Source organism: Rhodosalinus sp. 5P4 (genome assembly GCF_041365695.1).
Lineage (GTDB): Bacteria > Pseudomonadota > Alphaproteobacteria > Rhodobacterales > Rhodobacteraceae > Rhodosalinus.
The window spans coordinates 55390-110235 of record NZ_JBGFSJ010000004.1 but is presented as its reverse complement, the minus strand read 5'-3'; the positions used below and the strand labels follow the sequence as shown (position 1 = coordinate 110235).

The 54846-nt window shown below is 70.4% G+C and carries 53 protein-coding genes (1 of these 53 only partly in view); 19 read left to right on the top strand and 34 right to left on the bottom strand.

What is annotated here, in order from left to right; all coding sequences use genetic code 11:
• The first annotated feature begins 59 nt into the window (after positions 1 to 59).
• A complete protein-coding gene (locus tag AB6A69_RS08400) occupies positions 60 to 560 on the top strand; it encodes an Lrp/AsnC family transcriptional regulator (protein ID WP_371037442.1) in 501 nt (166 codons plus the stop codon).
• Positions 561 to 568: 8 nt separating this feature from the next.
• On the opposite strand, the gene AB6A69_RS08395 is transcribed toward AB6A69_RS08400, so the two are convergent.
• The 5 genes from AB6A69_RS08395 to lgt all read right to left on the bottom strand — a co-directional run bounded on the left by AB6A69_RS08395 (position 569) and on the right by lgt (position 4704).
• Positions 569 to 1348 (bottom strand): Hint domain-containing protein, encoded by a 780-nt coding sequence (locus AB6A69_RS08395; protein ID WP_371060443.1) that lies wholly within the window; start codon positions 1346 to 1348, stop codon positions 569 to 571.
• A gap of 247 nt (positions 1349 to 1595) precedes the next feature.
• Positions 1596 to 1730: a hypothetical protein gene (locus tag AB6A69_RS08390; RefSeq protein WP_371055050.1), complete on the bottom strand. Its 135-nt coding sequence runs from the start codon at positions 1728 to 1730 to the stop codon at positions 1596 to 1598.
• A 261-nt stretch (positions 1731 to 1991) separates the two neighbouring features.
• Entirely contained in the window at positions 1992 to 2747 is a 756-nt protein-coding gene (gene pgeF / locus AB6A69_RS08385; RefSeq protein ID WP_371060442.1) for a peptidoglycan editing factor PgeF, read from the bottom strand.
• A complete protein-coding gene (locus AB6A69_RS08380; protein WP_371060441.1) occupies positions 2744 to 3805 on the bottom strand; it encodes a class I SAM-dependent methyltransferase in 1062 nt (353 codons plus the stop codon). Before AB6A69_RS08380 ends, pgeF begins: the two co-directional genes overlap by 4 nt.
• A complete protein-coding gene (gene lgt / locus AB6A69_RS08375; RefSeq protein WP_371060703.1) occupies positions 3802 to 4704 on the bottom strand; it encodes a prolipoprotein diacylglyceryl transferase in 903 nt (300 codons plus the stop codon). The genes AB6A69_RS08380 and lgt overlap by 4 nt, the downstream gene beginning before the upstream one ends.
• A 96-nt stretch (positions 4705 to 4800) precedes the next feature.
• On the opposite strand from lgt, the gene AB6A69_RS08370 reads away from it, so the two are divergent.
• The gene (locus AB6A69_RS08370; protein WP_371037436.1) at positions 4801 to 5055 is read left to right on the top strand and encodes an accessory factor UbiK family protein; all 255 of its coding nucleotides are present in this window, start codon (positions 4801 to 4803) and stop codon (positions 5053 to 5055) included.
• 4 nt (positions 5056 to 5059) lie between these two features.
• Here the strand turns inward: AB6A69_RS08370 and AB6A69_RS08365 are convergent, their stop codons facing one another.
• Entirely contained in the window at positions 5060 to 5665 is a 606-nt protein-coding gene (locus AB6A69_RS08365) for a flavin reductase family protein (RefSeq protein ID WP_371037435.1), read from the bottom strand.
• Between the two features lie 80 nt (positions 5666 to 5745).
• Here AB6A69_RS08365 and AB6A69_RS08360 point away from each other — a divergent pair, with 80 nt between their 5' ends.
• Together AB6A69_RS08360 and AB6A69_RS08355 are read left to right on the top strand one after the other, a co-directional pair.
• Positions 5746 to 6231 carry a GNAT family N-acetyltransferase gene (locus AB6A69_RS08360; protein ID WP_371037434.1) on the top strand — a complete coding sequence of 162 codons (486 nt, stop codon included), beginning with the start codon at positions 5746 to 5748 and terminating at the stop codon, positions 6229 to 6231.
• Positions 6232 to 6283: 52 nt separating this feature from the next.
• On the top strand, positions 6284 to 7033 hold the full coding sequence (locus AB6A69_RS08355) for an EcsC family protein (protein ID WP_371060440.1): 750 nt from the start codon (positions 6284 to 6286) through the stop codon (positions 7031 to 7033).
• Here the strand turns inward: AB6A69_RS08355 and AB6A69_RS08350 are convergent.
• The 6 genes from AB6A69_RS08350 to AB6A69_RS08325 all read right to left on the bottom strand — a co-directional run bounded on the left by AB6A69_RS08350 (position 7030) and on the right by AB6A69_RS08325 (position 15106).
• Positions 7030 to 7278 (bottom strand): DUF3253 domain-containing protein, encoded by a 249-nt coding sequence (locus AB6A69_RS08350; protein ID WP_371060439.1) that lies wholly within the window; start codon positions 7276 to 7278, stop codon positions 7030 to 7032. The genes AB6A69_RS08355 and AB6A69_RS08350 overlap by 4 nt on opposite strands.
• 143 nt (positions 7279 to 7421) lie before the next feature.
• Complete coding sequence (gene ileS / locus AB6A69_RS08345; protein ID WP_371060438.1) at positions 7422 to 10331, bottom strand: isoleucine--tRNA ligase; 2910 nt, start codon at positions 10329 to 10331, stop codon at positions 7422 to 7424.
• Between the two features lie 198 nt (positions 10332 to 10529).
• A complete protein-coding gene (gene metG, locus AB6A69_RS08340; RefSeq protein ID WP_371060437.1) occupies positions 10530 to 12248 on the bottom strand; it encodes a methionine--tRNA ligase in 1719 nt (572 codons plus the stop codon).
• Between the two features lie 57 nt (positions 12249 to 12305).
• On the bottom strand, positions 12306 to 13571 hold the full coding sequence (locus AB6A69_RS08335) for an MFS transporter (protein WP_371060436.1): 1266 nt from the start codon (positions 13569 to 13571) through the stop codon (positions 12306 to 12308).
• Between the two features lie 80 nt (positions 13572 to 13651).
• A complete protein-coding gene (locus tag AB6A69_RS08330) occupies positions 13652 to 14404 on the bottom strand; it encodes an SDR family NAD(P)-dependent oxidoreductase (protein WP_371060435.1) in 753 nt (250 codons plus the stop codon).
• A 78-nt stretch (positions 14405 to 14482) separates the two neighbouring features.
• Positions 14483 to 15106, bottom strand: coding sequence for an ImuA family protein (locus AB6A69_RS08325; protein ID WP_371060434.1), 624 nt, complete (start codon positions 15104 to 15106; stop codon positions 14483 to 14485).
• 82 nt (positions 15107 to 15188) lie between these two features.
• Here AB6A69_RS08325 and AB6A69_RS08320 point away from each other — a divergent pair, with 82 nt between their 5' ends.
• On the top strand, positions 15189 to 15638 hold the full coding sequence (locus tag AB6A69_RS08320; protein ID WP_371060433.1) for an N-acetyltransferase family protein: 450 nt from the start codon (positions 15189 to 15191) through the stop codon (positions 15636 to 15638).
• A 65-nt stretch (positions 15639 to 15703) separates the two neighbouring features.
• Positions 15704 to 17881 (top strand): selenide, water dikinase SelD, encoded by a 2178-nt coding sequence (gene selD / locus AB6A69_RS08315; protein WP_371060432.1) that lies wholly within the window; start codon positions 15704 to 15706, stop codon positions 17879 to 17881.
• A 25-nt stretch (positions 17882 to 17906) separates the two neighbouring features.
• Here the strand turns inward: selD and mnmH are convergent, their stop codons facing one another.
• From mnmH to AB6A69_RS08270, 9 genes are all read right to left on the bottom strand, one after another.
• Positions 17907 to 18950: a tRNA 2-selenouridine(34) synthase MnmH gene (gene mnmH / locus AB6A69_RS08310; RefSeq protein WP_371060431.1), complete on the bottom strand. Its 1044-nt coding sequence runs from the start codon at positions 18948 to 18950 to the stop codon at positions 17907 to 17909.
• A gap of 2 nt (positions 18951 to 18952) precedes the next feature.
• The gene (locus tag AB6A69_RS08305; RefSeq protein WP_371060430.1) at positions 18953 to 19996 is read right to left on the bottom strand and encodes an aldo/keto reductase; all 1044 of its coding nucleotides are present in this window, start codon (positions 19994 to 19996) and stop codon (positions 18953 to 18955) included.
• Between the two features lie 77 nt (positions 19997 to 20073).
• Complete coding sequence (locus tag AB6A69_RS08300) at positions 20074 to 20946, bottom strand: amidohydrolase family protein (protein ID WP_371060429.1); 873 nt, start codon at positions 20944 to 20946, stop codon at positions 20074 to 20076.
• Positions 20943 to 22763 (bottom strand): AMP-binding protein, encoded by a 1821-nt coding sequence (locus AB6A69_RS08295; RefSeq protein WP_371060428.1) that lies wholly within the window; start codon positions 22761 to 22763, stop codon positions 20943 to 20945. The genes AB6A69_RS08300 and AB6A69_RS08295 overlap by 4 nt, the downstream gene beginning before the upstream one ends.
• Positions 22750 to 23229: a MarR family winged helix-turn-helix transcriptional regulator gene (locus tag AB6A69_RS08290; RefSeq protein WP_371037421.1), complete on the bottom strand. Its 480-nt coding sequence runs from the start codon at positions 23227 to 23229 to the stop codon at positions 22750 to 22752. Before AB6A69_RS08290 ends, AB6A69_RS08295 begins: the two co-directional genes overlap by 14 nt.
• Before the next feature lie 11 nt (positions 23230 to 23240).
• Positions 23241 to 24008 (bottom strand): crotonase/enoyl-CoA hydratase family protein, encoded by a 768-nt coding sequence (locus AB6A69_RS08285; protein WP_371060427.1) that lies wholly within the window; start codon positions 24006 to 24008, stop codon positions 23241 to 23243.
• Positions 24009 to 24103: 95 nt separating this feature from the next.
• Entirely contained in the window at positions 24104 to 25420 is a 1317-nt protein-coding gene (locus tag AB6A69_RS08280) for a TRAP transporter large permease (RefSeq protein WP_371060426.1), read from the bottom strand.
• Positions 25417 to 25998, bottom strand: coding sequence for a TRAP transporter small permease (locus tag AB6A69_RS08275; protein WP_371060425.1), 582 nt, complete (start codon positions 25996 to 25998; stop codon positions 25417 to 25419). The genes AB6A69_RS08280 and AB6A69_RS08275 overlap by 4 nt, the downstream gene beginning before the upstream one ends.
• Before the next feature lie 80 nt (positions 25999 to 26078).
• Complete coding sequence (locus AB6A69_RS08270) at positions 26079 to 27131, bottom strand: TRAP transporter substrate-binding protein (RefSeq protein WP_371037417.1); 1053 nt, start codon at positions 27129 to 27131, stop codon at positions 26079 to 26081.
• Between the two features lie 319 nt (positions 27132 to 27450).
• On the opposite strand from AB6A69_RS08270, the gene AB6A69_RS08265 reads away from it, so the two are divergent.
• On the top strand, positions 27451 to 28527 hold the full coding sequence (locus AB6A69_RS08265) for a Hint domain-containing protein (protein ID WP_371060424.1): 1077 nt from the start codon (positions 27451 to 27453) through the stop codon (positions 28525 to 28527).
• Here AB6A69_RS08265 and AB6A69_RS08260 read toward each other — a convergent pair.
• The gene (locus AB6A69_RS08260) at positions 28524 to 29774 is read right to left on the bottom strand and encodes a Coenzyme F420 hydrogenase/dehydrogenase, beta subunit C-terminal domain (RefSeq protein ID WP_371060423.1); all 1251 of its coding nucleotides are present in this window, start codon (positions 29772 to 29774) and stop codon (positions 28524 to 28526) included. The genes AB6A69_RS08265 and AB6A69_RS08260 overlap by 4 nt on opposite strands.
• Before the next feature lie 288 nt (positions 29775 to 30062).
• Here AB6A69_RS08260 and AB6A69_RS08255 point away from each other — a divergent pair, with 288 nt between their 5' ends.
• A complete protein-coding gene (locus AB6A69_RS08255; RefSeq protein ID WP_371060422.1) occupies positions 30063 to 31115 on the top strand; it encodes a cytochrome-c peroxidase in 1053 nt (350 codons plus the stop codon).
• 74 nt (positions 31116 to 31189) lie between these two features.
• Here AB6A69_RS08255 and AB6A69_RS08250 read toward each other — a convergent pair whose 3' ends face one another.
• A complete protein-coding gene (locus tag AB6A69_RS08250; protein WP_371060421.1) occupies positions 31190 to 31750 on the bottom strand; it encodes a TlpA family protein disulfide reductase in 561 nt (186 codons plus the stop codon).
• A gap of 22 nt (positions 31751 to 31772) precedes the next feature.
• Between AB6A69_RS08250 and argH the strand changes: the two genes are divergently transcribed.
• From argH to AB6A69_RS08225, 5 genes are read left to right on the top strand one after another with little or no spacing between them, the layout of a single operon-like run.
• A complete protein-coding gene (argH, locus tag AB6A69_RS08245; RefSeq protein ID WP_371060420.1) occupies positions 31773 to 33164 on the top strand; it encodes an argininosuccinate lyase in 1392 nt (463 codons plus the stop codon).
• A complete protein-coding gene (locus tag AB6A69_RS08240) occupies positions 33161 to 33307 on the top strand; it encodes an argininosuccinate lyase (protein WP_371055025.1) in 147 nt (48 codons plus the stop codon). Before argH ends, AB6A69_RS08240 begins: the two co-directional genes overlap by 4 nt.
• The gene (locus AB6A69_RS08235) at positions 33307 to 33633 is read left to right on the top strand and encodes a DUF2834 domain-containing protein (RefSeq protein WP_371060419.1); all 327 of its coding nucleotides are present in this window, start codon (positions 33307 to 33309) and stop codon (positions 33631 to 33633) included. Before AB6A69_RS08240 ends, AB6A69_RS08235 begins: the two co-directional genes overlap by 1 nt.
• 60 nt (positions 33634 to 33693) lie before the next feature.
• Positions 33694 to 34959 carry a diaminopimelate decarboxylase gene (gene lysA / locus AB6A69_RS08230; RefSeq protein WP_371060418.1) on the top strand — a complete coding sequence of 422 codons (1266 nt, stop codon included), beginning with the start codon at positions 33694 to 33696 and terminating at the stop codon, positions 34957 to 34959.
• A gap of 49 nt (positions 34960 to 35008) precedes the next feature.
• Entirely contained in the window at positions 35009 to 37633 is a 2625-nt protein-coding gene (locus AB6A69_RS08225) for a TIGR02302 family protein (protein WP_371060417.1), read from the top strand.
• Positions 37634 to 37663: 30 nt separating this feature from the next.
• On the opposite strand, the gene AB6A69_RS08220 is transcribed toward AB6A69_RS08225, so the two are convergent.
• Positions 37664 to 38599, bottom strand: coding sequence for a zinc-ribbon domain-containing protein (locus AB6A69_RS08220; protein ID WP_371060416.1), 936 nt, complete (start codon positions 38597 to 38599; stop codon positions 37664 to 37666).
• Between the two features lie 192 nt (positions 38600 to 38791).
• Between AB6A69_RS08220 and AB6A69_RS08215 the strand changes: the two genes are divergently transcribed.
• Genes AB6A69_RS08215 through AB6A69_RS08205 form a run of 3 tightly spaced genes read left to right on the top strand, consistent with a single transcriptional unit; the run spans position 38792 to position 41114 of the window.
• Positions 38792 to 39469, top strand: coding sequence for a cell division ATP-binding protein FtsE (locus tag AB6A69_RS08215; protein WP_371037407.1), 678 nt, complete (start codon positions 38792 to 38794; stop codon positions 39467 to 39469).
• Positions 39466 to 40362 carry a cell division protein FtsX gene (locus AB6A69_RS08210; protein ID WP_371055020.1) on the top strand — a complete coding sequence of 299 codons (897 nt, stop codon included), beginning with the start codon at positions 39466 to 39468 and terminating at the stop codon, positions 40360 to 40362. The genes AB6A69_RS08215 and AB6A69_RS08210 overlap by 4 nt, the downstream gene beginning before the upstream one ends.
• Complete coding sequence (locus tag AB6A69_RS08205) at positions 40362 to 41114, top strand: lysophospholipid acyltransferase family protein (RefSeq protein WP_371060415.1); 753 nt, start codon at positions 40362 to 40364, stop codon at positions 41112 to 41114. Before AB6A69_RS08210 ends, AB6A69_RS08205 begins: the two co-directional genes overlap by 1 nt.
• Before the next feature lie 51 nt (positions 41115 to 41165).
• Here the strand turns inward: AB6A69_RS08205 and lpdA are convergent, their stop codons facing one another.
• From lpdA to mdh, 9 genes are all read right to left on the bottom strand, one after another.
• Complete coding sequence (gene lpdA, locus AB6A69_RS08200) at positions 41166 to 42554, bottom strand: dihydrolipoyl dehydrogenase (protein ID WP_371060414.1); 1389 nt, start codon at positions 42552 to 42554, stop codon at positions 41166 to 41168.
• Positions 42555 to 42652: 98 nt separating this feature from the next.
• Positions 42653 to 43042 carry an MAPEG family protein gene (locus AB6A69_RS08195; RefSeq protein WP_371060413.1) on the bottom strand — a complete coding sequence of 130 codons (390 nt, stop codon included), beginning with the start codon at positions 43040 to 43042 and terminating at the stop codon, positions 42653 to 42655.
• 307 nt (positions 43043 to 43349) lie between these two features.
• A complete protein-coding gene (odhB, locus tag AB6A69_RS08190; protein ID WP_371060412.1) occupies positions 43350 to 44927 on the bottom strand; it encodes a 2-oxoglutarate dehydrogenase complex dihydrolipoyllysine-residue succinyltransferase in 1578 nt (525 codons plus the stop codon).
• 7 nt (positions 44928 to 44934) lie between these two features.
• Complete coding sequence (locus tag AB6A69_RS08185) at positions 44935 to 47904, bottom strand: 2-oxoglutarate dehydrogenase E1 component (protein ID WP_371060411.1); 2970 nt, start codon at positions 47902 to 47904, stop codon at positions 44935 to 44937.
• A complete protein-coding gene (locus AB6A69_RS08180) occupies positions 47901 to 48431 on the bottom strand; it encodes a DUF805 domain-containing protein (protein WP_371060410.1) in 531 nt (176 codons plus the stop codon). The genes AB6A69_RS08185 and AB6A69_RS08180 overlap by 4 nt, the downstream gene beginning before the upstream one ends.
• Positions 48428 to 48961 (bottom strand): DUF805 domain-containing protein, encoded by a 534-nt coding sequence (locus AB6A69_RS08175; protein WP_371037399.1) that lies wholly within the window; start codon positions 48959 to 48961, stop codon positions 48428 to 48430. Before AB6A69_RS08175 ends, AB6A69_RS08180 begins: the two co-directional genes overlap by 4 nt.
• Positions 48962 to 48990: 29 nt before the next feature.
• Positions 48991 to 49872, bottom strand: a complete 882-nt coding sequence (sucD, locus tag AB6A69_RS08170) for a succinate--CoA ligase subunit alpha (RefSeq protein WP_371060409.1) — start codon at positions 49870 to 49872, stop codon at positions 48991 to 48993.
• A 5-nt stretch (positions 49873 to 49877) separates the two neighbouring features.
• Entirely contained in the window at positions 49878 to 51071 is a 1194-nt protein-coding gene (gene sucC, locus AB6A69_RS08165) for an ADP-forming succinate--CoA ligase subunit beta (protein ID WP_371060408.1), read from the bottom strand.
• Between the two features lie 301 nt (positions 51072 to 51372).
• Positions 51373 to 52335 carry a malate dehydrogenase gene (mdh, locus tag AB6A69_RS08160; RefSeq protein ID WP_371060407.1) on the bottom strand — a complete coding sequence of 321 codons (963 nt, stop codon included), beginning with the start codon at positions 52333 to 52335 and terminating at the stop codon, positions 51373 to 51375.
• Positions 52336 to 52476: 141 nt separating this feature from the next.
• Between mdh and AB6A69_RS08155 the strand changes: the two genes are divergently transcribed.
• Positions 52477 to 53229 carry a sulfite exporter TauE/SafE family protein gene (locus AB6A69_RS08155; protein ID WP_371037394.1) on the top strand — a complete coding sequence of 251 codons (753 nt, stop codon included), beginning with the start codon at positions 52477 to 52479 and terminating at the stop codon, positions 53227 to 53229.
• Here AB6A69_RS08155 and AB6A69_RS08150 read toward each other — a convergent pair.
• Positions 53226 to 53534, bottom strand: coding sequence for a hypothetical protein (locus AB6A69_RS08150; protein ID WP_371037393.1), 309 nt, complete (start codon positions 53532 to 53534; stop codon positions 53226 to 53228). The genes AB6A69_RS08155 and AB6A69_RS08150 overlap by 4 nt on opposite strands.
• Before the next feature lie 184 nt (positions 53535 to 53718).
• On the opposite strand from AB6A69_RS08150, the gene AB6A69_RS08145 reads away from it, so the two are divergent.
• The gene (locus tag AB6A69_RS08145; protein ID WP_371060406.1) at positions 53719 to 54576 is read left to right on the top strand and encodes a CoA ester lyase; all 858 of its coding nucleotides are present in this window, start codon (positions 53719 to 53721) and stop codon (positions 54574 to 54576) included.
• 42 nt (positions 54577 to 54618) lie between these two features.
• Positions 54619 to 54846: the beginning of an NnrU family protein gene (locus AB6A69_RS08140; protein ID WP_371060702.1), read on the top strand. It continues 318 nt past the right edge of the window; 228 of the gene's 546 nt are visible here — the first part of the coding sequence; the start codon lies at positions 54619 to 54621; the stop codon falls past the right edge of the window.

Below are 54846 nucleotides of genomic sequence, written 5' to 3'. Positions count from 1 at the left end.
ACAATATTGCGCACGAGCGGCGGGCTGTTATAACAACCGCGAATACGAGGGAGGCAGCGATGCCCGGGACGCGGCTCGACCCGATCGACAGGAAGATTCTCGCCGAATTGCAGGCCGACGGCCGGATGACGAACGTGGAACTCGCGCGCCGCGTGGGCATCTCGGCGCCGCCCTGCCTGCGCCGGGTCCGCACGCTGGAAGAGCAGGGCTATATCCGTGGCTACCATGCCCGGGTCGATGCGCGCGAACTGGGATTCGAGGTGCAGGTCTTCGCGATGGTCGGGCTGCAAAGCCAGGCCGAGGCCGATCTCGTCGCCTTCGAGGACCAGTGCCGGGCCTGGCCCCTCGTGCGGCAGTGCCACATGCTGAACGGCGAGGTGGATTTCATCCTGAAATGCGTGGCACCCGATCTCTCCACCTTCCAGAGCTTCCTCACCGGGGAGCTGACGGCGGCCCCCAACGTGGCGAGCGTGCGCACCTCGCTGGTGATCCGCGTGTCGAAGGACGACCCCGGCGTGCCCTTCGACGTGCTGGAGGAGCGGCTGGGCCGCAGCGCCTGAGCGGCAGCTCAGGCTTCCTTCAGGTGCTCCATCGTCTCGCGCGACAGGCGCGGACAGGCCAGCGGTCCGAAATCGTCGAACGTCTCGACATGGCCGAAGAGCGACAGGAAAAGCGCCTGCATGTTCGGCCCCAGCCCCTGCCGCGCCTGCGTGCCGGGGTGAAAACTCTCCACCTCCAGCCCGCCGGCATAGATGACCGCATGGCGGGCGAGCGCGATGTGATAGAGCCGCACGGGGCTGGGCGGCGCGATCTCGATCACGCTGGCCCCGTCGACGAACTCGTTCACCCGGCTGAGCACCCGCAGGGCGCCGCCGGGCGCCGCGCCGAGGCGGGGTTGCGTGTGCAGCAGCCGCGCTGCTGGGCCCGCGAGCACGTCGGGTGACGGCCGTCCCAGGCCGAACGCGTCGGCGGTCACGCGGCTGAGCGCGCCCGCGCCGGGGGCGAGCAGGGTGGACCCGATCCAGACGAGCGTTTCCGTGCCCCCGCCGGCGCATGGCAGCCGGTCGCCGGGAATCAGGTCCTCCACCGCGACGGGTCCCGCCTCGGTCCGGATCAGCGTGCCGCGCGCGAAGGCGCCGACCGCGTCCAGGAAAAGGGGCGTGTCGGGCACGGCATGCTGCGTCTCGCGCACGCTGCCGTCGGGAAGACGGCAGGCGACCTGAATCCGGCGCGTCCGGGAAGGCGCAGGCTGGTCTCGCCCGTGCGTCTCGGCAAGCCGGCCGTGCAGGGCCGGCAGCTTTGTGGTCGTCGCGGCCGCGCGGTCCGCGCGGCCCAGGGGGCTTTTCATGCGATCACCCGAAAGGTTGGTCACATCCGCGCCGGCCCCCACCGGCGACGACAGAAGGACTGATCCAAGATTTAATATTACGTTCACGAAAGTGCGGGCCGAGCGGGTCACTTGTCAACGCGACCGGACCGAATGGCGCGTCGCCAGAGCCAATGCAGCGCGCGGTCGGGTCATTGTTCGGCCGGCGTCGACCGACCGGCGCGTCGGGCCCCGCGGCTCGGGGCCCTTGGCGAATCGGCCGCCGCGATCAGGCGCGCGCCCGAAGAGGCTGGCGCCGCGCGATGAAGGCGGCGCGGCGCGCGCCACGCTGCCACGGCGGCGCGATGGAGTCCGCCCGCGCGATGCGGATCGCCGAGCGGAGAAAGCGGATGCGATCGGTCATGGGGTCTCCTTCGTCCGTTGCTGGCCGGGGCGCACCGTCGATCACGACGCGCAACGCCAAGGCTGGACCCGCAATCCGGCGCTTCCGCGGCCACAAGCGGGAAACAACCGGACGTGTCCGCCATACTCGCGGCAGAGGTGGCCGGAACCAGGCGCTGTCGCCCAAGAGACTGCAGGTGAACAATAATCAAGGGATTCACTGCGACAACGACGGGCAGCGCTGAGCATTGTTTCCGTGAATTGCGGCGAGATTGCGGCGCGATTAGAGACGGATCGCCGACAACAGCCGGCCGTAATCCGCCTCTGCCGCATGGGTGCTGCGGCGGTAGGAATAGAACCGTGCGGGGTCGCTGTAGGTGCAGTGGCGCGTCCAGTCCGCCTGACCGACACCCGCGTCGCGAAGCCGCATGAGCCCGTATCCCACGAGGTCGAAATGGGGCCGCCCGTTCGTGCCGCCGGCGAAGAAGCGCGCGTTCGCCGGATCGTCGTCGAGAAAGCTTTCGAGGAATTCCGGCCCGACCTCGTAGGCCGCCTGGCTGATCGCGGGGCCGATCGCCGCCGCGATGCGCCTGCGCTGCGCGCCGAGCGCCTCCATCGCGTCGATGGTCGCCTCCAGAACGCCCGCCCGGGCGCCGCGCCAGCCGGCATGGGCGGCGCCGATCACGTGGGCCTCGGCGTCCGCCATCAGAACCGGCATGCAGTCGGCGGTCAGCACGCCGAGCGCGAGTCCCGGCGTCGCGGTGACCAGCCCGTCGATGCGCGGCTTCTGCAGGAACGGCCCTGTGACATGGGTCACCTCGGCGGAATGGACCTGATGCGCCGTCAATAGCCGGTCCGCGTCGACCTCCAGCGCATCGGCCGCGCGGATCCGGTTCACCTGGACCGCCTGCGACTGGTCGGAGGACCCGGGCCCGCAGTTCAGGCCCTCGAACACGCCGGAGGAGGCGCCGCCCCGCCGCGTGAAGAACCCGTGGCGGCAGGCGGACAGCGACCGGGCGGTGATGATCTCCAGCGTCATGGGTCCACTCCCGGGGGCGGCGGCGTCCCCTCCGGATGGAAGGCGAGGCATTGGAACAGCGTTCCCATTTCGTCGGGGTGCGTCAACCGGCGATGGGCGGTGACATGGCTTTCGAGCGCCGGACCCGACAGTCCGCGGGCGAGCGTCTGCGCGCGCGCCGTGATGCCCAGACGTTCGAGAAAAACGCCCTGCGGCGTCAGCCGCGACCGGGCCGAGGGCGTCGCCCGCGCCAGTTCCGCGAAATCCACATGGGCGGTGAGGTCGGCCTCTCCCGGCGCCTGCAGCGGATCGGCGTAGCTGTGTCCGCGCACGGCCTGGAGCGTGTCGCCTCTGCCGCCCCAGCCGCCGTAGTCGAGGATGAGCGCGGCGCCCCCGAAGGTCTGGATCCGCCGGCCGATCGCGGCCGCGATCGCCGGGGCGGCAGGGCGGATCTCGACGAGGTCGCCGTCCGCGGTATCGGCCAGGCGGCCGGCGAGCTCAGGCTGGGGCGCGGGCCCCGCGAGGCCCATCGCCAGCCGTCCGTCCCGCGCGCCGACGCGCCTTTCGCGCCATAGATCGCCCGCGCGCTGGAATTGCCGGATCGGCAGGGCATCGAAGAACTCGTTCGCCACCAGGAAAAGCGGCGCGTCGGGCAGGGCGCCGGCTGTGTCGTGCCAGCTGACGGCGTGGCCTTCCAGCGCGTCGCGCTGGCGCGCGCGCAGCGCCGGGGAGGCTTCGACGAGGTGCACCCGCGCCGCGTCGAGACATCCGGGCACCGCGCGCAGCGCCCGGATCGCGTCGGCCATCAGCGTGCCGCGGCCGGGCCCCAGCTCGGCCAGGGTGAAGGGCGCCGGGCGCCCCTGCTCCAGCCAGGCCTGGCCCAGGGCGAGGCCCAGGAGTTCGCCGAACATCTGGCTGATCTCGGGGGCGGTGGTGAAGTCGCCCGCCCGGCCCAGCGGGTCGCGGGTGGCGTAATAGCCGTGTTCGGGGTCGAGCAGGCACTCCGCCATGTAGTCGGCGACCGAGATCGGCCCGTCGGCGGCGATCCGCGCGAGCAGCCGGGCCTCGAGCGCGCTCATGTGGGGGCCGCCCGCCCCCGCCTGAGCGCCCAGACCACCAGCGCCAGCCCCACCGCGATCATCGGCAGCGATAGAAGCTGGCCCATGGTGAGGCCGTAGCCCGACAGATGCAGCGCGAGCCCGCTCGGATTGCCCTCCGAGATGAATTGCGGGTCGGGCTGGCGCACGAACTCGACGAGGCCGCGACCGATGCCGTAGCCGGCGAGAAAGGTTCCGGTGACGAGCCATGGCGTGCGCAGCGCGCCGCGCCGCCAGACCATCCAGATCAGCAGGATCATGAGCACGAGCCCCTCGAGCGCCGCCTCGTAGAGCTGCGAGGGGTGGCGGTAGCACAGCTCGCCCAGCGGCTGGCCGCAGGACTGCGCGACGGCGCCGGGAAAGGCCACGCCCCAGGGCAGTTCGGTCGGCCGGCCCCAGAGCTCGGCGTTGATGAAGTTGGCGATGCGCCCCAGGAGAAGGCCGGGCGGCGTGGCGAGCGCCATCATGTCGGCGACGCTCGCGATCGGCACGCCGTTGCGGCGGCACCAGATCAGGCCGGCCACGGCGACGCCGAGGAACCCGCCGTGAAAGGCCATGCCGCCCTGCCACAGCATCGGGATTTCCCAAGGGTTCTGAAGATAGTAGTCCGGCCGGTAGAACAGAACGAAGCCGAGCCGCCCGCCGACGATCACGCCGAGGATCACCCAGGTGAGCAGGTCGTCCACCTGTTCCGCGCGCATCGGCGCCGAGCCGCCGGGCCAGAGGCGCGGGCGGTTCACGGCCATCACGGCGAGGCGCCAGCCGATCACGATCCCGGCGATGTAGGCGAGCGCGTACCAGCGCAGCGCGAACTCCATGCCGAAGAGCGTGACGGAGAAAAGCTCCGGGGAAATGTCCGGAAAACGGATCGAGGCCTGCATCATCGTCTCTCTGCCCGGTTTTTCGAGGGCCGGTCAAGCTTGAGCCGGCGGCGTGTGCGCTCCATATAGGAGGGAAGTGTAACGGGGGAGAGACCCATGCAGAGCCGCAACAAGGTGCTGGACGACATCTCGCAGCTCATGACGAACGCCATGGGCGTCGCTCAGGGCGCGCGGGAAGAGGCGCAGACCGCGATGAACTCGATGGTGGATCGCTGGCTCGCCGAGCGCGATTTCGTCACCCGCGAGGAATTCGACGCGGTGCGCGCCATGGCACAGAAGGCGCGCGAGGAGAACGAGGCGCTGCGCGCGCGCATCGAGGCGCTGGAAGCGCGCGCCGGCCGCGCGGAGTGAGCGCTCAGTCGTCGGGGCGCGCCAGCGCGAAGACCTCCTCGACGCGCGCGTAATCGCGGTATCCCAGCCGCGCGAGCGGCCGGTAGGTCGTGACGTCGAAGATCCCGTCGACGAGGCACGCGTCGCGCAGGTGAATGCCTGTCACCTCGCCGAATACGACGAAGTTCGCCTTTCCTTCCAGCTGGACGATTTGCGTCAAGCGGCATTCGAGCGCGGCGGGCGCGGCGGCCACGCGGGCGCAGGCGATGGTGCGGCATTCCTCCCGCTCGAGCCCGGCATGGGCGAATTCGTCCTCGTCGCGGGGCAGCGCCTTCGAGCTGGCGTTCATCGCGTCGCGCAGCGCGTCCGAGACGATGTTCACGCAGAAGACGCCGGTCTCGCGGATGTTGGCCACGCTGTCCTTGGTGTCGCCCTGGTCGGCCTTGGCGGAGGTGGAGGCGAACATCACCTGCGGCGGCACATAGGCCACCGCGTTGAAGAACGAGTAGGGCGCAAGGTTGTCACGGCCCGCCGCGTCGCGGCTCGAGATCCAGCCGATGGGACGGGGCGAGACGATCGCGCCGAACGGGTTGTGGGGCAGGCCGTGGCCCTCCTCGGGACGGTAGAACATGGCGGGATCCTCCTGTTTGCCCCGGTGCTACCCGCGTGCTACGCGCAGCGCCACCGTGAATTCTGTGCGCGGGGGCAGGGGTGTATCGGCTCGAGTGCGAGAAGCCCGGGGATTGGTGGGAGGTCGAGGCGCTCTACGACCTTGCCTTCGGTCCGGGGCGCGAGGGGCTTTCCTCCTACCGGCTGCGCGAGGGCGTGGCGCCGGTGGCCGAGCTCTGCCGCGTGGCGCGCGACGAGGACGGCACGATCGGCGGCGCGATCCGGTACTGGCCGGTGCGCGTGGGCGGGCGGCCCGCGCTGCTTCTGGGCCCGGTGGCGGTGCATCCCACCCACCAGGGCGAGGGGATCGGCGGCGCGCTGATCGCCGACAGCCTGGCCGCGGCGCGCGCGGCGGGCTGGGAACGGGTGATCCTCGTGGGCGACGTGCCCTATTACGGACGCTTCGGCTTCGCCCGGCTCGACGGCGTGGAGATGCCGCCGCCCACCAATCCCGAGCGGGTGCTCGGGGTCGCGCTCGTCTCCGGGGCCTGGGACGGCGTCAGGGGGCGCGTGGGCCGGGACGCTTGAAAGACCGGCGCTCCGACCCGATCTCTTGCAGGCCATGACCGGAAGCCGAGCCATGACCGACACGACCATCGTTCCCGTCGAGATGGGTGCGCGCCTCGATGCGCTCGCGCAGCGCTACGCCCGTGCCGACGGGCCCGCGCTGCGCCTTCTGAACCTTCTGGGCGCGCAGGCCGAAAACCTGCTCGAACGCCTGCCCGACCGCGTGAAGGAGGAGCTCGAGGGCGCCACCGTCCACGCGCTCGCCGCCGCGCTCGCGGCCGCGCAGCGATCGCGCCGCGCGATGCCGGACCAGTCCCCGTGGATGAACACCTCGATCACGACGGCGATGGGGGCCGCGGGCGGCTTCGGCGGGTTGCCCACCGCGCTCGCGGAGCTTCCCTTCACCACCACGGTGCTCTTTCGCGCGATCCTCGCCGAGGCGCATCGGCAGGGCTTCGACCCGGCCGCCGAGAATGTGCGGCGCGAGGCGCTGGAGGTGTTCTCGGCCGCGGGGCCGCTGTCGCATGACGACGGGTCGGAGACCGGGTTCCTCGCCGCGCGGGTGACGCTGACCGGCGCCACCGTGCGGGGCATGATCGCGCGCATCGCCCCGCGCCTGTCCACGGTTCTGGGCCAGAAGCTCGCGGCGCAGACGGTTCCGGTGCTGGGCGCGGCGGCCGGCGCGGCCACGAACTACGCCTATACCCGCTACTACCAGGAGATCGCGGTGGTGCGGTTCGGGCTGATGCGGCTTTCGGAAGAGACGGGTGCCGATCCTGCCCTCCTGACCGAGGAGCTCCGCGTCCGCATGCCCCGGCGCTAGTCCGCCGCCTCCTCCTTCAGCGAGAACCGTATCGGGCCGCGGGCGGTCGTGGGATCCACGGCACGCCCCTTCTGCGTGGCCTTCAGCGGCAGGGATGCCGCGACGCGCCGCACCTCCGGCATGAGCGGCCGCCAGTCCGGGCCGAGCGCGCGGGCAGCCTCGGACGGGCAGAAGCTGTTGCCCGGACCGCGCGCCCGTGCAAGGCGCATGAGTGCCGCGGCGATCTCGGCGTCGCTCACGCGCACGGCGCCGCGCCGGCGCCCCTCGCAGGGATCGCAGGGCCCGGTCCGGGCATGAACGAGGCGACGGGAGATCCGCGACACGCCTGGCGCCGTGCCCCGAACGCTCGGGAGTGCCGCAGACCGTGCATTTCCGAACGTCCGCCGTCCTAGCCGAGGGCTGCGTCGCAGCGCGCGCAGACGCCCGGATGCGCGTGGCTGCCCACGTCGGGCAGGATCTTCCAGCAGCGTTCGCACTTCTCTCCCTCGGCGCGCTCGAACACGACGCCGATGCCCGGCGCGTCCGGAAGCCGGAACGCTTCCTGCGGCATCGCGTCGGCGGTGAGTTGCACATCCGAGGTGATGCAGATGTCGTCGAAGGCGACCTCGCGAAGCGCGGCCAGCATCTCCGCGTCCTCGACATGCACCACCGGCGCGGCCTCGAGGCTGGCACCGATCGCCTTCTCGGTGCGCTTGACCTCCAGCGCCGCTGTCACCACGCGGCGGGCGCGGCGGACCCTCGCCCATTTCGCGGCGAGCGCCTCGTCGCGCCACGCCGCGGGCGTTTCGGGCATGTCCTCGAGGTGGACGGAGGAGCGCTCGCCCGGGAATCGCTCCAGCCAGACCTCCTCCATCGTGAAGACGAGCACCGGCGCGAGCCAGGTGGTCAGCCGGTGGAACAGCAGGTCGAGCACCGTGCGCGCGGCGCGGCGGCGGGGCGTGTCCCCGTCGCAATAGAGCGCGTCCTTGCGGATGTCGAAGTAGAAGGCCGAGAGCTCCACCGTGCAGAAGTTGAAGACCGCCTGGAAAACGCCCTGGAAGTCGTAGGCGGCATAGCCCTCGCGCACGGTGGCGTCGAGCTCCGCCAGCCGGTGCAGCACCCAGCGCTCCAGCTCGGGCATGTCGGCGGGGTCGGTGCGGTCGGCCTCGGTGAAATGCGCCACGTTGCCCAGCAGAAAGCGCATCGTGTTGCGCAGCCGGCGATAGCTGTCGGCCACGCCCTTCAGGATCTCGGGGCCGATGCGCAGGTCGCCCGTGTAGTCGGATTGCGCCACCCAGAGCCGCAGGATGTCGGCGCCATACTGCTTCGTCACGTCCTCTGGCGCCACGGTGTTGCCGAGCGACTTGGACATCTTGTTGCCCTTCTCGTCGAGCGTGAACCCGTGGGTCAGAACGCCGCGATAGGGGGCGCGGCCGATGGTGCCGCAGGCCTGGAGCATGGAGGAGTGGAACCAGCCGCGGTGCTGGTCCGTGCCCTCGAGGTAGAGGTCGGCCAGCCCGTCGGCGCTGCCGTCCGCCCGGTCGCGCAGAACGAAGGCGTGGGTGGAGCCGGAATCGAACCAGACGTCGAGGATGTCGTCCACCTTCTCCCACTCGGCCGGGTCGTGGTCGTCGCCGAGGAAGCGCTCCTTGGCGCCGGGCTTGTACCACGCGTCCGCGCCCTCGGCCTCGAAGGCCGCGAGGATGCGGGCGTTGACCGGCTCGTCCTTCAAAAGGAAGTCCGGGTCGGTGGGCAGTGCGCCCTTTTTCGTGAAGGCCGTGAGCGGCACGCCCCAGGCGCGCTGGCGCGAGAGCACCCAGTCGGGGCGGTTCTCGATCATGGAGTGGAGCCGGTTGCGCCCGGTCTTCGGCGTCCACTGCACCAGCCGATCGATCGAGGTGAGCGCGCGGGCCCGGATCGTCTCGCCGTAATCGTCCTGCCCGTCGCCCACGGGGCGGTCGATGGCGGCGAACCACTGCGGCGTGTTGCGGAAGATCACCGGCGCCTTGGAGCGCCAGGAATGGGGGTAGGAATGCGCCTGCCGGCCGCGGGCGATCAGCCCGCCGGCCTCCACCAGCTTCTCGATCACCGCCGCGTTGGCCTTGCCCTCGCGGCCCTTCTCGTCGAAGACGCGCAGCCCCGCGAAGAAGGGGACGTGCTCGCGGAATTCACTCGCCTCGCCCACGTTGTGCGTCATCCGGTCGAGCCAGCCGCGCCGCGCGAAGGCGTCGTAGTCGTCCGCGCCGTGGCTGGGCGCGGTGTGCACGAAGCCGGTGCCCTGATCGTCGGTCACGTAATCCTCGGCGATCATCGGCACGTCGTAGTCCCAGAAGCCCTCCGCGCCTTCGAGACCGGCGAAGGGATGGGCGAGGGTGAGTGCGCCCAGTTCCTCCGCGCTCACGTCGCGCAGGCGGGTGTGTCCTGTCACGCGGGCGCGCGAGAGGGTGTCCTCGGCCAGCGCATCGGCGAGAACGTAGGTGTCGCCCGCGCCGGCCCAGCACTCCTCCTGCGTGGCGTCCACCCGGTAGAGGCCGTAGGCGACCTCCGGATTGTAGGCGACCGCGCGGTTGGAGGGGATGGTCCAGGGGGTCGTCGTCCAGATCACGACACGCGCCGCGCCCAGATCCTCCGGCGCCAGCCCGCGCTCGCGCACCGCGAAGGGCACCCAGATCGTGTGGCTCTTGTGGTCGTGATACTCGATCTCCGCCTCGGCGAGCGCCGTCTTCTCCACCGGCGACCACATGACCGGCTTCGAGCCCTGGTAGAGCACGCCCGACATCAGGAACTTCATGAACTCCCCGGCGATCACGCGCTCGGCGTGGAAGTCCATGGTGAGGTAGGGGGCCGCCCAGTTGCCGGTTACGCCGAGGCGCTTGAACTCGTCCCTCTGCACGTCGATCCAGCCCTCGGCGAAGCGGCGGCACTCCTGCCGGAAGTCCACGACATCGACCTGGTCCTTGTCCTGGCCCTTGGCGCGGTAGCGTTCCTCGATCTTCCACTCGATGGGCAGGCCGTGGCAGTCCCAGCCGGGGATGTAGCGCGCGTCGCGCCCCATCATCTGCTGTGAGCGGACGACGAAATCCTTCAGGATCTTGTTGAGCGCGTGGCCGATGTGCAGGTGCCCGTTGGCGTAGGGCGGGCCGTCATGCAGCGTGAAGGGCGCGCGGCCCTCGGCCTTGTCACGCAGCCGGTCGTAGATGCCGATCTCCTCCCAGCGGGCGAGCCAGCCGGGCTCGCGCCTGGGCAGCCCCGCGCGCATCGGGAATTCGGTTTCGGGCAGGTTCAGCGTGTCTTTGTAGTCGAGCGTCTCGGTGGACATCGCAGCGTCCTCATCTCGGATGTGTTCGGGAACGGGGCGGCGCGGGCGCGCCCATGCGCCTTTGTCCCGGCGCCCTCGACCGCCAAGGGTCAGGACGCCGGGCCGGTAATTCGACGGTTATGCGGAACCGGGCGCTGCATCGCGGCGGGTTATAGGGCGCATGGGGCGGGCGGTCCAGAGCGGAGGCCGCCGCGCGCCTCAGCCGCGCGTGCCCGCGAAACGCTGCGCCCAGTCCTCGCGCTGGGCGTCGTCGATCTTGGCGAAGAGGTTTTCCGGCACGCGGAACGCGTGGCCCGCGGGCAGCGCCTCGAGCGCCGCGCGGAGATCCGTCGGCCAGTCCGCGTCCTCGGCGCCGAGCGCGTCGCGCAGGGTCCGGGCGGCGTCGGGGATGAAGGGCTCCGACAGCACCGCGTAAAGCCGCGCGAGGTTGAGGGAGAGGCGCACGATGACGGCGGCGCGGGCCGGATCCTCCTTGAAGGCGGCCCAGGGCGCCGCGGCCTGGAGGTATTCGTTGCCGGCCACCCAGATCGCGCGCAGCTCGGCCGCGGCCTTGCGGATCTCCATCGCTTCCATGTGCCGCTCGTAGGCGGCGAGCCTTGCGGACAGCTCCTCGACCAGCGTCTGCTCCTGCGGGCCCCATGCGCCGCCCTCGGGCACCGCCTCGCCGAACTTCGAGCGGCAGAACTTCGTCACGCGGGAGACGAAGTTGCCCAGAACGTCCGCGAGGTCCTTGTTCACCGAAAGCTGGAAGTTTTCCCAGGTGAACTCGGCGTCGGAGGTCTCGGGAACGTGCGACAGCAGCCACCAGCGCCAGTAATCCGCCGGCAGCAGGTCGAGCGCGTCGTCCATGAACACGCCCCGGCCCTGGCTGGTGGAGAACTGGCCGCCGTCGTAGTTCAGGTAGTTGAAGCTCTTGATGTAATCGACGAGCTTCCACGGCTCGCCGGAGCCGATCAGCGTGGCGGGAAAGCTCAGCGTGTGGAAGGGCACGTTGTCCTTGCCCATGAACTGGGTGTAGCGCACGTCCTCTGCGCCCTTGTCGGTGCGCCACCAGCGTTCCCAGTCGGCATCCGACCGGCCGGTCGCCTCGGCCCATTCGGCCGCGCAGGCGATGTATTCGATGGGCGCGTCGAACCAGACGTAGAAGACCTTGCCCTCCATGCCCGACCATGGCGCGCCCTCGAACTGCGCGGGGATCCCCCAGTCGAGGTCGCGGGTGATGCCGCGGTCCTGCAGACCGTCGCCGTCGAAGAGCCACTTCTTCGCGATCGAGGTGGTCAGCACCGGCCAGTCGCGCTTGCCGTCGATCCACTGGGCCAGCCGGTCGCGGAGCGTCGATTGCAGCAGGTAGAGGTGCTTGGTCTCGCGCACCTCGAGCTCGGTCGCTCCCGAGATCGCCGATCGGGGCTCGATCAGGTCGGTGGGGTCGAGCTGCTTGGTGCAGTTCTCGCACTGGTCGCCCCGGGCCTTCTCGTAGCCGCAGTTGGGGCAGGTCCCCTCGATGTAGCGGTCGGGCAGGAAGCGGCCGTCGGCCACGGAATAGACCTGCCGTTCGGCCCGTTCCTCGATCAGCCCGGCCTCGAAGAGCTTCACGGCGAGGTGCTGCGTCAGCCGCCGGTTGTGATCCGACGAGGAGCGCCCGAAATGGTCGAAGGACAGGCGGAAACCGGCGGCCAGGTCGGCCTGGACACGGTGCATCTCGGCGCAATATTCGGCAACCGCCTTGCCGGCCTTCGCGGCGGCGAGCTCGGCGGGGGTGCCGTGCTCGTCCGTGGCGCAGAGAAACAGCACCTCGTGGCCCCGCGCGCGCAGGTAGCGCGCGTAGAGATCGGCGGGCAGCTGGGAGCCAACGAGGTTGCCCAAGTGCTTCACGCCGTTGATGTAGGGGATCGCCGAGGTAATCAGGTGCCGTGCCATCTGCCGCCTTCGAGTGCCGTTGTGCCGCGCCCCCATAACGCAAGCTCGGTCAGGGTGCTAGCGCCTCTCGTCCGGCCCGTCCCCGCCGCGCCGGCCGTTGCCGGCGCCTTCGCGGATCGCCGCCATCAGCCGGCCCACGGTGAAGGAGGTGCGCGGCGCCCAGACATAGGGCGTGCGGTGCAGGGCCACGGGGCGCGCGCGCATCCGCACGAGGCCGAAGACGACGAGGATCGCGTGCGCCGCGGCGATCATCGCGAAAAGCGCGCCGGGCCCGAAACCCTCGATGAGCGCAGCGGAGAGCCAGGGCGCGGCGATGCCGCCCACGGCGAACCAGAACATGAGCGCGGCCGAAAGCTCCACGCGCTGGTCGCTCGCGGCGAAGTCGTGCGCGTGGGAGGCGGCGACCGAGTAGATCGGAAACGTCGTGAGGCCGAAGAAGCCGGCCGTGAGCAGGATGCCCAGGGTGCCTGTCCCCTGCGTCATCCCGGTGACGCCGCAACTGACGATCGCCGCTACCGAAAGCCAGATCAGCACCCAGCGCCGGTCGATCTTGTCGGCCATCCAGCCCACGGGATACTGCGCGAGCGCGCCGCCGGCCACGAAGGCTGCGAGGAAATAGGCGATCTGGTCGGTCTCGAGCCCGACCTGGCGGCCGTAGACCGGCCCCACCATCCGGAACGCCGCGCTCGAGACCGCGGCCACCAGCACGCCCGCCACCGCGAGCGGCGATATCGCGACGGCGAGGCGCGGCCGCAGGCGCGGCGCCGAGGGCGTCTCGGGCGGGCTGGCGGTGGTCAGCGTGAGCGGCAGAAGCGCCGCGCAGCACATCAGCGCGAGGATGTTGTAGGAGACGTAGGAGGCCGGCTCCAGCACGCCGATCATCAGCTGCGCGGCGAGGGAGGCGCCCATGTCGGCCACGCGGTAGGCGCCCATGGTGCGCCCCCGGGTGGCGTTGGTGACCTTGGCCTGGATCCACGCCTCGATCACCGTGTAGCAGCCCGCGACGCACATGCCCTGCGCCACGCGCATCAGCGCCCAGGCGGTCGCGTCGATCACCATCATGTGCAGCAGGATGCCGATGGCGCCCGCGGCGGTGAAGGCGGCGAAGGCGCGGGAATGGCCGACGCTGCCCATGAGGCGCGGCGCCCACCAGCAGCCGATGAAGAAACCCGCGAAATGCGCCGAGCCCAGAAGGCCGATCTGCTCTGTCGTGAAGTCGAGCGATAGGCCCGACAGCGCGTCGAGCGGCGCCACCGCCCCCGAGGAAAGCTGCAGCAGGATGACCGACAGGTAGAGGGCGGCGAAGGACAGGAGCATGCGCATGACGCGCCCTACCCTGACAGCCCCGGCCCTGCCCGCAAGCCGGTTCCCGACGCGGGCAGGGCGTTATTCGCCCCTCGGGCTCAGGGCGCGGTGTAGCCGCCGTCCACGAGGTGGTAGCTGCCGGTGATGAAACCCGCCCGGTCGGAGAGCAGGAAGGCGGTGAGCGCGGCGACCTCCTCGGGTTGGCCGAGGCGCCCGATGGGATGCAGGCCGGTCAGGCCCGCGCGCATCTCCTCGTCGAGGTTCTGCAGAAGCGGCGTGTCGATGAAACCGGGCCCGACCGCGTTCACGCGGACGCCCCTGGCCGAGTATTCCAGCGCGGCGTTGCGGGTAAGCCCGACGAGCGCGTGTTTCGTGGCGACATAGGCCGGCGATTCGGCCAGACCCACGCTGCCCAGGATCGAGGACATGTTCACGATGGCGCCGCCGCCCGCCTCGAGCATCTTCGGGATCGCGTATTTCATCCCGTAGAAGACGCCGTGCAGGTTCACGCCGATCACCTCGTGCCAGGCCTCGAGCGTGTAGTCGGCGGTCGGGGCGCGCGGGCCGCCGATGCCCGCGTTGTTGACGAGAAGGTGCAGCGCGCCGGTCTCCTTCACGGCGAAGTCGATCATGGCCTCCACCTGTTCCGCCTGCGCGACGTCCACCGCCGTGGCAAGCGCCGTGCCGCCCGCCGCGCGGATGTCCTCGGCGACCGCGCCCGCCTGGTCCTCGTCGAGATCGGCCAGCACCACGGTGGCGCCGCCCTTGCCGAGTTCTTGCGCGATGGCGGCGCCGATGCCCTGGCCGGCGCCGGTGACGATGGCGGTGCGCCCGTCGAATCGAAGGTCCATGTCCGTCTCCCGGTTTTGCGTTCGTCAGGACGATGGCGGCGCCGGCGGGGCGGCGCATTGATCCGGCGCAAAGACCGCTCAGGCCGGGGCGCCGTCCATGGGCGCGGGATGGGCGGAAAGGCCCGCCGCGCCGTCCTCCACCCGCCAGGCCCGCGGCGGGTCCTGCCGGGCGCGCAGGCGCTCCAGCCGCCAGCCGGTGCGCCCCGGCGCGTGGTCGGGCTCCATCCGCCAGCGCGTCTCCACCCCGCGCGCGCCGCCCGCCCCGGGCGTGAGCAGCAGCCCCGCGGGCATCGGCCCCGCCTCCGCCGCGCCGGCCTCCGCGGCGAGCTGGAGCCGGCGCACGGGGGTGAGGCCCGGCAGGGCGGGCAACTCCGCCACCACGAGGCCCACGCAGCCCGCGCGCAACGCCTCCTCGGCGCACCAGAGCACGTCCTCGGCGCGGCGGGGCGCGGCGAAGAGGAACCGCTCGGGCGCGGCGAAGCGCAGCAGCCCCTCGGGGTTCAGATCCTCCGCCGCCCAGCCCGGCGCGATCCAGAGCACGGGCCCCTCGCAGCGCCCGGCGAGCCAGGCGGCGAAGCTGCGCCGTGCCCGGCCGCAGGCTTCGTGCACGCGCCCGAGGGCGAGCGCGATGCCGGGCAGAAGCGCCGCTTCGGGGCGAGGGCGCTCGGGCGCGCGGGAGAGCAGGGCGGAGGCGGGCGTCATGGACGGCACCATATAATGTTCTTCTTTTGTTCTCAACCTTGCGATGGCGGCGCGCGGCGCGCCATGCTATGCGCGAAACGCCATGACGAAACCGCTGATCCGCCCGATCCGCCCCGCGGACGAACCCGAATGGCGCCGCCTCTGGCGGGCCTACCTGGAGTTCTACGAGACGACCGTCCCCGAGGCGGTCTACCGCGAAAGCTTCGCGTGGTTGCTCTCGGACGCGCCCCACACCTTCCACGGCCGCATCGCCGAGATGGATGGCCGGCCATGCGGGCTCGTCCATTACCTCTTTCACGCGCACATGTGGCGGATCGAGCCGGTCTGCTACCTTCAGGATCTCTACGTGGATTCCGGGGCGCGGGGCACGGGCCTCGGCCGTGCGCTGATCGAGGCGGTCTACGCAGAGGCCGACGCGGCGGGCGCGCCCGCGGTCTACTGGCTCACGCAGGACTTCAACCACACTGCGCGCCGGCTCTACGACCGGATCGGCGTGCTGACCCCCTTCATCCGCTACAACCGCCCGTCCTGATACGCGGGCTTGGCGCGCGGCGGCAGAGCCGCTAGAGCGCGGCCCATGAGCCAGAGGCATTTCCGATGATCGAGCCGCAGATCCCGCTCACCCGCGACATCGTGCTGGTGGGCGGCGGCCACACCCATGCCCTCGTGCTGCGCCGCTGGGGGATGCGGCCGCTGCCCGGTGCGCGTCTCACCCTGATCAATCCCGGCCCCACGGCGCCCTATTCCGGCATGTTGCCCGGCCATGTCGCGGGACACTACGACCGCGCGGCGCTCGACATCGACCTCGTGCGCCTTGCCCGTTTCGCCGGCGCGCGGCTGGTGCTCGGCCGCGCCACGGCGCTCGACCCCGACGCACGGGTGATCGAGGTGGGCGCGCGGCGCATCGCCTACGACATCGCCTCGCTCGACATCGGCGTGACGGCGGAGATGCCGGGCCTTCCGGGCTTTGCCGAGCACGCGGTGCCCGCCAAGCCGCTCGACACCTATGCCACCCGCTGGCGCGCCTTCCTCGCCGAGGCCGCGGCGGGCCGCGCCGCGCCCCGCGTCGCCGTCATCGGCGGGGGCGTGGCAGGCGCGGAGCTTGCCATGGCCATGGCCCATGCGCTGCGCGCGGCGGGCTCTTCGCCCGAGGTCACGGTGCTGGAGGCGGGCGAAAACCTCACCGGCCTCGGCCCGCGCGGCGGCGCGGCGCTGCGCGCGGCGCTTTCCGACAACGGCGTGACCGTGCGGCTGGGCGCGCCCGCGGCCTCGGTCGGCCCGGAGGGCGTGACGCTGGAAAGCGGCGAGACGGTGCCCGCCGCCTTCGTGACCGGCGCGGCCGGCGCGCGGGCGCAGGACTGGCTTGCCGGGACCGGCCTGCCGCTCGAGAACGGCTTCGTCCGGGTGCGCCCGGACCTGCGGGTCGAGGGGCGGGACGACCTCTTCGCGGTGGGCGACTGCGCGCACCTGTCGCACGCGCCGCGCGCCAAGGCCGGCGTCTACGCCGTGCGCGCCGCGCCGGTTCTGCACGACAACCTGCGCGCGCTGGCGCGCGGCCAGTCGCTCCGCCCGTTCCATCCGCAGCGCGACTACCTGAAGCTGATCTCGCTCGGCGGGCAGCGCGCCCTGGCCGAGAGGGCGGGCATCGCGCTTGCCGGCGGCTGGCTCTGGCGGTGGAAGAACCGGATCGACCAGGGCTTCATGGAGAAATTCCGCGACCTGCCGAAGATGCGGGTCGAGGCTCCGCGCGAGGTCGCGGCGGGGGCGCGCGAGACGACGCCGCTTTGCGCCGGCTGCGGCTCCAAGCTCGCCCCGGGCGCGCTGTCGGGCGCGCTCGCCCGGCTGCCCGCGCGCGCCCGCGAGGACATCCTATCCGCGCCGGGTGACGACGCGGCGGTGCTGGAGGTGGGCGGCACGCGGCAGGTTCTCACCACCGATCACCTGCGCGCCTTCACCGAGGACCCGTGGATGCTGGCGCGCATCGCGGCGGTGCATGCGATGGGCGACATCTGGGCGATGGGCGCGCGCCCGCAGGCCGCGCTCGCCACGGTAATCCTGCCGCGCATGAGCGAGGCGCTCCAGTCCCGCACGCTGGCCGAGGTGCTGGAGGCGGCGTCGGCCGCCTTCGCGGAGGCCGGCGCGGAGATCGCGGGCGGGCATTCGACCATGGGCGCGGAGGCGACGATCGGTTTCACGGTCACCGGGATCCTGAATGGCCCGCCCGTCACGCTGGCGGGCGCCCGGCCGGGCGATGCGCTGATCCTGACGAAGCCCATCGGCTCGGGCACGATCCTCGCCGCCGAGATGGCCGGGGCGGCCGAGGGCGCCGAGGTCGCCGCGTTGCTCGACGCGATGGTCCGGCCGCAGGGGGCCGCCGCGGAGCGCCTTTCCCGCGCGCACGCCATGACCGACGTCACCGGCTTCGGGCTCGCCGGGCACCTGATGGCGATCTGCCGCGCCTCGGGCGTCGCCGCGGAGATCGACCCGGAGGCGGTGCCGCTTTACGGCGGCGCCGAACGGCTGGCGGCGGCAGGCTATCGGTCCACCCTCCACGAGGCCAACGCCGCCGCCGCGCCGGTCGCCGGGGCGCAAGGGCCGCGCGGCGCGCTCCTCCACGACCCGCAGACGGCGGGCGGGCTGCTTGCGGCCCTCGCGCCGGAGGAGGCGGGCGCGCTGCTGGATCACCTTGCGACAGAGGGCATCCCCGCGGTGCGGATCGGGCGGATCGTGGACGGCGGGCCCGCGATCTCCTGCGTGGCGGGGGCGGCAGGGTAGCCCCGCGCCGCCGCGCCGCCGCGCCTCAGGCGATCGCGGCGAGGATCCGCCGCGCCCCCTCGGCGAGGCGCGCCTCGTCGAGCCGCTCCATCGGGATGACCGCCCGCGGCGCGCCCCGATGCGCGGCCGATTTCGCGTAGCGCGGATCGTAGTGCCGGGTGACGAGCTCGGCGGCGAGATCCCGGAAGGCGCCCGCGCGGGCCATCTCCTGCCAGCGCGCGCAGGTCTCGCGCCCGTGATAGGGCACGAGCTTTCCGATCACCTCCTCGAGCGCCGCGGCGTCCTCCAGCAGATCGGCATAGGCCGTTGTCAGGTAATCCGACCGCGCCGCGAGCGGGGCTTCCAGGCGGACATGGGGCGCGGCTTTCATCGCCGCCCAGAGGGCGGGCGGCACGATGCGTTCGCCCACCTTGGCGCTTTCGGCCTCGACGAAAACCGGCCGCGCGGGGTCGAGCGCCGCGACCTCTGCGGCCAGGCGCGATTCGAACATCTTCTGGGAGGGCTGACCGCCGGGCCGCGCACCGAAGACGGAGCCGCGATGCTTGGCCAGCCCCTCGAGGTCGATCACCTGCGCGCCCGCCTCGGCGAGATGGGCGAGCATCCAGGTCTTGGCGGTGCCGGTCATCCCGTCCACCAGCACCACCGGGGCGGGGACGGGGGCGTCGTAGAGCGCCCGCACCACCAGCCGGCGATAGCTTCGGTAGCCGCCCTTCAGAAGCGACACCCGCCAGCCCACCTGCTCGAGGATAGAGGCGAAGCTTCCCGAACGCTGCCCGCCCCGCCAGCAATAGACGAGCGGCCGCCAGCCGCCATCCTTGCCGGCGAGCGAGCCCTCGAGATGATGCGCGGCGTTCCGCGCGACCAGTGCCGCGCCGACCTTGCGGGCGAGAAAGCGGTCCTGCTGCACGTAGATGGTGCCGACGCGCGCGCGCTCCTCGTCCGACAGCACCGGCAGGTTGACCGCGCCCGGCAGGTGATCCTCGGCGTATTCCGAGGGCGAGCGGACGTCGATGATCTCGTCCACGTCGAGGGCCGCCAGCGCGGCAAGGGATGTCAGCTCCAGCGCCACGCTCAGTAGGGCATCGGGTGGTCGCGGTGCGCCTCGTCGATCGCCTCCAGCAGCGCGTCGGACAGCTCCACCTCCGCCGCGCCGAGCGCGTGCTCGAGCTGGGCGAGCGTCGTCGCGCCGAAGATCGCCGAGGCCACGAAGGGCCGCCGCGCCGCCCAGGCGAGCGCCATCTGCACCGGGTCGAGCCCGAAGCGGCTGGCGATCTCGAGATAGGCGGCGACCGCCTCGAAGACGCGCGGGCTCTTCCGCCCGCCCATCCCGGCGTTGAGCGACATGCGCGATCCCTCGGGCACCGCGCCGCCCTGGTACTTGCCGGTGAGGAACCCGGCACCCAGGGGCGAGAAGGGCAGGAGATGCACGTCCTCGTTGGCGGAGACCTCCGCGAGGTCGGTGTCGTAAAGCCGGCAGAGCAGCGAATACTCGTTCTGGATCGTCTGCACCCGGGGCCAGCTGCGCTCTTCGGCGAGGTGGAGCCACTGGCAGGTGCCCCAGGCGGATTCGTTCGAGAGGCCGAAGAAGCGGATGTTGCCCTTCTCCACCTGCCGCTCCAGCGCCTCGAGCGCGTCCTCCATGTGGGCGATCGTCTCGGCGCGGTCCTGGCCCGAGGGGTCGTAGCGCCAGTTCTGGCGGAACATGTAGGAGCCGCGGTTGGGCCAGTGGAACTGGTAGAGGTCGATCACGTCGGTGCGCAGCCGCCGCAGCGAGCCCTCCACCGTCTCCGGGATGGTCTTCGAGGAAATCGGCGCGCCGTCGCGCACCGCCTTGAGTCCCTCGCCGGAATGCTTGGTGGCCAGGACCCACTCGCCGCGCCGGCCGGTCTTCGCGAACCAGTCTCCGATGATCTCCTCGCTCCGGCCCACGGTCTCGGCGCGGACCGGGTTCACCGGGTACATCTCGGCGGTGTCGAGGAAGTTGACGCCGGCCTCGCGGGCGCGCTCCATCTGGGCGTGGGCGTCCTCGGGCGGGGTCTGCGTGCCGAAGGTCATGGTGCCGAGGCACAGCTCGCTCACCTCGAGGCCGGTGCGGCCGAGCGGTCTCATCCTCATGGGGCGGTCTCCTTGTCAGGCTGGCGCGCACCCTAGCGGCGGGGCGCGCGGGCGCAAGGGCGCCGGCCGCGACAGGCTCAGGACAGCCCGAGGAGGCGCGCGGCGTTCCCCTTGAGGATGTCGGGCCGGATCTCGTCCTTGATGGCGATCTTCTCGAAATCGGCGAGCCAGCGCTCGGGCGTGATCATCGGCCAGTCCGACCCGAAGAGCACCTTCTTCTTCAGGATCGAGTTGCAGTAGCGCACGAGGATATCCGGGAAATACCTCGGCGACCAACCGGAAAGGTCGATGTAGACGTTGGGCTTGTGCTGCGCCACGGCGAGCGCCTCCTCCTGCCAGGGGAAGGAGGGATGCGCGGCGATGATCGTCATCTCGGGGAAATCCACCGCCACGTCGTCGAGATGCATCGGGTTCGAATACTTGAGCCGCATCCCGTTGCCCCCGCGCATGCCGGAGCCCACGCCCGTCTGGCCGGTGTGGAAGAGCGCGATGGCCCCGGCCTCGGCGATCGCCTCGTAGAGCGGATAGGCCATGCGGTCGTTGGGGTAGAAGCCCTGCATCGTGGGATGGAACTTGAAGCCCCGGATGCCGAAGTTCTCGATCAGCCGCCGCGCCTCGCGCAGCCCGGCCTTGCCCTTCCAGGGGTCGATCGAGGCGAAGGGGATCAGGACATCGTCGTACTCCGCTGCGATCTCGGCCACTTCCTCGTTTGCGTAGCGGCGGTAGCCGGTCTCCCGCTCGGCATCCACGGGGAAGATCACGGCGGCGATTCCCTGCGCGCGGTAGTGCTCGGCGGTCTCGGGCACGGTGGGCGGATGGGACCAGGGTGCGCGGAAATACTGCGCCATGGTCGCCTGCAGCGCGTCGTAGCCGTCGTCAGGATGGCTCCCGCAGGGCTCCTCGGCGTGGGTATGGATGTCGATGGCGCGGATCTTGTCGAGGTCGATCACGGCATGTCCCTTCCGATCAGGATGCAGGCCGGGTCGGCGTCGTCGTAAAGCCGGTCGAGCATCTCCGCCCGCACGGCCTGCACGGCGCGGGGGTTCAGGTTGCCCTTGGCGGTGATCTCGCCCGCGCCCATGTCGGGCGGGGCGGAAAGAACGACGGCACGCGCGATCCGGTTGGCCGAGCCGGTGGCGGACAGGGCGGCGAGGCGCGTGGCCACGGCCTGCGAGAGCGCGGGCGCGACGAGGGCGCCCCCCGTCTCCTCGGCGTCGAGCCCCGCGCGCGCGAGCGCGCCCCGGTCGGGGAAGATCATCAGCCCCAGCTCGTGGCGGCCCTCGCCGCAGAGCACCACGTCCGCGGCCAGCGGCGCGAGCGCGCCGAGCGCGGCGAGGCGGAGCTCGGCGCTGCGCACCCATGTCCCGGTGTCGAGCTTGAACTCCTCGGACATCCGCCCGTCGAAGGCGAGGCCCACGGACGGGTCTTTCTCCGCCGCGAAGCGCACCGCGTCGCCGGTGCGGAAGAAGCCCTCCGCGTCGAAGGCGGCCGCCGTCTTGTCGGGGTCGTCGAGATACCCCGCGAAGAGGTTCGGCCCGCGCACGCGGATCTCGTGGCGTCCGTTCCCGGCCGGCACGAGCTTCGCCTCGAGCCCCGGCACGGGCACGCCGACGACCCCCGGCTGCCCGGGCGGCTCGTGGCGGATGAGTGCCGCGGGGGCCGTCTCTGTCAGTCCCCAGCTCGTCGTGATGAGCGGCGCCGCGCCCTCGGCGGCCGCCATCTCCTCCAGCGCGCGCCAGACCTCGGGCGGCAGGGCCGCGCCCGCGTAGAAGATCATGTCGAGCCCGTCGAAGAAGCGCCGCCGCAGCCCGGCGTCGGCCCGCAGCGCCTCGGCCAGCATCGCGTAGCCCACGGGCACGTTGAAGGCCATCGTGCCGGTCACCAGCGCCATGTTCTCGAGCGTGCGGGGGAAGTGCCCCGGAAGCGGCTTGCCGTCGTCGATGTAGAGGCTGCCGCCGTTGGCGAGCATCATGTTGAAGTTGTGCGAGCCGCCGAAGACGTGGTTCCAGGGCAGCCAGTCCAGGATCACCGGCGGGCGCGCCGCGAGGAAGGGCAGGACGGCGGCGATCTGCGCCTGGTTCACGCACATCATCCGCTGGGTGGTGGGCACGCCCTTGGGCGCGGAAGAGGAGCCCGAGGTCATCAGGATCTTCGCCACCGTCTCCGGCCCCACCCCGGCCAGCGCCGCCTCGGCATCCGCGCCGGCGTCGCCCGAGAGCAGCGCGTCGAAGGGCGTGGCGCCAGTGTCGCCGGGACGCGACGCCACGATCTCGAGGCCCGCGAAGGCGTCGAGCGCCAGCGCCTCGGCCACCGCGTCGGCGTCCTCCGCGAAGGCGAGCCGCGGCTGCGTGAGCTCGATCACGTGGCGCAGCCGCCGGTGTGCATCCGGCAGGAGCGCGTATTGCTCGGCCACCGGCACGGTCGGGATGCCCGCGTAATGCGCGCCAAGCGTCAGAAGCGCGTGGTCCACCCCGTTGCCCGACAGAATGAGGATCGGCGTCTCGGTCGATAGCCCCCGCCCGATGAGCGCCGCGGCGATGGCGCGCGCCTTCTCGAGCGCGGCGGCGTAGCGTTCCGCGCGCCACCCCGCGCCCGAGCGTTCGGCCACGAAAACGCGGCCGGGCGCCTCGGCGGCCCAGTGCATCAGCCAGTCCGGACTGCGACGCGCCACCGGGCCGAGCGGCACCTGCGAGCGCAGGATCACGCCGTCGTCGGACCGCGCCTCCCGCGCGATGGCGTGTGGGCGGTAGCGGTCAGCCGCGTCCATCGGAGTTTTCCACCCTGTTCAGAAACCCGATCAGCCGCGTGCGGGTGGTCTCGTCGAGGCCCGCGCTCATTCGCGCGTCGTGCTGGGCGACGGCCGCGCGCGCCCGGGCGCAAAGCGCGGCGCCGCGCGCCGTGGCGCTCAGGGCGTGGGCGCGGCGGTCGCCCGCGACCGGCTGACGGACCACGAGCCCCTCGCGCGCCAGCCCGTCGATGAGCGAGACGAGGTTGGACCGCTCGATGGCGAGCGCCTCGGCAATCTGGGAGGGCCGGAGACCGGGGTTGTCCACGATCAGGACGAGCACCGAGAACGGGATCATCCGCAGCCCGAAGGGCGCCAGCGTGTCGGCAAGGTCGGCCTGGAGCGCGGCCATGGCCCGGCGCATGTGATAGCCGATGAAGACGCGCAGGCCCGCATCCGAGACCCTTGTCTCGGCAGGGGGCGGGATCGTGTCGGCGCGGCGCGGCATCGGGGCGGGCCTCAGCGGAAGCGCGGGGCGCGCTTATCGAGGAAGGCGGCGAGGCCCTCCCGCGCGTCGGGGCTGGTCTGGGCGATCGCGGTGGCGAGGCTTTCCGTGAACAGCCCGTCGCCCCGCGACATGTCGCCGATGCGCGCGAGCGCCTGGATCACGATGTAGTTCGAGAGTTGCGCGTTCCCGGCGATCCGGTGCGCGAGCTCCTGCGCGTGGGCGAGCGCCGCGCCCTCCTCCACGACATAGTGTGCCAGCCCGAGGGAGAGCCCCTCTTCGGCGCCGTAGCTCCGCCCGGTCAGCATCATCTCGGTCATGCGGTCGGGGCCGAGGATGCGGCCCACCCTTACGCTCGCGCCGCCGCCCACGAAGATGCCGCGCCGCCCTTCGGGCAGCTGGAACCGCGCCGTGGCGTCGGCAACCCGCACATGGGTTGCCGTGGCGAGTTCCAGCCCGCCGCCGATCACCGCGCCGGCCATCGCCGAGACCACGGGCAGCCCGCCCAACTGAACGCGTTCGAGAGCCGCGTGCCATCCGCGCGAGTGCAGAAGCGTCGCCTCGGCGTCACGCTCTGCGTGCTCGGACAGGTCGAGGCCCGCGCAGTAATGCCCGCCGCGCCCGGCCAGCACCGCGACCCGCACGCCCGGCGGCGGGGCCGCGAAGAAGGCGTCGAGCGCGTCGAGCAGCGCGTCGTTCATCGCATTGCGCTTTTCGGGCCGGTTCATGGTGAGGGTGGCGACGGGGCCGTCGGTCTCGACTGTGAGGATCGACTCGGACATGGGCGGTTCGGCTCCCGTGTTTTGTGACTGTTATGACCGATAACTACCTTGGCGCAAAGAGGCGCAGCCCGGGTAGGGCCACGCGGGTGGCCCCGTCAGGCGGGGATGAGGAAGAGCGTGATCGCCGGGAACGCCACGAGGATCGCCACCCGCACCACGTCGGACGCGATGAAGTAGAGAACGCTGCGGTAGGTCGCTGCCATCGGAGTCTCGCGGTCCATGTTGTTGATGATGAAAAGGTTCATGCCTACGGGTGGCGTGATCAGCCCGACCTCGACCACGATCAGCACGAGGATGCCGAACCAGATCGCCACCTGCTCGGGGGTGAGCCCGAAATCGAGCGCGGTGATGACGGGGAAGAAGATCGGCACGGTCAGGAGGATCATCGACAGCGAGTCCATCACGCAGCCGAAGAGCAGATAGAAGAACAGGATCACGATGAGCACCGTCAGCGGCGCGAAGCCCTGTTCGAGCACCATCGCGGACAGCTCCTGCGGCACCTGCGTGAGCGCCAGGAACGAGTTGTAGAACCCGGCGCCGAGCACGATGAAGAAGATCATCGCGGTGGAGGTCGCGGTGGCGATGATGCTCTCGCGGAAGAGCGCCCAGCTCATGTTGCCCGACAGCAGCGCGATGACCCCGGTTCCGGCGGCGCCCACCGCGGCGCCCTCGGTGGGGGTGAACCAGCCGAGGTAGATGCCGCCCACCACCAGCAGGAAGACGATCAGCACCGGCCAGACATCGACCAGCGCGCGCATCCGCTCGTCCCACGGCACGGGTTCGCGCGCGCCGACCGAATCGGGATGGAGCCGGGCGTAGATCGAGATGGCGATCATGTAGCCTGCGGCAGCGAGGACGCCCGGGATGAAGGCGGCGAGGAAAAGCTTGGCGATGTTCTGCTCGGTCAGGATCGCGTAGATCACGAGGATGACCGAGGGCGGGATCAGGATGCCGAGCGTGCCGCCGGCGGCGAGCGTGGCGGTGGAGAAGCCGCCCGAGTAGCCGTAGCGCTTGAGTTCGGGCAGGGCGACGCGGCTCATGGTGGCCGCGGTGGCGAGCGAGGAGCCGCAGATCGCGCCGAAGCCCGCGCAGGCGCCCACCGCGGCCATCGCGACGCCGCCCTTCCTGTGGCCGAGGAACGCCTCGGCCGCCTTGAAAAGCGCCTTCGACATCCCCGAAACGGTGGCGAACTGCCCCATCAGCAGGAACATCGGGATGATCGTGAGCGAGTAGTTCGAGAAGGTGCTGTAGGTCTCGCTCTTCAGTTTCGACAGGAACATGTTCGGCGTGCCGAGCGCGAGCCAGAGCCCCCCGATGCCGCAGAGCAGCATGGCGAGCCCGATCGGCGCCCGCAGGAAGATCATCAGAAGCAGGATCGGGAAGGACAGGAAGCCCAGTTCGAGCATGCTCATTCGACCGTCCCTCCGGCCGGCAGGATGCGGCGCCCGGTCAGGCTTTCGCCCACCCGCGCCGCGGCGCAATAGAGGCCGACCGCGGCAGCCACCGCCGAGGCGATCCAGCTTGCGAGGTAGGACCACCACATCGGGAACTGGAGCAGCCAGGAGGTCTGGCCGTTCTCGTACCGGTCGAGGAACCCCTCGAAGAGGCGCCAGCTGATGAGAATGATGGCGCCGGTCAGGACCACCTCCCAGAAGGCGGCGATGACGCGGTTCGCCCGATCAGACAGGAACGACGTGAAGACGTCCACGGTCGCGTGCGCCCCGTAAAGCTGGCAGATCGGCAGGAACGAGAAGATCGCGAAGGCGACGCCCGCCTCGAGGATCTCGAAATCGCCGTTCACGGGCCCCACGCCCGCGTCTATGAGCCAGCGCGCCGTGCCGCCCGCGACGGCCTCCACCCAGTCGGCGTGCAGCACGCCGTTCGTCACGCGCCCCGCGATCGACACGCAGGTCATGATCACGAGCGCCATCAGCACCACGCCGCCTGTCAGCGCCATGGTGCGCGCAAGCCTGTTCACCATACCGTACATGGTGGTCTCGTCTCGCTTTTCCGGGGTTTCGAGGGCGAAGGGCGGCGCCCGCGCGGGGCGCCGCCGGGGACGTCAGCCGGTCAGTTCGTCCCGGTTTCGTAGAGGGGCGTGTACTCCTCGATCTTGGAGCGTGCCTCGTCGAGCAGTGCCTGGCCGTCGATGCCCTTGCTCTCCATGTCGGCGACCCAGGCCTCGTAGATCGGGTCCGCGAGGGCCCGCCACTCCTCGGTCCCCTCTTCGGACACGGTGATGATGGTGTTGCCACGATCGACGGCGACCTGGCGGGCCGGCCCGTCGGCATCGGCCTGCGTGCCACCGGCGAAGATCGAGAACTCGAGGCCCGAATTCTCGTCGATCACCTGCTTCAGGTCGTCGGGCAGGCCTTCGTAGCGGTCCTTGTTCATCGCCAGCACGAAGGTGAGCGTGTAAAGCGCATTGCCCTCGAACTCGGTGTGATACTCCACGAGTTCCGGCACCTTGAGCGCGGTGGTCACCTCCCACGGGATGGTCGTGCCGTCGATCACGCCCTTGGAGAGGCCCTCGGGGATCGCGGGCACGGGCATGCCGATCGGGGTCGCGCCCATCCGCTCCAGCAGGTCGTTGACCGTGCGCGACCCGCCACGGATCTTCAGGCCCTGCATGTCCTCGGGCGTGCGCACCTCCTTGTTGACGTGCAGCATGCCGGGGCCGTGCACCCAGGTGCCGAGGATGTGGACGTTCCGGAACTCGGTGTCCTTCATGTGCTCCTCGAACATCTCCCAGTAGGCGCGGCTGGCCGCGCGGGCGTTCGTCATCATGAAGGGCAGTTCGAACACCTCGGTGCGCGGGAAGCGGCCGGGCGTGTAGCCCACCACCGTCCAGACCACGTCGGCGACGCCGTCGATGGCCTGGTCGATCAGTTCCGGCGGGCTGCCGCCAAGCTGCATGGACGGGTAGCGCTCCACCTTGATGCGGCCGTCGGAGTCTTCCTCGACGCTGTCGGCCCAGACATCGAGCACGAGCTTGGGCACGTTGGCCTGTGGCGGCAGGAACTGGTGCAGGCGCAGCGTGACCTCCTGCGCGGCGGCCGCGCCGGCCACCCCGAGCGCAAGCGCCGCGGCCCCGGCGGCGCCGAACAGGGTTCTGCGTGTCATGGTCATGTGTGGTCTCCTCCCCATCATGCGTGACCTCGGGGGATTTCTAGCAGGTCGCTCCGGTCTTGCACCCCCTTTTCTGGCACCGCGCTCGAAAAAGTTATGCGGGATAACCGTTGCCGCCCGAGACGGTGGTGCACGCAAGGCTTGGTGCGCGGGGAATGTGCTGCAACCAAGGCGTGCAGAAACCTGTGAGTGGTGTGAGGATTTCACATCAAGCGGCGGAATTCGCGTGGTTTTCGCGCCGGCGGCTTTCTCGCGGCCGGGTCTCCTGCTAGTTTCCGTGTAAACGCAAAACGGGCAGGGCAGGCAGACAGGCATGAGGTCCGATCTTCACGGAACCTTCGTGATTTCCTGGGCGCAGACGGAGGTCGACGGGCTCGACGCCGCGCCGGTCGCGGCGCTCGAGGTGGGCGCGGTCTGGAGATGGCACGGCGATCCCGTCTGCGTGGAAAGCCCCGATGGGCTTCTGCCGCCGGGCGGCGACGGGTGTCCCGAGGCGGCGCGCCGCCGGGCCGCGCGCCTGGTCCGCGGGCTCGTCGCGGCGGCGATCGACGGCGCGCCCGCGGGCGCGGCACGATCCGGCAGCCTTGCCGACCAGAGCTTTCTTCCCGACCAGAGCTTCGTCGTGACCGACGGCGCGCGGCGCTTCACCGTCACGCTGATCGAACCGGGCGAGGGCGCGCGACCGCTTCTGATGTTCGCGGGCGCGACACCGCCCCGGGGGACCGACCTCTGGGTCGTGGACCATTGCCTCGCCCGGCCGGCCATGCCCGAGGGGCTGATGGCGGGAACGAACGTCATCTGCTTCACCCCGGGCACCGTCATCGCCACGCCCGACGGCCCGCGCCGGGTCGAGACGTTGCATCCCGGCGACCGGGTGCAGACCAAGGACGACGGCGGGCAGGAGGTGCTGTGGGTGGGCAGCCGCCGGATGAGCGGCGCGCGTCTCTTCGCCATGCCGGATCTTCGTCCCGTCCGGATCGGGCCGGGCGCGCTGGGCGAGGATCGTCCGGACGGCGCGCTGCTGGTCTCGCCGGGGCATCGCGTGGTTCTGCGCGGGCCGGTGGCACGGGCGCTCTACGACGAGCCGGAGGTCCTGGTCGCGGCACGCGACCTCGTCGGCGGGCGCGGCGTGCGCGTGGATCTGGACGTGCCGGAGGTGACCTACATCCACCTGCTTCTGCCGCGCCACGAAGTGCTCTGGGCCAACGGCGTCGAGACCGAGAGCTTCCATCCCGCCGGCGCGTCGCTCGAAACGCTCGACGCCGGGGACCGGGCGCGGCTTCTGGCGGCGATGCCCGAGATTGCCGAGGATCCGGCGCTGTACGGCCCGCATGCGCGGCGCGCGCTCTCGGGGCCCGAGGCGCGGATCATGCTGCGCGAGGCGGCCTAGCCGTCCTCCCGGCGTTCTTCGGCCGCGGGCGCGAGGCCGTAGCGCGCGGCAAGCCGCCAGACATGGCCGGGGACCATGTTCTTCACCTTCGCGGGATGGGCGCGGCGCAGGTGCAGCACCGTCTCGATGGCCTTCATCTCGACGCGTGCGCGCGCGAACTCCAGCCCGCGTGGGCCGATGCGCGGCTGGAGCCACGCCACGATGGGCCGCACCCAGTTCGGCATCCGGCGCAGCGGCAGCCCGCCCGCCGCGCGCTCCGTGTTGGCCAGGAAACCCTTCACCGCCGCCTCGCGCTTGCCCTTGTCGGTCAGCGGGCGCGTGGCGAGACGCCCGCCCAGGGCGGCCAGCATCTCCTCGCCGCGCGCGTTCCGGGCGATCACCCACTGGTCGCCGTCGCCGCCCATGTAGCCTACCGTCACGTCGGCCAGCCGGTTGGTGTAGTCGACGCAGGTCTTGCATGTCATCGGAAAGAAATCCGCCGGCAGGTCCGAGAGCGGCAGTTTCAGGAACGGGATGAAGCGCGGCTTCCGCCCGTCGTCGAAGCGCAGCTCCACCCGGTAATCCGCGCGGAATTCCAGGTAGCTGATCGTCTCGGGCCGGTCGTCGAGCCGCGCCAGGAAGCCGTGGAAATTCTCGGTCGTCGTGTTGTCGGAGCAGGGCGTGCCGATGACGTAAAGCCGCTCGAGCCCGAGTTCGGCCTCGAGCGCGCGAAGCGCGTAGACCTGGCACGGGATCCCGATCATCGCGATGCGCCGGTGCCCCGCGGCGCGCGCGGGCTCCAGCAGGGCCAGCGTGGGCGCGTAGCCCATGCGCATGCCGCGGCAGTTCGCGAGGGCCTCGGGCTCGGTCACGATCACCGGCAGCGGCGTCCAGCGGTCGTCCGGATGCGGCGCCACGGTCAGCACCGCGTCCACGGCGCCCGCGCGCAGCAGCTCCGCGGCGATCGCGGTGGTCAGCCCCGTCCATTGCGCGCCATCCGCGGGCGGGTCGAGGCGCGCGCGCAGCATGCGCCGGGAGACGCCGAAGAAGGCTTCCTCGCCCCGGCCGGGATCCGCGGCGCGGCCGTGTGCCGCGCGTTCGAGGGAGGGGTAGTCCGGGCGGATGAACTGGCATGCCCGGCCGCAGGCCCGCCCGTCGCCCATGCGCGAGACGCCGCAGTCGGTGCAGAGGCCGGGCCGGGGCGCGCCGCCGATCTCTGGCGCGTCCAGCCCCTTTGCTGGGGCGACATCGGGAGAGTGAAGGGTCATGCGCGGCTCCGGCTGTCCCGGGCAGGGTCGCCGCTGACGCCCGATGTGTCAAGTTCATGTGACACATCGGCGCCGCGCGGTTTTCCGCATTGCGCCGACCCGGGACGGCTTCGGGATATCCGGCCCCCTCCAGCGGCCGCGCGCCGCTTGGCCGCGCCGGCGTTGCTGCGGCGCGGCAACGCCATGGCATGCCGGGATATTCCGGATTTCGTTGACCTTAATCAAGGCGGCGCGCGCGGTGTCGTCGAGAATAAGCGGGAAACGTGCGACTCTCAGAAGGAGGCTTCCATGAGATCCCTGACCGCCCTGCTGGCCGGAACCGCCGCCCTTGCCGTGGCGAGCCCCGCGCTGGCCCAGAACGAGCTCCGTGATTGGGCGCTCGAGATGTTCAGCCCGGTGCCGGCGACGATCCCCGCGCTCGAGGACAACATCGTCACGCCGGAGAAGATCGAGCTCGGCAAGGCGCTGTTCTTCGATCCGCGGATGTCGGCCTCAGGCGTGTTTTCATGCAACTCCTGCCACAACCTCGCAACGGGCGGGGACGACAACATGCCCGTCTCGATCGGGCATGGCTGGCAGAAGGGGCCGCGCAACTCGCCGACCGTTCTCAACGCGGTGTTCAACGAGGCGCAGTTCTGGGACGGCCGCGCGCCCGATCTCGCCGAGCAGGCGAAGGGGCCGGTGCAGGCCGGGGTGGAGATGGCGAACACGCCCGACAACGTGCTCGCGACGCTCAACTCGATGCCCCAATACGTCGACTGGTTCGACGCGTCCTTCCCGGGCGAGGACGATCCCGTGACCTTCGACAATTTCGCGAAGGCGATCGAGGCGTTCGAGGCCACGCTCATCACGCCGTCGCGCTTCGACGCCTGGCTGAACGGAGACGACAACGCGCTCGACGCGGAGGAGACGCAGGGCCTGGAGCTCTTCCTCGAGGCGGGCTGCGCGAGCTGCCACAACGGCGTGAACCTCGGCGGCAACGGCTACTATCCCTTCGGCCTCGTCGAGAAGCCCGGCGCCGACATCCTGCCCGTGGGCGACAAGGGCCGTTTCACCGTGACCGAGACGGCGGTGGACGAATACGTCTTCCGCGCCTCGCCGCTGCGCAACATCGCGGTCACGGCCCCCTACTTCCATTCCGGGGTGGTCTGGGATCTGCGCACCGCCGTCGACATCATGGCGAGCTCGCAGCTCGGCGCGGACCTCGACGAACAGGAGATCGACGCGATCACCGCGTTCCTGGGCTCGCTGACCGGCGACATGCCGGAGATCACCTACCCGATCCTGCCGGCGGAAACCGCCGACACGCCGCGCCCGACCGGCGAAGTGCTGCCGAACTGACCCGGCATCCGGCCCGATGCGAAGCCCCCGGCCTCGTGCCGGGGGTTTTTGCGTCGAGGATGCCTCCGCGCGGGTCAGCCGGCGCCGGGCAGAAGCGCGGCGACGATGGCCTTCGCGCTCTCCGACGCCCAGTCGGCATCGCCTTGGAGCCGCGCGATCTCTCGCCCCTGCGGATCGAGGATCACGGTGATGGGCAGGCCGAAGACGCCCATCTCCCGCGCCAGCGCCTGGCGCGGGTCGCGGTGGAGCGGCAGGTTGTCCACCCCGATCTCCTCGAAGAAGTTGCGCATCGCCGGCAGCGCGTTGCGCCCGGTGGCGATGGTCACGACCTCGAAATCCTCGCCGCCGAACTCGGACTGAAGCTCGGAGAGCTGCGGCATCTCCTTGCGGCAGGGCGCGCACCAGGTGGCCCAGAAATTCACCACGAGATGCTTGCCGCGGTAATCGGCGAGGGAGCGCGCCGCGCCCTCCGCCGTCTCGAAGGCGGTCTCGGGGGCGGGCTTCGCTTCTGTCGCGAAGGCGAGCTTCTTCATGTCGCCCTCGGCGAGCGCCCGAAGGGCGTCGGTGTCGGCGGCCGCGGCGGCGTTTGCGCCGAGCGCGAGAGCCGTGTAGAGGGCGAGGGTCGAAAGGCGCATGGACGAACTCCCGGGTAGCGGCATGTCAGCAGATTCCTCGAACGCGATGTGGGGCGGGCGCTTTGCGGCCGGTCCCGATGCAATCATGGAGGCGATCAACGCCTCCATCGGCTTCGACCGACGGCTCGCGCCGCAGGACATCGCGGGCTCTCGGGCCCACGCGGCGATGCTGGCCGCGACGGGCATCCTGAGCAATAGCGATGCCGAGGCGATCCGGGAAGGCCTCCTCACGGTGTTGTCAGAGATCGAGGGCGGCAGTTTCGGATTTTCCACCGCGCTGGAGGATATCCACATGAACGTGGAAGCGCGGCTGAAGGACATCGTGGGCGAGCCGGCGGGCCGGCTGCACACGGCCCGCTCGCGCAACGACCAGGTGGCCACGGATTTCAGGCTGTGGGTGCGCGACCAGGCCGACGCGGCCGACGCGGGGCTCGCCGCGCTGATGCGCGCGCTCCTCGCGCAGGCGGAGGCGGGGGCGGACTGGGTCATGCCGGGGTTCACCCATCTCCAGACCGCGCAGCCTGTCACCTGGGGCCATCACATGCTGGCCTATGTGGAGATGTTCGCGCGCGACCGCGGCCGGCTTCGGGACGCGCGCGCGCGGATGAACGAATGCCCGCTCGGGGCGGCGGCGCTGGCCGGCACATCCTTCCCGATCGACCGGGAGATGACGGCGCGCGAGCTCGGCTTCGACCGGCCCTGCGCGAATTCGCTCGACGCGGTGAGCGACCGCGACTTCGCGCTCGAGTTCCTCGCCGCGGCCTCGATCTGCGCCATGCACCTCTCGCGACTGGCCGAGGAGCTGGTGATCTGGTCCTCGGCGCAGTTCCGTTTCGTCGCCATGTCGGACCGTTTCTCCACCGGCTCCTCGATCATGCCGCAGAAGAAGAACCCGGACGCCGCAGAGCTGATCCGCGCCAAGATCGGGCGGATTTTCGGTGCGAACGTGGCGCTGATGACGGTGATGAAGGGCTTGCCGCTGGCCTATTCCAAGGACATGCAGGAGGACAAGGAACAGGTCTTCGACGCCGCCGACACCCTGATGCTGGCGCTCGCCGCGATGGAGGGGATGGTGCGCGACATGGCCGCCAACCGCGACGCGCTGGAGACGGCCGCGGCGAGCGGCTTTTCCACCGCCACCGATCTCGCGGACTGGCTCGTGCGCGAACTCGGGCTACCCTTCCGCGAGGCGCACCACGTCACCGGGAGGCTCGTGGCCATGGCCGAGGCGGCGGGCCGCGACCTGCCCGATCTCACGCTCGAGGAAATGCGCTCGGTGCACGAGGGCATCCGCGAGGACGTGTTCGATGTGCTGGGCGTCCACAATTCGGTGGCGTCGCGCCGGTCCTATGGCGGCACGGCGCCGGAGCAGGTGCGCGCGCAGCTCGCGCGCTGGAAGGAGCGATTGGGATGAAACGTCTTCCGATCACCGCAGCGGCGCTTCTGGCGCTCGCCGGATGCGGCGCCGACGGCGCGCCGGAACCGCCCGCGCCGAAGCCCGCCACCGGGATCACGATCAGCGGAACCGCCGAGATCGGCGTGTCGGGGCGGCGCTGATGGCGCGGCTCAAGTATCTGTGGGCCGCGCTCGCCGTCTGGGGCTCGATCCACCCGATGTACTGGTTCGTGACGTGGTTCCGGCAGAATGGCTGGGACCTCGGCGCAATGATCGACGCGTGGTATGTCAACGCCGCTACCACGGGGCTCGTCTGGGACCTGACCATCGCGGCCATCGCGCTGACGCTCTGGGTGCTCTTCGACGCGGTGGCGCGGCGCGACTGGCTATCGCTGGTCACGATCCCGGCGATCTACGGCATCGGTGTCAGCTGCGGGCTGCCGCTTTACCTTTATTTCCGGGCGCGGCGGCAGGCCCCGGCGGCATAGGGGCGTCCCGCCGCGCGCGCGTCGCGCATCCCATGAGGGCCCCGGGCCTGGAGTTCGAGGATGGATCACTTCCTTTACCGCGACGGCGCGCTTCACGCCGAAGACGTGCCCGTGGCCGAGATCGCGGCGCGGGTCGGCACGCCCTTCTACCTGTATTCGGCCGCCACGCTGGCGCGGCATTACCGGCTTTTCGACGAGGCGCTCGAGGGGCTCGACCATCTCGTGTGCTTCGCGGTGAAGGCCGCCTCCAACCTCGCGATCCTGAAGCTTCTGGGCGACATGGGCGCGGGGATGGACGTGGTGTCGGGCGGGGAATACGCCCGCGCCCGCGCCGCCGGCGTGCCGGGTGAGCGCATCGTGTTCTCGGGCGTCGGCAAGACGCGCGAGGAGATGGCGCAGGCGCTCGCGGGCGGAGTGCGCCAGTTCAACGTGGAAAGCGAGCCCGAGATGCGGGCACTTTCGGCCGTGGCGGCGCAAATGGGGCGCACGGCCCCGATCACCGTGCGCGTGAACCCCGACGTGGATGCGCGCACGCATGCCAAGATCGCGACCGGCAAGGCGGAGAACAAGTTCGGCGTGCCGATCTCGCGGGCGCGGGAGGTCTATGCCGAGGCCGCGGCGCTGCCCGGGATCGAGGTGGTGGGGATCGACGTCCATATCGGCTCCCAACTGACCGAGCTCGCCCCGTTCGAGGCCGCCTATGCCAAGGTCGCGGAGCTGACCGAACTCCTGCGCGCCGACGGCCACGACATCCGCAGGCTGGATCTTGGCGGCGGGCTCGGCATCCCCTACGAGCGGTCGAACGCGGCGCCGCCGCTGCCCACCGAATACGGTGCGATGATAAGGCGCACCGTGGGCCATCTGGGCTGCGAGGTGGAGATCGAGCCGGGCCGCCTCATCGCCGGGAACGCCGGCATCCTGGTCTCGCGGGTGATCTACGTGAAATCCGGGGAGGGGCGGGATTTCCTCATTCTCGATGCGGCCATGAACGACCTGATCCGCCCTGCGATGTACGACGCTTGGCACGAGATCGTGCCGGTCGTCGAACCTGCGCCGGGCGTCGCGCAGGCGCGTTTCGACGTGGTGGGGCCCGTCTGCGAGACGGGGGACACCTTCGCCCGCGAAAGGATGCTGCCCCCGCTCGCCGAGGGCGATCTCGTGGCATTCCGCTCCGCCGGGGCCTACGGGGCCGTGATGGCGAGCGAGTACAACACCCGCCCCCTGATCCCCGAGGTTCTGGTGCGGGGCGATCACGTGGCCGTCATCCGCGCCCGCCCATCCTTTGACGACATCCTGAATCGGGATACCATTCCCGGATGGCTATAGGACGGGGGCGCAGTCACGCGCCCGTGCCTCATGGCCGAGGGAAGGGATCATGCAGGACAACCCGACCGGACAGGACGACGTTTTCCGCGCGATACGCTGGCCTTTCAGGCTGACGCGCGCGGGGATGGCCGCCGAACGCGCGGTGCGGGCGTTCTGGCCGCTCTGGTCGATCCTGGCCGCGGCGCTCGCTCTTCTCATGCTCGGCGTTCAGGACATGGTGCCGGTCGAGGCGGTGTGGGCCGCGGGCGCGCTCGCGGGTCTGGGCGCGACCGCTGCGGCGATCCACGGAGCGCGCCGGTTCCGCTGGCCCTCGCCGGCCGAGACGCTGGTGCGGCTCGATGCGACGATGGCGGGCCGGCCGATCCGGACGCTGCTCGACGAGCAGGCGATCGGCGCGGGCGACGCGGCCTCGGCGGCCGTCTGGGCGGCGCATCAGCGCCGAATGGCCGCCCGCGTCGCGGCGGCACGCGCCGCGCCCCCCGACCTGCGGGTCTCGTCGCGCGATCCCTTCGCGCTGCGTTACGTGGCGCTGCTGGCCCTCTCGGTCGCGCTCGTCTTCGGCTCTGTCTGGCGGGTCGGCTCGGTGACCGAGATGGCCCCCGGGCAGGCGAGCGCGCTGGCCGGCGGGCCGGCCTGGGAGGGCTGGGTGGAACCGCCCGCCTACACCGGGCTTCCCGCCGTCTATCTCAACGACATTACCGCGGGCGAGCTTTCCGTCGCCGAGGGTAGCCGCGTGACGATCCGTCTTTACGGCGAGGTGGGCGCGCTGTCCGTGGCCGAGACCGTCTCGGAGCGCGAGGCCCCCGCGGAACCGGCCGCGGAGCCCTCGCAGGGGTTCGACGTTGCGCGCTCGGGCCGGATCGAGATCGACGGACCCGGGGGCCGCGGCTGGGATGTCGCGCTTCGTGGCGACGCCGCTCCGCGCGTGAGCCTTGCCGGCGAGGCGGAAGCGTCGGCGCGCGGCGAGATGACGTTGCCCTTCACGGCGCGCGACGATTACGGCGTGGTGGCGGGCACGGCGCGGCTCGCCCTCGATCTCGACGCGGTGGAGCGGCAGCACGGCCTTGCCGCCGAGCCGGAGGCGCGTCCCGCCATCGAGGTGCCGCTGCCCATGCCGGTCACCGGGGATCGGGCCGAGTTCGAGGAAAGCCTGATCGAGGACTTCTCGAAGCACCCCTGGGCCAACCTGCCGGTGCGCGTCGAACTTTCGGTGGAGGACGCCGCGGGGCAGCAGGGCGCGTCCGCCCCGACGACCGTGGATCTGCCCGGCCGCCGCTTCTTCGATCCGCTGGCCGCCGCGGTGGCAGAGCAGCGCCGCGACCTGCTGTGGACCCGCGACAACGCGCGCCGGGTGGCGCAGGTGCTGCGTGCCGTCTCGCACCGCCCGGACGACGTGTTCCGCTCCGAAACGGCCTACCTGCGGCTTCGCGTGCTTCTGCACCGGATGGAGACCTTCACGAACCATGGCGGCGGGCTCAGCGGGGAGCAGCGCGACGAGATCGCCGAGGCGCTCTGGGATCTCGCCATCCTTCTGGAAGAGGGCGATCTCGGGGACGCGCTGGAACGGCTGCGCCGGGCCCAGGACCGGCTCTCGGAGGCCATGCGCAACGGCGCCTCCGACCAGGAGATCGCCGAACTTATGCAGGAGCTGCGCGAGGCGACGAACGAATACCTGAACGAACTGGCCCGCCAGGCGCAGCGCGACGGCGAAGAGGGCGCGCAGGACCAGATGGCCCAGCAGATGCCCGGCATGGAAATGTCGCAGGACGACCTGCAACGCATGATGGACCGCATCCAGGAGCTGATGGAGCAGGGCCGCATGGCCGAGGCGCAGGAGGCGTTGCGCCAGCTTCAGCAGATGATGGAGAACATGCGCGTGACCCAAGGTCAGGGGCAGGGTCAGCAATCCCCGGGCCAGCAGGCGATGGAAGGTCTGTCGGAGACGCTGCGCAACCAGCAGGGTCTTTCCGACGAGGCCTTCCGCGATCTCCAGGAGCGCTTCAATCCCGGCCAGCAGGGTCAGCAAGGTCAACAGGGGCAACAAGGACAGCAGGGTCAGCAGTTCGGCCAGCAGCCCGGACAGGGGCAGGGGCAGGCGCCCGGTCAGCAGCAGCCCGGGCAGGGCGGCCAGCAACAGGCCCGCCCGGGCGAGGGGCAGGGCGATGCGCCCGGCACCGAGGAGTCGCTCGCCGACCGGCAGCGCGCGCTTCGCCAGGAGTTGAACCGCCAGCGCGGAAACCTGCCCGGCCTCGGCGGCGAGGCGGGCGAGGAGGCGCGGCGCGCGCTCGATCGGGCCGAGGGCGCGATGGAAGGCGCCGAGGGCGCGCTGCGCGAGGGCGACCTCGCCGAGGCGATCGACCGCCAGGCGGAGGCCATGGATGCGCTCCGCGAAGGGCTGCGCAACATGGGCGAAGCGCTCGCGCAGGAGCAGCGCCAGAACGGGCAGGGCCAGCAGGGCATGGCCGAGGGGGATCCGGGCAGCGAGTCCCGCGATCCGCTCGGACGCAGCGCGGGCAACGCGGGCCAGATGGGCACCGAAGACAGCCTTCTTCAGGGGGACGATGTCTATCGCCGGGCGCGCGACCTTCTCGAAGAGCTGCGCCGCCGGAGCGGCGACAGCGAGCGCCCGGAGATCGAGCGCGAGTATCTGGAACGGTTGCTGGACCGCTTCTGATCCCGGGCGCGATCGCGAAAGGCGCGGTGATCAGGCCGTGTCGAGATCCGCGGGTTTCGCCTCCGTGAGGCCGTCGAGCCAGACGAGGATGCCGGTGACCTGCCCGTTGAGCCAGCCCCGCCCCGCATCGACCACCGCGACATACCCTTCGAGAAGGGGGGCGAGCACCGGGATGTCCCGGGAAAGCTGAGGCGCCAGCGCGTATGTGACGACGAGCATGACCGCCAGAAGCAGCGCGATCGCGAAGCCGCGGGAGAAGCCGCCGCCCCTGCCTGTCTCCTCGGGCTCGTGACCGTCGTCCGCGGCCGGGGCGTCGTGGATCGCGGTCCCCTCGTCGGTGGCGCGCAGCGTCGAATTGATCGCGTCGATATCGGGCAGAAGATCACGCCGCGCGCCTGCGGCGGCCGATCCGGTGGCCGCCGCGACCTCCTCTTCCTGCGCCGGGGCGGGGATGTCGGGCGTGTCCGCGGGCTCTGCCGGGGCGTCGGCGTCGCGATCGACCGGCGCGTCCGCTTCCAAAGCCACCTCCCCCCGCATCCGGGCCATGCGCGCGCGCGCCTCGCGGGCGCGGCGGCTTGCCGCATCCTCTCCGTCGCCGTCGTCGAGGCCAAGCTCGGGCTGGCTTTCGATCGGGGACGCCGCCTCCGAGGCGCGGGCGCGGGCCTCCTGTTCGGCTTCCTCTTTCAGAAGATCGGCGACCGAGGGGTCGAGTTCGCGTCGCGGGGGCGGCGGTGGCGCCTCCGCGCTGTCCTGCGCGTCCTCGGCCATGTCGTCGTCGCTTTCCGCCCGGGGCTGCGCCGCTTCAGGGGCGGCCGCCGGCCCGTCAGCCTCTTCTCCGGCATGGGTCGGATGGTTCTGGAACCATGTGATGCCGCAGGCCGAGCACTGGACGTCGCGCCCCTCTTCGGGGATGACTTCATCGGGAACTTCGTACTGCGCACCGCAATTCGGGCAAGTCAGACGCATCGCCACTCCTCTCGGACCAACCAGCCGGCGCGTCGCGCCGGAACGGCCCTTTCCCCAAGCCCACCGCGCATGAAGTTACCGGCTGGTGCGAGGCCGCGAAAGCCCATTCGCCCGCGCAGCCGGCGATTGCAACCCGACCGGTGCTGAGGCACAACATGGCCCCTGCGGGCAGGCGGAAAACTGGGGGCGGCGGTGATCGAGCTGGACGGTGTGGGCTACAGCTACGGGGGCGGCGAGCTTCTGCAGGACATCTCGCTGGCCATCACGCCCGGCAGTTTCCATTTCCTCACCGGGCCGTCGGGCGCGGGAAAGACGACCTTCCTGAAGCTTTGCTACGGCGCGCTGCAGCCCAGCGCCGGCCGGTTGCGGATTTTCGAGACCGACGTGACCGCCATGAGCCGCGACGCCATCGCCCTGGCGCGGCGCCGCATCGGGGTGGTGCACCAGGATTGCCAGTTCCTGGACCATCTGCCCGTGATGGAGAACGTGGCATTGCCGCTCACGGTGTCGGGGCAGGGGGGCGGTGCCGCACAACAGGACTTGCACGAACTGCTGAACTGGGTGGGCCTGACGGAGCGCGCCACGGCGCTGCCGCCCGAACTCTCCGGCGGGGAACGCCAGCGCGCCGCGCTCGCCCGCGCGGTCATCATGTCGCCGGACGTGATCCTTGCCGACGAGCCGACGGGCAACGTGGACTGGGAAATGTCGGAACGGCTTCTTCAGCTTCTGGTGGAGCTCAACCGGCTCGGCAAGGCGGTCATGGTCGCCACCCACGACCTTGCGCTCATCCGCGCCGCGAAACACCATGTGCAGGCGCGCGTCGTCCGGATCGCCGGTGGCCGGTTGCAGGCGGCGGGGGCCGATCTGTGAGGGGCGCGGTCACGCTGCTGCGCGGGGACACGCAGGCCGACCGGGTGGTCCCGCCCACCGGGATCACCGCGCGGCTGACCGTCTTCACCGCCGCGGCCATGGCCTTTCTGGCGGTCTTCGCGCTGGCGCTGTCGCTCGCCGCTGGGCGCCTCGCCGACCGCTGGGGCGAGGAACTCGCCCGTTCGGCCACGCTGCGCATCTCGGCGCCCGAGGGGCAGATGGCGGAACAGACGCGCGCGGCGCTGCGGCTGCTGGAGACGACGCCGGGGGTCGCCGGGGCACGCGCGCTGGCGCCGGAAGAGCAGCGCGCGCTGCTGGAGCCCTGGCTCGGGCCGGACCTTCCGCTCGACACGCTGCCGGTGCCGCAGCTCATCGAGATCATCGAGACCGAAGAGGGCTACGACGCGGCGGGGCTTCGACTGCGTCTCGCGGCGGAGGTGCCGGGGGCGGTCCTCGACGATCACACCCGCTGGCGCCGTCCGCTGGTGCAGGCGGCCGACCGTCTGCGCCTTCTGGGCTGGGTCTCGATCGCGCTCATCGGCGCGGCGGTGGCGGCGATGATCACCCTGGCCGCGCAGGCAGCGCTGGCGGCCAACGCGCAGGTGATCGCGGTGCTGCGGCTCGTCGGCGCGCGCGACGTCTACATCGCGCGCGCCTTCGTGCGCCGCTTCACGCTCCGCACGCTCACCGGCGCGGCCGTGGGAACGGCGTTCGGCATGATCGCGGTGGCGGCGCTGCCGGGCGGCGGCAGCGGTGAGGACAGTTTCCTCACGGGGCTCGGCTTTCGGGGCTGGCACTGGCTTGCGCCGCTTCTCGTGCCGCCTCTCGCGGCGGTCGTGGCGTTCTGGGCGACGCGCGCGGCGGCCGGGCGCACGCTCAGGGCGCTGACCTGATGCTGCGCTGGGCGCGCTCGGTGCTTTTCGTCGGGCAGATGTACGCCATGATGGCGATCATGGCCGTGTTCTTCACGCCCTGGGCGATCTTCGACCGGCGCGGCGCCTATGCCGGCGTCCGCACCTATTGCCGCTATGTCCGCTGGACGGCGCGCTGGATGGTGGGGCTGCGCACGGAGGTCCGCGGACGGGTCCCGGTGGAGGAGGTGCTGATCGGCTCCAAGCACCAGAGCTTCCTCGACATCATCCTCATCGTCAGCGACGTGCCACGGCCGAAGTTCATCATGAAGAAGGAACTCGGGCGCGCGCCGATCCTGGGCTGGTACGCCAAGCGCATCGGGTGCGTGGCCGTGGATCGCGGCCGCCGGCGCGCGGCGATGCGCCAGATGGTCGAGGGAGTCCGCCACGGCGACGCGCCGCCGGGACAGCTCATCATCTATCCCCAGGGCACGCGGGTCGCGCCGGGGGTGAAGGCGCCCTACAAGATCGGGACGGCGGTGCTCTACGAGGAGACGGGGCAGCCCTGCGTGCCGGCCGCGACCAATGTCGGCGTCTTCTGGCCGCGCAAGGGCATCCTGCGCAAGCCCGGCCTCGCCGTGGTCGAGTTCCTCGAGCCGATCCCGCCGGGACTGCCCGCCGAAACCTTCATGGCACGCCTCGAGCAGGTCGTGGAAACGCGGTCGGACGCGTTGATGGCCGAGGCCGGTTTCGATCCGCGCCCGCCGGGGCGGGAGAGCGCGGAAGAGAGCTGAGCGGATCCTGCCGGGGGTGCGCGACGTCCCCCGGCCCCCCCCCCCCCGCGGTCAGGCGTGGATCGGACCATCGCCGCAGGCCAACGCCGCCTCGCGCACCGCCTCGGAATAGGTCGGGTGCGCGTGGCAGGTCAGCGCGAGATCCTCGGCGCTGGCGCCGAATTCCATCGCCACGCAGATCTCGTGGATCAGGTCGCCGGCCATCGGGCCGATGATGTGCGCGCCGAGGATGCGGTCGGTCTTCTTGTCCGCGAGGATCTTCACGAAGCCGTCGGCGGCGAAGTTGGCCTTGGCGCGGCCGTTGCCCATGAAGTTGAACTTGCCCGCCTTGTAGGCGCGGCCCTGCTCCTTGAGGGTCTCCTCGGTTTCGCCGACAGCGGCGACCTCGGGATGGGTGTAGATCACCGACGGGATCACGCTGTAGTTGACGTGCCCGGCTTTGCCGGCGATCACCTCGGCGCAGGCCATGCCCTCGTCCTCGGCCTTGTGGGCCAGCATCGGCCCCGCGATGCAGTCGCCGATGGCGTAGACCCCGTCGACGTTCGTGCGCCAGTGGCCGTCCGTCTTCACCTGGCCGCGCTCGGTCATCTCGACTCCGAGCGCCTCGAGGCCGACGCCGTCGGTGAAGGGTTTGCGGCCCGTCGCCACCAGAACGACATCGGCGTCGAGGGTCGCCTCGCTCTCGTCCTTGCGGAGCTTGTAGTGGACCTTGGCCTTGGTCTTGAGCGCCTCCACGGACTGGACGGCGGCCCCCATGACGAAGTCCAGACCCTGTTTCTTCAGCAGGCGCTGGAAGCCCTTCTGCACCTCGGCGTCCATTCCGGGCGTGATGTGGTCGAGGTATTCCACGACCGTGACCTGCGCGCCGAGGCGCGCGTAGACGGAGCCGAGCTCGAGCCCGATCACCCCGCCGCCGATCACCGCCATCCTTTTCGGGATCCTGGAAAGCTCGAGCGCGCCGGTGGAGGTGACGACCACGGTCTCGTCGATCTCGACGCCGGGCAGGCCGGAGGCCTCGGATCCCGTCGCGACGATGATGTTCTTCGCCTCATGCGTCTCCCCGCCCACCGTCACCTTGCCGGGCGCGGGGATCGCGCCCCAGCCCTTGAGCCAGTCGATCTTGTTCTTCTTGAAAAGATACTCGATGCCCTTGGTGTTCTGCGCGATCGTGTCGTCCTTGTAGGCGAGCATCGCTTTCCAATCGACCTTGGGCGCGCCGACCTTGAGGCCCATCTTCTCGAAATTGTGCTCGGCCTCGTGAAGCTGGTGGGTGGCGTGCAGCAGCGCCTTGGAGGGGATGCAGCCCACGTTGAGGCATGTCCCGCCCAACGTCTCGCGCCCTTCCACGCAGGCGGTCTTGAAGCCCAGCTGCGCGCAGCGGATGGCGGCCACGTAGCCGCCGGGTCCGGAGCCGATAACGATCACGTCGTAGGAGGCCATTGGGTCAGTCCTTTCCCTTTCTGGCGGAGGAGGGGGGCGCTGCCCCCCTCGGCGGCCTGCGCCGCCTCACCCCCCGGAGTATTTGAACCAAGAAGAAGTCACAGGAGCGCCGCGAGGATCATCACCAGGGTGGCGAGGAAGCCCGCCGCCCAGATGAGCGAGCGGCCCGGCACCCAGCCGAAGAGGTAGGCGGGCACGTAGAGAAGGCGCGCGGCGAGGTAGATCCAGGCGCAGGCGGCGGTGACGGGGCTGGATTGCTGCGACAGCGTGACGATCGCCACGGCTGCTGTGAAGAGGATCAGCCCCTCGAAGTGGTTGTCGAGCGCGCGCTTGGCCCGCCCGGCCATGCCGGGCAGCGCAATCGCTTCGTCGCGCGGACTCATCGCGGCGCGGGGGCCGGCCACCTTCTGGCCGAGCACGGAGTAGAGCGCGAGCTGCCCGGCCTGCAGCAGCACGGCGAGGGCGAGGGCGGTGAGTTCGGGGGTCATGGAATCTCTGCCTTGGTGATCGACGACGTGGCCGATAGCGCGTCCGGCCACTGCGGGGGCGGCGCAGCGGGCCGAGGACGCGTGGTGACCGGGGATATGACGGGCGCCCCGAATACCCTAGCCATTGTTCCGGTAAAGCTGAACATGCGCGTTTTCAAAACCGTCAGATTGGAAATCCGTGTGTCCGTCCCTGCGCGGGCGCTGCAGGCCGGCAACGCGGTGGCGGGGCCGTGGGGACGGCTGCCCGCGCGCCGCGACGCCCCGTGCACGCGGGCGATGATCTTTGCGACGGACACGCAAGGCCCGCCTACAGGTCCATCAGGAGCCGCCGCGGGTCTTCGAGCGCCTCCTTCACGCGTACGAGGAAGGTGACCGCGCCCTTGCCGTCCACGATGCGGTGATCGTAGCTGAGCGCGAGGTACATCATCGGGCGGATCACGATCTCGCCCTTCACCACCACGGGCCGGTCCTGGATCTTGTGCATGCCCAGGATGCCCGATTGCGGCGGGTTGAGGATCGGCGAGGACATGAGGGAGCCGTAGACGCCGCCGTTGGAGATGGTGAAGGTGCCGCCCTGCATCTCGGCCATCGAGAGCTTGCCGTCGCGGGCGCGCTTCGCCTTTTCCGCCATCTCCTTTTCGAGCTCGGCGAAGGACTTGGCGTCGGCGTCGCGGATCACCGGCACCACGAGGCCCTGCGGCGTGCCCGTGGCGATGCCGATATGGACGAAGTTCTTGTAGACGATGTCGGTGCCGTCGATCTCGGCGTTGACCTCGGGGACCTCGCGGAGCGCGTGGCAGCAGGCCTTGGTGAAGAACGACATGAAGCCGAGCCGCACGCCGTGCTTCTTCTCGAAGAGGTCCTTGTATTCCGAGCGCAGGTCCATGACCGCCGACATGTCCACCTCGTTGTAGGTGGTCAGGATCGCCGCCGTGTCCTGCGCATCCTTGAGGCGGCGCGCGATGGTCTGGCGCAGGCGGGTCATCTTCACCCGCTCCTCGCGCCCGGCATCCTCGGCCGGGACCGGGGCGCGCGGGGCCTGCGCGGGGGCCGCGGGGGCCTTCGCGGCGCTTCCGGCGGCGGCCGCCTTGGCGACGTCGTCCTTCATGACGCGCCCGTCGCGGCCGGTGCCGGTGACCGCGTCGCGCGACAGCCCCGCCTCGGCCATGGCCTTTTTCGCGGCCGGTGCGTCTTCCACGTCCGCACGCTGCCCGGCCGTCTCTTGCGGGGTCTCGTGCTTGTCCGTCCGGGCCGTGTCATCCGATGCGGGCGCGGGGGAGGCGCCGCCCGCCGCGCCCGAGATCACGCCGAGCTTCCCGCCGGCCTGCACCGTTTCGCCTTCGGGGGCGAGGATCTCGGACAGCACGCCGGAGGCGGGCGCCGGCACTTCCACCGAGACCTTGTCGGTCTCAAGCTCGCAAAGCATCTCGTCCTGCTCGACCTTGTCGCCGGTCTTCTTGAACCAGGTCGAGACGGTGGCCTCGGTCACGCTTTCGCCCAGCGCGGGGACCATCACGTCCGCGCTGTCCCCCGCGCTGTCCCCCGCGCCGCTGTCGTCATCACCGCCCGCGTCGCCGGCCTTCCCGGCGCCCGCTTCGGACGCGGCAGGCGTCTCGCGCGGCTTGATCTCGGTGCTGTCCACCTCGCCGGCCGGGGCGAGATTAGCGAGCAGCGCGTCGACGCCCACCGTCTCGCCCTCCTGGGCGACGATGTCCTCGAGCACCCCGTCGGTGGGCGCGGGCACCTCCACCGTGACCTTGTCGGTCTCGAGCTCGCACAACATCTCGTCGGCGGTGACGCTGTCGCCCGGCTTCTTGAACCAGGTGGCGACGGTGGCCTCTGTCACGCTCTCTCCGAGCGTCGGCACGCGGACTTCGACAGTCATCTTTATCTCACTTTCCTTCGATGGAGAGCGCCTCGTCGACGAGCGCCTCCTGCTGTTTCTTGTGCTGCGAGGCGAGCCCGGTGGCGGGCGAGGCGCTCGCGGGGCGGCCGACATAGCGCGGGCGCCCGTGCTCGGCGCCGATGCGCCCCAGAACCCATTCGAGGTTGGGTTCCATGAAGGTCCAGGCCCCCTGGTTCTTCGGCTCCTCCTGGCACCAGAGGATCTCGGCCTGCTTGAAGCGCTCGAGCTCCTTCACCACCGAGATCGCCGGGAACGGATAGAACTGCTCCACCCGCAGCAGGTAGATGTCGTCGATGCCGCGCGCGTCGCGCTCTTCCAGCAGGTCGTAATAGACCTTGCCCGAGCACATCACCACGCGGCGGATCTTGGCGTCGGGCTTGAGCCGGGTGTCGGAGTTGCCCTTCTCGGCATCGTCCCAGAGCACGCGGTGGAAGCTGGAGCCGGTGACGAACTGCTCGGCATCCGACACGGCGAGCTTGTGCCGCAGCAGCGATTTCGGCGTCATCAGGATGAGCGGCTTGCGAAAGCTTCGGTGCAGCTGGCGGCGCAGGATGTGGAAGTAGTTGGCCGGCGTCGTGCAGTTGGCCACGATCCAGTTGTCCTGCCCGGACATCTGAAGGAAGCGTTCGAGCCGCGCCGAGGAGTGCTCGGGGCCCTGGCCCTCATAGCCGTGCGGCAAGAGGCAGACGAGCCCCGACATGCGCAGCCACTTCGACTCGCCCGACGAGATGAACTGGTCGAACATGATCTGCGCGCCGTTGGCGAAGTCGCCGAACTGCGCCTCCCACAGCGTCAGCGCGTTGGGCTCGGCCAGGCTGAAGCCGTATTCGAAGCCGAGCACCGCGTATTCCGACAGCATGGAGTCGATGACGTCGTAGCGGGCCTGGCCCTCGCGAATGGCGTTGAGCGGGTAATGGCGCTCTTCGGTGTCCTGATCGACGAGCGCGGAGTGACGCTGGCTGAAGGTGCCCCGCGTGCTGTCCTGCCCCGACAGGCGGACCGGGTAGCCCTCGAGGAGAAGCGAGCCGAAGGCGATCGCCTCGGCCGTCGCCCAGTCGAAGCCCGTGCCTGTCTCGAACATCTGCTTCTTGTGCTCGAGAAGGCGCCCCACGGTCTTGTGGAGGTTGAAGCCCTCGGGCACGCGGGTGAGCGCGACGCCCACGTCCTCCAGCGTTTTCTCGGAGATCGCGGTGTCGCCGCGCTGGTATTCCTTGCCCTCGCGGTCGAGGTGCGACCAGCGGCCGTCCAGCCAGTCGGCCTTGTTCGGGCGGTAGGTCTTGCCGGCCTCGAACTCGTCGGCGAGCAGCGACTGGAACTGCGCCTTCATGTCCTCGACCTCGCCCTCGGGGATCAGGCCGTCCCGCACCAGCCGTTCGGTGTAGAGCGACAGCGTGGTCTTGTGCTGCTTGATCTCCTTGTACATCAGCGGGTTGGTGAACATGGGCTCGTCGCCCTCGTTGTGGCCGAAGCGCCGGTAGCAGATCACGTCGATGACAACGTCCTTGCCGAACTTCTGGCGGAACTCGGTGGCGACCTTGGCGGCGTGCACCACCGCCTCGGGGTCGTCGCCGTTGACGTGGAATATGGGCGCCTCGACCATCAGCGCGATGTCGGTGGGGTAGGGCGAAGAGCGCGAATAATGCGGCGCCGTGGTGAAGCCGATCTGGTTGTTCACGACGATATGCATGGTGCCGCCGGTACGATGCCCCTTGAGGCCGGAAAGCCCGAAGCATTCGGCCACGACGCCTTGTCCGGCAAAGGCCGCGTCGCCGTGGAGCAGCACCGGCAGCACCTTGCGGCGCTCGGCGTCGTTGAGCTGGTCCTGCTTGGCGCGCGCCTTGCCCAGCACCACCGGGTTCACGGCCTCCAGATGCGAGGGGTTCGCCGTCAGCGACAGGTGCACCGAGTTGCCGTCGAATTCGCGGTCGGACGAAGCGCCGAGGTGGTATTTCACGTCGCCCGAGCCGTCCACCTCCTCGGGCTTGAAGCTGCCGCCCTGGAACTCGTTGAAGATGGCGCGGTAGGGCTTGCCCATCACGTTGGCCAGCACCGACAGCCGCCCGCGGTGGGGCATGCCGATGACGACCTCCTTCAAGCCCAGCGCGCCGCCGCGCTTGATGATCTGCTCCATCGCCGGGATTACCGCCTCGCCGCCGTCGAGGCCGAAGCGCTTGGTGCCCATGTACTTGACGTGCAGGAACTTCTCGAAGCCCTCGGCCTCGACGAGCTTGTTCAGGATCGCGCGCCGGCCTTCGCGGGTGAACTTGACCTCCTTGCCGTAGCCCTCGATGCGCTCCTTCAGCCAGGCGGATTGCTCGGGGTTGGAGATGTGCATGTACTGCAGCGCGAAGGTGCCGCAGTAGGTCCGCTTCACGATGTCGAGGATCTCGCGGATCGAGGCGATCTCCAGCCCCAGCACGTTGTCGATGAAGATCGGCCGGTCCATGTCGGCCTCGGTGAAACCGTAGGTCCGGGGGTCGAGTTCCGGGTGGTCGGTCTTGGCGCGCAGGCCGAGAGGGTCGAGATCGGCGGCCAGATGCCCGCGGATACGGTAGGCGCGGATCAGCATGAGCGCGCGCACCGAGTCGAGTACGGCGCGCTGCACCTGGTCGTCGGTGACCTCCACGCCATGCGCCTCGGCCTTATCGCGGATCTTGCCGCCGGCGGCCTCTGCCTCCGCGCGCGCCGTGGCCTCCGGCCACTGCCCGTCGAAGGCGTGGGTCAGCTCGTCCGACGGCGTGGGCGGCCAGTCGGGGCGCGCCCAGGACGGGCCCTGCGCCTCGCGGCGCACCTCGGCCTCGGGGTCGCCGAGCTCGCGGAAGAACGCGGCCCACGCTTCGTCCACCGCGCCGGGATCCTCGGCGTAGCGCGCGTAGAGCTGTTCGAGATACTCGGCGTTCTGCCCCTGCATGAAGCTCGAGGCCTTGAAGAGATCGTTCGGGCTTTGCTCGGTCATGGGCGCACCTCTTGTGGGTTGGGGCCGAAGCGGTTGGAGCCGGGCTCGGACGGCCGGGTCAGCCAGTAGACGACGATGAGGGGGGAAATCAGGAAGATCAGGAAGGCGACATGCATGACGATCGCGCTCGCCCCGAAAAGGATCGCGCGCAGATCGCCGGCAAGCACCGCGTCGAGGCCGGACACCACGCTCGCGAAGCCGCCGATGCCCACCATCACGATGAGCGGGTAGAGAAGGTGCAGGCCCGAGCGCCCGCTGTCATGCATCCGTCGCCAGCCGGCGGCGAGACCGGGCAACAGGGTGACGAGAAAGAAGCCGGTCGCGAGGACGCCCTCACTCCGGTACTCGATCACGCCGGGGGCGACCTCGACGGCCCGGGCCCCGAAGATCGCCGCGTCGAGGACGCTTAGCGCAAGGCTTCCCCCGACGACGAAAAGGGTGAACCACCAGTATTCGGGGCGCGACGCGCGCCCGGAAAAGGTGGCGAACTTGCGCAGGCAGGTGGTGACGGCGTCGGCGAAACTCATGCCGGCGCCTCCGTGACGGGCCGGACCCTCGGTTCGGGGCCGTAGTCGTTCGGGCCTTTCTGAGAGGGCCGCGTCAGCCACCACAGGATCAGGATCGAGGCCGCGAGCTGCGCGATCGCGGCCGCCGCCGCCAGCCCCGCACCCATGCCAGGCATCATCGCGCCCGGCCCGGCGCCCGGCCCGTCCCCGGCCATGCGCGCCGCGAGCCCGAAGCCCGCGAAGAACAGGATCGCCAGGGAAATCAGCATTGGGATCAGAAGGTACCACCCGGGCCGGCCGGTGTCGTGCATACGCCGCCAGCCCGCGGCGAGCAGCGGCAGAAACATCGCGAGGCTGAAGAGCGGGCCGACGATGCGGGTCTCGGGCGCCTCCGGCGTGCCGAAGCCGAAAAGCGCCCCGTCGACCAGGCGCGCCACGAGGCCGCCCAGCATCACGAAAAGGAAGAACCACCAGTATTCGGGCCGCCGCGCGCGGCCCGAGAAGGTGGCGTATTTGCCCAGGCAGTTTCGGACTGCCTCCGAAAACCCCATGCTACGTGCCTCCTTCGCGGCACTCCCGCTCAGCCGATGGCCTTCAGCACCGCCTCGCCCAGCCCGGCGGGGCTGTCGGCCACGACGATGCCGGCCGACTTCATCGCCTCGATCTTGTCCTCGGCGCCGCCCTTGCCGCCGGCGACGATGGCGCCCGCGTGGCCCATCCGCCGCCCCGGGGGCGCGGTGCGCCCGGCGATGAAGCCCGCCGTCGGCTTGGAGCGGCCCTTCTTCGCCTCGGATTTCAGGAAGTCCGCGGCGTCCTCCTCGGCCGAGCCGCCGATCTCGCCGATCATGATGATCGCTTCCGTCTCGTCGTCGGCGAGGAACCATTCCAGCACGTCGATGTGCTCGGCCCCCTTGATGGGATCGCCGCCGATGCCCACGCAGGTGGACTGGCCGAGGCCGACATCCGTCGTCTGTTTCACGGCCTCGTAGGTAAGGGTGCCCGAACGGCTTACAACCCCGACCTTTCCGCGCTTGTGGATGTGGCCGGGCATGATGCCGATCTTGCAGGCGTCGGGGGTGATCACGCCGGGGCAGTTCGGCCCGATCAGCGTGGTTTCCGATCCCTCAAGCGCGCGCTTGACCTTCATCATGTCGAGCACCGGAATCCCTTCCGTGATGCAGACGACGAGCGGGATGCCCGCGTCGATCGCCTCCAGGATCGAATCCGCGGCGAAGGGCGGGGGCACGTAGATGACCGAGGCGTTCGCGCCGGTCTGCTGCACCGCCTCGTGGCAGGAGTTGAAGACCGGCAGGCCCAGATGCTCCTGCCCGCCCTTCCCGGGCGTGACACCGCCCACCATCTTGGTGCCGTAGGCGATGGCCTGCTCGGAGTGGAAGGTGCCCTGGGAGCCGGTGAAGCCCTGGCAGATCACCTTGGTGTTTTCGTCGACGAGAACTGCCATGATCCTTACCCCTTCACCGCCTTGACGATCTTCTCGGCCGCGTCGGACAGGTCGTCCGCCGCGATCACGTTCAGGCCGGAATTGTTGATGATCTCCTTGCCCTGCTCGACGTTCGTGCCCTCGAGCCGGACGACCAGCGGCACCTCGAGCCCCACCTCCCTGACGGCGGCGACGACGCCCTCGGCGATGATGTCGCAGCGCATGATGCCGCCGAAGATGTTGACGAGGATGCCCTTCACGTTCTTGTCCGACGTGATGATCTTGAAGGCTTCGGTCACCTTCTCCTTCGTCGCGCCCCCGCCCACGTCGAGGAAGTTGGCGGGCTCGGCGCCGAAGAGCTTGATAATGTCCATCGTCGCCATGGCGAGGCCCGCGCCGTTCACCATGCAGCCGATCTCGCCGTCGAGCGCGATGTAGTTGAGATCGTATTTCGACGCGGCGAGTTCCTTCGGATCCTCCTCGGACTCGTCGCGCAGCGACGCGATGTCGGCGTGCCGGTAGAGCGCGTTCGAGTCGAAGCTCATCTTCGCGTCGAGGCATTTCAGCTCGCCCTCGTCCGTCACGATGAGCGGGTTGATCTCCAGCATCTCCATGTCCTTGTCCACGAAGAGCCTGTAGAGTGTGCCCATGAGGCCGACGCACTGCTTGATCTGCTTGCCCTCGAGGCCCAGCATGAAGGCGATGCGGCGGCCGTGGAAGGGCTGGTATCCGGTCACCGGATCCACCGAGAAGGACAGGATCCGCTCCGGCGTCGACGCGGCGACCTCCTCGATGTCCATGCCGCCCTCGGTGGAGCAGACGAAGGACACGCGGCTCGTCTGCCGGTCCACCAGGAGCGCAAGGTAGAGCTCGCGCGAGATGCCGGAGCCGTCCTCGATGTAGATGCGCCCCACCTGCTTGCCCGCGGGGCCGGTCTGGTGGGTGACGAGGGTGCGGCCGAGCATCCGGCGCGCCTCCTCGGCGGCCTCCTCCACCGACTTCGTGAGGCGCACGCCGCCCTTCTCGCCGGCGCCGTCCTCCTTGAAGTGGCCCTTGCCGCGACCGCCCGCGTGGATCTGCGCCTTCACCACCCAGAGCGGGCCGTCGAGCTCTCCGGCGGCGGTCTTCGCATCCTCGGCCTTCAGCACCACGCGCCCGTCGCTCACCGGCGCGCCGTAATCCCGCAGAAGTGCCTTGGCCTGATATTCATGTATGTTCATTCAGCACTGTCCCGTCACGGTTCGTTTATCCCGGTATACTCATATTGTCGCACCCGGTCGAAACCGTTTTCTGGTCTGTCACGCGGTTTTGTGCATTCTTGGGGAGGTTTGTGATCACGCATTTTCGGGGTGTGATCACGAAACTGGCGTCGGGTGCGCCCGTGCCGGCAAGAATCGCTTCCGACCGGGCGCTCCGCGGAACATTTTCGTGTCCGCGCGGGCGCAGGTGCCCGCGCCGCGCGGCAGACCACTCCCGGGCCGGCGCCATGGGGCGGGCCCGGGAGCGGGCGTCGCGCCGGTATCAGGCGAGTGTCTCGTCGATTTCCTTGCACGCCTTCACGAGGCCGCGCACCGAGTCGACGGACTTGTCCATCATCGCCTGCTCGTCCTTGTTGAGCGCGATGTCGACCACCTTCTCGATGCCGTCCGCACCGATCACCGTGGGCACGCCGACATACATGCCGTCGAGGCCATAGGCGCCCGAAACATAGGCCGCGCAGGGCAGCACGCGTTTCTGGTCCTTGAGATAGGCTTCGGCCATCTCGATCGCCGAGGCGGCGGGCGCGTAGAAGGCGGAACCCGACTTCAGCAGCCCCACGATCTCCGCACCGCCGTCCCGGGTGCGCTGCACGATCGCGTCGAGCTTTTCCTGCGTCGTCCAGCCCATCTTCACCAGATCCGGCAGCGGGATGCCCGCCACGGTGGAATAGCGCACGAGCGGCACCATCGTGTCGCCATGCCCGCCGAGTACGAAGCCGGTCACGTCCTTCATCGAGACGTTGAACTCCACGCTCAGGAAGTGGCGGAAGCGCGCGCTGTCGAGGACGCCGGCCATGCCGCAGACCTTCTCGTGCGGAAGACCCGAGAACTCGCGCAGCGCCCACACCATCGCGTCGAGCGGGTTGGTTATGCAGATCACGAAGGCGTCGGGGGCGTTGTCGCGGATGCCTTCGCCGACCGCCTTCATCACCTTGAGGTTGATGCCGAGAAGGTCGTCGCGGCTCATGCCGGGCTTGCGCGGCACACCGGCGGTCACGATGCAGACGTCGGCGCCGGCGATGTCGCCGTAATCCTGCGTTCCCTTGAGCGCGGCGTCGATGCGCTCCACGGGGCCGGATTCGGCGATGTCCAGCGCCTTGCCCTCGGGCGTGCCTTCGGCGATGTCGAACAGGACGACGTCGCCGAGCTCCTTGATGGCGGCGAGATGGGCGAGCGTGCCGCCGATCTGCCCCGCGCCGATCAGGGCGATCTTGGGTCTGGCCATGAAAGTCTCTCCGGTCGATTGCAGACGCCGCATGGCCTAGAGCCTCGCGCAGCGCATCGCAAGAGCGGAGCGGGGCTGTCGCGCGCCCGCCCGAGCGGCTAAGCCTGAACCACGACGCGTGTTGCGTGCGGGGAGGGGGCGATGCTGAACGATCCGGGCATCTTCGTGCTGGCGGCGCTCGCGGTGGTCTTCGCCGGCGTCTCGAAGGGCGGCTTCGGCTCGGGCGCGGCTTTCGCATCCGCCGCGGTCCTGGCCCTCGTGATGCCGCCGGGCGAGGCGCTCGGCATCATGCTGCCGCTTCTCATGCTGATCGATCTTGTCACGCTGCCACCTTACTGGCGGCGCTGGGATCCGGCGGCGGCGCGGCTTCTCATCCTGGGCGGCCTGCCCGGCGTCGCGCTCGGGGCGGCGCTCTGGCGGGTGGCCGACGACGACCTGATACGGCTCCTGATCGGGGCGATCAGCCTGGCCTTCGTCGCCTGGCGCGTGCTGGAGACGCGTGGCGTCATCCGGCCCGCCGCGCGCCGCCCGGGGCGGGGTTGGGGGCTCTTGGCCGGGCTCACCGCGGGCTTCACGAGCTTCGTCAGCCATGCCGGCGGCCCGGCGGCCGCCGTCTACCTGCTTGCGGGGCGGCCGGACAAGACGACCTATCAGGCGACAACGGTGCTGATCTTCTGGGCGCTCAACATCGCCAAGGCGATTCCCTACGGCGTCCTCGGCATCTTCACGGCCCAGACGCTCATGGCGAACGCCGCGCTCGCCCCTTTCGCGGTGCTTGGCGCGTGGCTCGGCGTGAAGGCGCATTTCCTCGTGCCGGAGCGCGCCTTCTTCCTGCTGACCTACACGCTGCTCACGCTGACCGGCGCGAAGCTGATCTGGGACGCGCTCACCTAGCCGTCGCGGCCCGGGGGCGGCGCGTCGTGGGCGGAAAACGCCTCTCCCGATGCCAGCAGGCAGGTGCGGCCCGCGGCCGTCGTCGCGGTGAGCGTCCAGCTTCCCGTGTCCGGGTTGGCGAAAAGCTCGACGAGCGCCCCGGAGGCGAGACCCGCCGCGCGACGCGATTCGCCCCAGCCCCGGGCGAGTTCCTCGAGCATCGCGTCCCGCGGCCCGCAGCCGGGCAAGGCTTCGCCCTCGACGGTGGTCGCGGCAAGCGCCATGAGCGCGAGGCCGGTGGCGTGGACGAGGGCATGCCGGATCATGGCGGGATCTCCTTCGATGGGGGCGCGACGTCGCCGTGAAGATCCGGAGAAGGCGTTAACGGCGGCCGAAGGGCGCGTGCCGCAGCCGTTGCGGGGCCGGTTTTGCCGCATTGCAGCAGAAAGGGGCTTGAACATCTGCCAAGAAAATGCGCTCTACCGCGCAACTTTGTTACGGGAGGCTTCGATGGACCCGCGCTCACGCCCCTACCGGTCCGTGCTCTACATTCCCGGCTCGAAGGAGCGTGCCCTCGAGAAGGCGCGGTCGCTGCCGGTGGACGCCATCATCTTCGATCTCGAGGATGCGGTGGCGCCCGATGCCAAGGAAGAGGCCCGGCGCACGTTGCGTACCGAGCTCGACGCGGGCGGATACGGCAAGCGCGCGCGGATCGTCCGGGTCAACGGGCTGGAGACCGCCTGGGGCGCGGCGGACATCGAGGCGATCCGCGGCGCCGATATCGACGCGCTGCTGCTGCCCAAGGTCGATGACCCCGCGCAGCTCGACGCCGCGGCCGACGCGCTGGGCGCGGACGTGCCGATCTGGGCCATGATGGAGACGCCGCGCGGCGTCCTGAACGCGCAGGCCATCGCGGCGCATCCGCGCCTTGGGGGATTCGTCGCCGGGACCAACGACCTCGCCAAGGAGCTGGGCTGCGCCATGCGCGCCGACCGGCTGCCGATGCTCCAGGCGCTGCAGCACATGCTCATGGCGGCGCGGGCCGAGGGAAAGGTCTGCGTGGACGGCGTCTTCAACCACTTCCGGGACGAGGACGGCCTGCGCGCCGAGTGCGAGCAGGGCCGCGACATGGGCTTCGACGGCAAGACGCTCATCCACCCCGCGCAGGTGGCCACCGCCAACGCCGTCTTCGCCCCGGGCGCGGAAGAGATCGACCTCGCGCGCCGCCAGATCGCGGCATTCCGGGACGCCGAGGCGCGCGGCGAGGGCGTGGCCGTGCTGGACGGCCGGATCGTCGAGAACCTGCATGTCGAAACCGCCCGCAGGATGCTCGCGAAGGCAGAGGCCATTGCGGCGCTCGCGCATTGATCTAGGGTAGCGACCGACAGGGCAGGGAGAGCCGCGATGGCACTGACGTTACTGATCCTCGGCGTGATCCTCTGGATCGGGGCGCACACGTTCAAGCGCCTTGCACCCGACACGCGCGCCGGCATGGGCGAGACCGGCAAGGGCGTGGTCGCCGTGCTGCTTCTGGTCGCGCTGGCATTGATGATCGTGGGCTATCGCGGAGCTTACGGCGATGTCTGGTGGGGGCGTCACCCGGCGACGGTGGGCATCAACAACCTGCTCAACCTCTTC

What these genes read in the sequence shown, in the direction of transcription:
- AB6A69_RS08235 (WP_371060419.1), top strand. Translation starts at nt 33,307, where the DNA reads ATGGCGCGGCTCAAGTATCTGTGGGCCGCGCTCGCCGTCTGGGGCTCG.
- AB6A69_RS08355 (WP_371060440.1), top strand. Translation starts at nt 6,284, where the DNA reads ATGACCGACACGACCATCGTTCCCGTCGAGATGGGTGCGCGCCTCGAT.
- AB6A69_RS08260 (WP_371060423.1), bottom strand. Translation starts at nt 29,774, where the DNA reads ATGACCCTTCACTCTCCCGATGTCGCCCCAGCAAAGGGGCTGGACGCG.
- AB6A69_RS08290 (WP_371037421.1), bottom strand. Translation starts at nt 23,229, where the DNA reads ATGCCGCGCCGCGCCGACACGATCCCGCCCCCTGCCGAGACAAGGGTC.
- AB6A69_RS08330 (WP_371060435.1), bottom strand. Translation starts at nt 14,404, where the DNA reads ATGGACCTTCGATTCGACGGGCGCACCGCCATCGTCACCGGCGCCGGC.
- AB6A69_RS08395 (WP_371060443.1), bottom strand. Translation starts at nt 1,348, where the DNA reads ATGAAAAGCCCCCTGGGCCGCGCGGACCGCGCGGCCGCGACGACCACA.
- metG (WP_371060437.1), bottom strand. Translation starts at nt 12,248, where the DNA reads ATGGCACGGCACCTGATTACCTCGGCGATCCCCTACATCAACGGCGTG.
- lysA (WP_371060418.1), top strand. Translation starts at nt 33,694, where the DNA reads ATGGATCACTTCCTTTACCGCGACGGCGCGCTTCACGCCGAAGACGTG.
- AB6A69_RS08185 (WP_371060411.1), bottom strand. Translation starts at nt 47,904, where the DNA reads ATGACCGAGCAAAGCCCGAACGATCTCTTCAAGGCCTCGAGCTTCATG.
- AB6A69_RS08320 (WP_371060433.1), top strand. Translation starts at nt 15,189, where the DNA reads ATGACGAAACCGCTGATCCGCCCGATCCGCCCCGCGGACGAACCCGAA.
- AB6A69_RS08335 (WP_371060436.1), bottom strand. Translation starts at nt 13,571, where the DNA reads ATGCGCATGCTCCTGTCCTTCGCCGCCCTCTACCTGTCGGTCATCCTG.
- AB6A69_RS08380 (WP_371060441.1), bottom strand. Translation starts at nt 3,805, where the DNA reads ATGAGCGCGCTCGAGGCCCGGCTGCTCGCGCGGATCGCCGCCGACGGG.
- AB6A69_RS08240 (WP_371055025.1), top strand. Translation starts at nt 33,161, where the DNA reads ATGAAACGTCTTCCGATCACCGCAGCGGCGCTTCTGGCGCTCGCCGGA.
- AB6A69_RS08280 (WP_371060426.1), bottom strand. Translation starts at nt 25,420, where the DNA reads ATGAGCATGCTCGAACTGGGCTTCCTGTCCTTCCCGATCCTGCTTCTG.
- AB6A69_RS08225 (WP_371060417.1), top strand. Translation starts at nt 35,009, where the DNA reads ATGCAGGACAACCCGACCGGACAGGACGACGTTTTCCGCGCGATACGC.
- AB6A69_RS08265 (WP_371060424.1), top strand. Translation starts at nt 27,451, where the DNA reads ATGAGGTCCGATCTTCACGGAACCTTCGTGATTTCCTGGGCGCAGACG.
- AB6A69_RS08145 (WP_371060406.1), top strand. Translation starts at nt 53,719, where the DNA reads ATGGACCCGCGCTCACGCCCCTACCGGTCCGTGCTCTACATTCCCGGC.
- AB6A69_RS08150 (WP_371037393.1), bottom strand. Translation starts at nt 53,534, where the DNA reads ATGATCCGGCATGCCCTCGTCCACGCCACCGGCCTCGCGCTCATGGCG.
- pgeF (WP_371060442.1), bottom strand. Translation starts at nt 2,747, where the DNA reads ATGACGCTGGAGATCATCACCGCCCGGTCGCTGTCCGCCTGCCGCCAC.
- AB6A69_RS08285 (WP_371060427.1), bottom strand. Translation starts at nt 24,008, where the DNA reads ATGTCCGAGTCGATCCTCACAGTCGAGACCGACGGCCCCGTCGCCACC.
- AB6A69_RS08255 (WP_371060422.1), top strand. Translation starts at nt 30,063, where the DNA reads ATGAGATCCCTGACCGCCCTGCTGGCCGGAACCGCCGCCCTTGCCGTG.
- argH (WP_371060420.1), top strand. Translation starts at nt 31,773, where the DNA reads ATGTCAGCAGATTCCTCGAACGCGATGTGGGGCGGGCGCTTTGCGGCC.
- AB6A69_RS08365 (WP_371037435.1), bottom strand. Translation starts at nt 5,665, where the DNA reads ATGTTCTACCGTCCCGAGGAGGGCCACGGCCTGCCCCACAACCCGTTC.
- AB6A69_RS08205 (WP_371060415.1), top strand. Translation starts at nt 40,362, where the DNA reads ATGCTGCGCTGGGCGCGCTCGGTGCTTTTCGTCGGGCAGATGTACGCC.
- AB6A69_RS08175 (WP_371037399.1), bottom strand. Translation starts at nt 48,961, where the DNA reads ATGGGGTTTTCGGAGGCAGTCCGAAACTGCCTGGGCAAATACGCCACC.
- selD (WP_371060432.1), top strand. Translation starts at nt 15,704, where the DNA reads ATGATCGAGCCGCAGATCCCGCTCACCCGCGACATCGTGCTGGTGGGC.
- sucD (WP_371060409.1), bottom strand. Translation starts at nt 49,872, where the DNA reads ATGGCAGTTCTCGTCGACGAAAACACCAAGGTGATCTGCCAGGGCTTC.
- lpdA (WP_371060414.1), bottom strand. Translation starts at nt 42,554, where the DNA reads ATGGCCTCCTACGACGTGATCGTTATCGGCTCCGGACCCGGCGGCTAC.
- lgt (WP_371060703.1), bottom strand. Translation starts at nt 4,704, where the DNA reads ATGCAGGCCTCGATCCGTTTTCCGGACATTTCCCCGGAGCTTTTCTCC.
- AB6A69_RS08270 (WP_371037417.1), bottom strand. Translation starts at nt 27,131, where the DNA reads ATGACACGCAGAACCCTGTTCGGCGCCGCCGGGGCCGCGGCGCTTGCG.
- AB6A69_RS08370 (WP_371037436.1), top strand. Translation starts at nt 4,801, where the DNA reads ATGCAGAGCCGCAACAAGGTGCTGGACGACATCTCGCAGCTCATGACG.
- AB6A69_RS08195 (WP_371060413.1), bottom strand. Translation starts at nt 43,042, where the DNA reads ATGACCCCCGAACTCACCGCCCTCGCCCTCGCCGTGCTGCTGCAGGCC.
- AB6A69_RS08325 (WP_371060434.1), bottom strand. Translation starts at nt 15,106, where the DNA reads ATGACGCCCGCCTCCGCCCTGCTCTCCCGCGCGCCCGAGCGCCCTCGC.
- AB6A69_RS08400 (WP_371037442.1), top strand. Translation starts at nt 60, where the DNA reads ATGCCCGGGACGCGGCTCGACCCGATCGACAGGAAGATTCTCGCCGAA.
- AB6A69_RS08250 (WP_371060421.1), bottom strand. Translation starts at nt 31,750, where the DNA reads ATGCGCCTTTCGACCCTCGCCCTCTACACGGCTCTCGCGCTCGGCGCA.
- sucC (WP_371060408.1), bottom strand. Translation starts at nt 51,071, where the DNA reads ATGAACATACATGAATATCAGGCCAAGGCACTTCTGCGGGATTACGGC.
- AB6A69_RS08295 (WP_371060428.1), bottom strand. Translation starts at nt 22,763, where the DNA reads ATGGACGCGGCTGACCGCTACCGCCCACACGCCATCGCGCGGGAGGCG.
- AB6A69_RS08180 (WP_371060410.1), bottom strand. Translation starts at nt 48,431, where the DNA reads ATGAGTTTCGCCGACGCCGTCACCACCTGCCTGCGCAAGTTCGCCACC.
- ileS (WP_371060438.1), bottom strand. Translation starts at nt 10,331, where the DNA reads ATGTCCACCGAGACGCTCGACTACAAAGACACGCTGAACCTGCCCGAA.
- AB6A69_RS08220 (WP_371060416.1), bottom strand. Translation starts at nt 38,599, where the DNA reads ATGCGTCTGACTTGCCCGAATTGCGGTGCGCAGTACGAAGTTCCCGAT.
- AB6A69_RS08305 (WP_371060430.1), bottom strand. Translation starts at nt 19,996, where the DNA reads ATGAGGATGAGACCGCTCGGCCGCACCGGCCTCGAGGTGAGCGAGCTG.
- mdh (WP_371060407.1), bottom strand. Translation starts at nt 52,335, where the DNA reads ATGGCCAGACCCAAGATCGCCCTGATCGGCGCGGGGCAGATCGGCGGC.
- odhB (WP_371060412.1), bottom strand. Translation starts at nt 44,927, where the DNA reads ATGACTGTCGAAGTCCGCGTGCCGACGCTCGGAGAGAGCGTGACAGAG.
- AB6A69_RS08275 (WP_371060425.1), bottom strand. Translation starts at nt 25,998, where the DNA reads ATGTACGGTATGGTGAACAGGCTTGCGCGCACCATGGCGCTGACAGGC.
- AB6A69_RS08390 (WP_371055050.1), bottom strand. Translation starts at nt 1,730, where the DNA reads ATGACCGATCGCATCCGCTTTCTCCGCTCGGCGATCCGCATCGCGCGG.
- AB6A69_RS08155 (WP_371037394.1), top strand. Translation starts at nt 52,477, where the DNA reads ATGCTGAACGATCCGGGCATCTTCGTGCTGGCGGCGCTCGCGGTGGTC.